Below are 54,287 nucleotides of genomic sequence, written 5' to 3' on the forward strand. Positions count from 1 at the left end.
GCCGCTTCGCGAGCCACGGACACCTGCGGCTCACACAGCACAGCGGTGCGAGGGACCTACTTGGCCGGAGAACCAGTCTTCGGCTTCAGCGAGACCGCCCGGAACGCGACGCCGTTGCGCCCGTTGGTCGCCCACGGAATGGCCTCCAACTGCTCGACGGCCAGGAAGTCGCCCACCTTCACGCTCGGCTTTTCTCCCGCCGTGGTGATGGTGATGACCTCCCCGCCGTTCTCGTCGAGCACGAAGACCTGGGTGGACCACATGAGCCGGCCCGTGTTCTTCTCGGACTTCTGGTTGCCGTTCTGGTCGTTCTTCGGCTCCGGGTCCTTCGACGCCGTCACCTGCTTGCTCGTGGTGTCCACGTACAGCTTCAAGGCTGTCTCCTTCTGCTGGGGCACCGTTCGTCGGCGCACTCCGTCGTCGTCATGTCTTCATGAAGACGTGAAGACAACGTACGACGGTGGATGTCTCGCGTCAAGACTTCATGAAGACCTAAACTCGGTGGTGACGCGAAGGAGTGTGAAGCCGTGGCTAAATGGGAGCGAATCGCCGCAGACTGGCGGGAAAAGATTCATTCCGGCGAGCTGGCACCGGAATTCAAGCTGCCGAACGAACAGACGTTGAAGGCCGACTACGAGGTCAGCCTTCCGGTCGTGCGGCAAGCCCTGGACGCCCTAGAGGCCGAAGGGCTGGTAGATCGTCGCCACGGACGAGGCACGTTCGTTCGGGCACCACGCCAGCGTGTGCGGCGATCGCCGGAGCGGTACCAATGGGAGAAGGACCGCGCCCGGCTACCCGAGTCCCAGAGACGTCGCACGGGCGCGACGGAACGCGACACAGGACTGACCATGCAGGACCTTGAGTTCTCGGCGGAGTACCGAACAGTTCCCGCGACCGTCGAGCTGGGCCGACTATTCAGCGTCCCGGTCGGTGCCAAGATGCTTGAGCGCGTCTACCGAACAGGTTCACGACGAGAGAACGCGCCACTGAGCCTGAACACTTCATACATGGTGTACGACGTCGTTGCCGAGAATCCAGCGCTCCTTGATGCTCACAACGAGCCGTGGCCGGGCGGAACGCAGAACCAGCTCCTCAGCATCGGGATCGAGCTAGATCGGATCGTTGACGAGATCACTGCGCGACCTCCGGGGCCGGAGGAAGCCGAGGCGTTGAATCTGCCGCCGGGGGTCTCAGTTCTGATCCTCCGAAAGATTTCTATCGACACGCGCGACTGCGTGGTCGAGGTGTCGAACGTCGTCCTTCCAGGTGACCGAACTGAGTTCGTTTACACAACGAAGCTGGCGAGGTGGTCGGAATGAGAAGGCTGATCTCCGTAGTCACCCCGGTCCACGCGCCGAGCATCCCCTACCTTGCGGACTCCTACGAGTCGCTGCGGGCACAGGAGATGCCCGACGGTTGGAACTGGGAATGGCTCGTTCAGGAGGATGGCCGCACCGGAGATGTCGAGGCCGCTCTACCCCAAGACTCACGCGTCCTGGGCGCGACCGGCAAAGCGGGCGGCCCCGGAGTCGCCCGCAACATGGCGATGGCGCGGAGCCAGGGCTCACTACTGCGGGTCCTAGATGCCGATGACCAGCTCACACCCGGCGCCCTCGCACGCGAGATCGAGGTTCTTAGCTCTCGCCCTGACATTGGCTGGACAACATCAAGCGTCCTTGACCTGATGCCTGACGGGTCAACGGTCAGTTGGCAGCATGCCGACCCGGCGGAAGGCAGACTCGACCGGGCCGAGGTGCTGTCCTACTTTCACAACAACGGCTACCGGCTACCTGTGCACCCCGCAACGCTGTGCATCCGACGAGAACTCGCGCTCGCCCTCGGCGGCTGGATGGCGCTACCCGGCGGCGAGGACACCGGACTACTACTCGCAGCCTCAGTAATCGCCGACGGGTACTTCATTGACGAACCAGGGTTGCTGTACCGAAAGCACCCCGACCAGATCACCGCACAGGCCGACTGGACTGCAACCGCGGAGTGGCAGCTCCGCATGCAGCTCATCGAGTCCCGGGCGATCGCGCTACGAGCCCTCCTTCTTTCGACCAACGCCTGACCCGGGCAACCGGCGGCGGTCGTCACCCGGAAGGCCGGCCGGACTGCCGGCGATGTCGGGCTCCAGTTGATGTGTTACGGATTGCGCTCAGTTGATCCGTTACCCATCCGGCTAGACGATCTTCGCCTCAGCGGGTGGACATCGAGCCGCCGGAGGGCCGCCGTGCAGGATGCCGTAGCCGGGTCCGGGTGCTACGCCGCGAACAAGCGCACCCGGACGCCCGGAACGGGAATGTCCCGGCCGTCTTGCAGCTCCGCCTGCACGCCGTTGTACCAGAGCCAGTGCCGGCTCCATGGCCGGTCGGCGGGACCGAACTCGTCCGGGTACCGGTCGCCGACCACCAGCTCGCCGATATCGAGGAACGACATCAGGCCGCGCCTACCGGCCTGGCGTAGCGGTTCCGGCACGTCCAGCAGCCGGAATCCGACATCGGCGTTGTCCTCGCTGAGCGGTTCCTCGAAGTACCGCCAATCGTCGTCGAGGAACCCGGACAGAGCCATTTCGCCGCGCGGGTTCGCCTCGGCGAGCACCCAGGCGGTGCCGTCGAACAGGTCGAAGGTGAACGCGTCACACCCGGCCGCGACCGCCAGGTCGACAAGCCGTGGGCGGTCGGCTCCGGGGCGGCGGGTACCGAGCAACGCGTGCGGGAGGGTCATCACCATGGTCCACTCGCCGGCGCCGGGTATCAGCGCCATCGTCCACAGCGGTTGGACGTACGACGGTCCGGGCCGCCATGTGTCGCGCCCTGCCGGCGTGCCCGGCGGAAGCGGCGCGTATCCCTCGCCGGCGCATAGCGCGGTGACCGCGCGCTCGGCGTGGTCAAGGTCGGCGGTGCGCAGGTAGGTGATCGTGCTCCACTCACCCATGTGGGAACTCCAATCAGGACCGGAGCTGGCGCCCGCCGAAGGCGCCACCTTACCGGGCCGGACCGCAGGTAGTCATCAGACTCCGGAGTCACCCGTCAAGCGAAGCCACCGGGTAACGCATCAAGCGGAGTACGACACCGGACTGCCGGCGATGTCGGGTCTCAGGACCTGCGTGACAGATCAGTCTCGGGACGTGAGTGACACATCCGGCTAGACGATCTCGAACCGGCCGCCTCTTGCGCGGAGACAGGACCGTCGGGCCTTGCTGGAGAATCACGGCATGGATGTCCCCGACCTTCTTCGCCAGGCCGCCTCTCGCGTCCCTGCGTCAGCAACGAGCGGCACTGGCTGGACGGTGGCCGATGCGAATGAGTACCTCGGACACCATGACTGGGAAGCGGCACTGGACATCCTCATGGAGCTTGGCGATGTCCACCCCGCCGAAACCTCGTTCTGGGACCTCTGCGCCCAGGCCGCTCATGGGATGCAGCTCGACAGAGCCGAGCGATGGTGTCACTGGCGTCGGTTTGAAGTGCTTCACGGCGTTATCCGCGCGGACCTTCAGCTCGTCGAGTCCACTGCTTCAGGTGGCCGGCACATGCCCATACCAGGCGATGGGCGCCTTCGACCGCTGTGGGACATCGGGGACGTGACAGCCGCGGGCAACCCGGATCTGTACGTCGCGCGGATCTGGGTCGAGCGCGAGCCGGACCTCAAACCCGGCGAGCGCGGTGCTGTTCGTCTAGCACCGTTGAGCCCGGAACGGTGGCGACGTCTGACAGCCGGCGATGTGATCACGATGCACGAGCAGATGCCAATGGCCGGTACAGCGTCCATCACCGAGGCCACGTTCCCCCAAGCGCTTCGGGAGACCGCCTGACCGTTGCCACGGCTGGCTGTCACGCAGGTCCTGATAACGATGTGTCACGCAGGTCCCGAGACCGGACACCGGACTGCCGGCGATGTTGTGCAAAGTTTCTGTACGTCTTCAAGGCGGCCCTTGACGGGCCGCACGCGCCGCCGCCTGGGCGCGCGGCCTGCACTCCGCTGTCGCTCCGCTCCGGCCACGCAACACGCCCGGCGGCTGGCGCGGACAGCGGGAAACCCGGTGGGCCGCCGCTGAACGACAGGCGTTGGCCGACGAGAGGTTGAGCCGGCAGCCGGCCGGGCCGCGCGGCCACGAGCCCGCGCGGCTAGGGGGCGCACGCCGGCCGCGTCGGCGCGCTGGCGGCGGTCTCGGGGTTGCGGTTAGTGCGCCTCCGGCGGGGGCGCTCCGGCTCCGGGATGGCCTGGCTGCGCCGGCGGGTGGCGGTCCGCGGGTGGTTGCGGTAGGCCATCCCGTCTGCCATCGACCCGGGCAAGCGAGCAGACCGCCGCCCGACCCGCCAGCGCCCGAACCTGCGTCAAGGTCCGCTTGACGTGGCGGGCCGGGCGGCGGCCCGCTCCTCACGAGAGCGGGTCGATGGCAGACGGGATGGAAAGAGGTCGAGCCCGTGTCCATTGGGCTGTTGTCCTAAGGCCAAAGGCCTGGTTGCATTGGACCGTGAGCAGAACGAAACGGCGTGTAACCGCGCAAATCCGCGGTGATGAGGGAATAAAGATCGTAAAATCTAAGCTGCCCGCGCACTGGGTGGTGCGTGATATTACGCCGGACTACGGCCTGGACCTCCATATCGAAGTTTTTGAGCCGGAGGCTGATGGCGCGGAGCATGCAGACGCATACGGCGAACACATATTTGCCCAAGTGAAGACTACTTCATCCGTGAGCTCTAGGAGGCTGAAGATTCGACACAGAGGCAATGTAGCCAAGGGACCGCTACGGTACGACGAAACGTCAGAGGAGGAGGAGATTGAGGTAATCCGCCAGGTGCTGGAGACTCCGGAGTTGCGGACGGTGGAGTCGATGGGAGCTGCTATCCCCGTCCTGCTGCTAATTGTGGATGAATCGACGCAAGAGGTGTATTTCGTCTGCCTGAACGACTACATTTCTAAGGTACTAACGCCCGAGAACGTGCGCTGGCGAAGCCAAGCCTCCTCTACAATTCGTATCCCCGAATTTAATAGACTGGATTATCGGAACTCAAGTTTTGCATACGTCAGGCTGTTGGCTCGCCGGGCGAAGCTGCTTTCCGCTTTCCTGACGTTTGGATATCAGAGATACGAGTACAACGCCGCCCTCAATAATGCCGATCATCTGCAAGGCTCAACTATGGGAGCGCTACGTGCCTCAGATGTTGGAGACATGCTTCAGCAGTTCTTCGCCTCTGACTTAGCGTTAGATATCTGGGAGATGGCCGGTCCCGGAACCTGGAGACCGTTAGGAGATGTTCAACAGGACTTGCGTCAGTGCTTTGCAATGCTGCAAATGTCGGCCGACAATGCCCCGGTGGCCTTCTTCCTGAGTCAGGTCTGGGCATGCTTTTCCCGCGCCGAGAACCTGGGCCGCATGTACGAGGAGCTTTGCCGGGAGTGGCGGCTTCCAACGGCGTTGGCTGCCATGATCGAAGCCGCCGAGGCAGCGGAAAGGCCAGAAGGCAAGTAGTAGCGGATCGTTCCTTCGGGAGGAGGAGCCAAGCTCCGTCGACGAGACGGCGGCCGACGGGGCTTGACATCCACAGGCGAATCGGGATGGCGGAGATGCGAAATTCGGCCGGTCGCCTCAGAGAAGTCCCCGTAAGCGAGCAGCATGCTCGATGTCGTCCCTGAAGGCGTCCAGGGTCGCGAGCGTATACATGCCGTCGATCTGTTTGGTGGCCCAAAGGTCGTAAATTCGCCGTAGGTCGGCCGTGCGACTCTTCCAGCCTATACCGTCAATAACTGCGATAACGAACTGCGTGGGGAGGCGTACCTCGGCCATCTCTACGATCTCGCGTACCGCATCGGTCAGCTTTGAGCCGGTGCTGTCGAAGCCTTTAGCTGCAACCACGATCACGGGCGATTTCGCTGACGGGATCGCTAAGTCGCAGGGTGCATCTCGGCCAGCCCGCCCCACAAAGCGGGTCCTAGGCTCGCATTTCAACCCTACATCTTGCGCAATGAGCTCAATTTCATCCTCTACCTTACGTCCGGACTGCCCTGCACGAGCTGCGATAGCGCGTGACCCGGCGCGCGCTGTAAGAAGGTCGCCGAAGTCATACGTGCGCCGGCGTTGAACCTCCACTAAGCGGATCAGGTCGAGTTCACGATCCATGACTTCGATCAGATCGCGCGGGCGGTTCTTCGCGAGAAGCACCCAGCCCTGCGTATTAAAATGGTCCTTAAGGAAATTTTTGAGCTTCTCGTGCGAAAGTCCGGCCGCTAATCCGAGAGCGTAGACAGCTCTCGGATTCTCCTGCACCCAGTCAACTAGGACGTCTGCGCTAATGGAGGTAAGTTCGGCCAGAGAGTCAGCGGCCTTCTTTATCTGGATCGCGTTTGGGCTGGACGCTGTGGGGTCCACGTGTGCAGTCAGCCTGCCGAGGGTTGCCACATAAGCGTCAAATGAGGGGATGATAGTCAAGGTCAACGCCCAATGATGATGTACTCCAACGCGTTCCGCCGGGCGGCAGTCGCGTGAGTGCCAAATGAGTACTTGTGCTCAAGTGTGTGCACGTCGACTTTCTCTTTTACCTCCCGCAAGAGCCTCTCGATTGTGGCCAAGTCTGGCACCGCGTTAGACGAGTATGAGAGAACAATCGTCGACTCATGGAACTGTTTGAAGGTCCTGAAGAGCGCGTCTTCCACGCTATGCTTATACGAGAACGGCGTGTAGCGCTTTGCCAGCTTCTTGGTCTTCGTGTTTTCGAGGATTGTTTGCCCTCGCCAGTACACGGAAAGCCCTTCGAGGAAGTGGTATCGCTTGATGTAGCAGTTGTCGTCCCGCGGTGGCGCATAGGGCGGATCGAGATAGGCGATATCGTAGCCTTTTGTTGGCAAGTCGAAGACATCGCCGGTCGCGGTGAAGCACTCGTGGCCACTGTCGAAAACGACGCCGTTATACGCCTTGACTGTTTCCCGGAAGTGCTCTTTCAGGCTCAACCGCAGATCTCTGCGGCCGTCGTCGTACCGTAGGTCGGTGAAGGTGAAGACGCCACGTGGCTGTTTCCGTGCGGCCGCAAGGACCAGGCTCGCAATTGCGAGGTCTCGCTTATGCCCCTCCAGTAGCTCAATATGAGACCAAGCCCCGTCAAGAAACTTACGGTCGTCGGCCGTGAAATAGAGTCCGTCGAATTTATCTTGGATGAAGTCACGGTCATCGGCGGGCGTACCACAGATCGACTCGACCTCTTCGTCTGAAAGTGCGTCACCCTGGTTAACAACAGCGGCTCGTGCGATGAAGCCCGGGAAGTTCAAGAAATCGTTAGAGGTTACCGAGTAACCCAGAGATTTGAGGGCGTACGAAACCACACCGCTGCCGGAAAATGCATCGATCGCAGTGCTTCCACCGAGTTGGCTGAAGACTGCCGCGAGCCGCTCAACGAGCTTGTACTTCGAGCCCATGTAGCGAACCCGCGGGAACTTGGACGCCATGACGGCAGCCCGGCGCGCCTCAGCGGAGAGTTCAGGGAGCGGCAGCGCTGTCATGCGGGAATCATGCCGCATGGATCAAGAAGGGACCAGACTGCCACGCTCGGCCGTGACGTGAGCGACGGCTTGTGCTGTGGCCGGGACGACGTGCGGCCGGCGTGGGCCGCCACCTCGGCGATGGCCGGCGATCCTAGCCCGCATGCACCGGCGGCTTCTACCCTAAGGGCTAGGAGCGCAGCAGTTGTTCGGCAGCACAGGCAGCCAGCGCGTGGGCCGGGTGATGCAGCCAGCCGGGAAGCTCGGGAAGGAGTGACATGAGCGGACACGATGGGCCTCGGCAAGGCGACACCGACCGGCCGAGGCCTGATGACGACAAGGCCCATGGGAAGTCAACGCAGGGCTTACAGCCGAAAGCCTCTGACAAGTGGAACTGCGACGTGCAGGGCAGACGTACCTAAGCGGCCCCGGGTTGCGGCCAAACAGCCCAGATCCCGGTTGGCGTCCTGGTGGTGACGGTTGCGTTGAGTCTCATGCCGCATCACCTCGCCGGGCATCGGCATAGGTTCAGACCGCGTGTGCGGGCGATGGAGGATGCCGCCGTGCTCGCAGGTCCAGCCCGATAAGGTCCTTCGTCAGCGAGAAATCAGCGAAACGCACGACAGCCAACGGTATCCGCTGGCACAGGACGACGCCGTCCCCGACTCCCACGCCAGTCGTTGAGACTGATCGGCAAGCGCTTACTGCATCGAGCCGCCTTTGCAAGGCAGCGTCCGGCGACGAGGCGACGGTGGCTGTTGACAGCAACGGCGACAGCAACCGCGCCGGACGAGAGTGTCCGCCGGCAGTCGAGTACGGATCATCGTCCGAGGTTGCGAACGTGGCCGGACGCTGCCGGACGACCTGCACAGAGCTTACAAGCGAGGGATCGGAGGCTGTGGCGAGCTGCCTTCGCAGCTCGGCTCGTCGACGGGAATCAGGCCGCCGACATCGAGGCTGGGTCACCGGCTGAGTCGCCACAGGGATTGATGCATGCGGGCGTCGCCTGGAGGTTGCTCCTTGACAAGCAGGTAGAGGTTCTGGAAGTAGGCTTGCCATCTTTCCCGGTCATAGTGAACGGTCCGGGTTGCGCGCTCGGCCTCGACGAGCGGCAGCATCGCCTCCCAGACTGGAACGATCGACCCGCCGAGGTAGCCCGAAACGGCATGGACGTCAACTATCCCATGGGCAACGAGTGCGCCAAGGTTGTCGTAGAAGCATCCGAGTTCCCGGACCATCTCGCGTGCCTCGTCGGGCAGACCATCGAGCCCCTTCGTTAGGTCGAAGCTGCTCAATTCCCGGTACACGAAGCGACGGGCTCGGCTGAGGTGGGCGCCTCTGTGCTCGGCGAAGAGATCCACCAACGTCGGCACCGCATTCGCATGCCGCGCGAGGGTCAGGGCTCTCCATCCGATGAGTCCGGACAGTGCCACCGCGATGATAGAGATTGCTAGCGCTGCCTGCTCCATTGCAGTCCTTCTTTCGCAAGCTCTAAAGGCTGCAAGCCAGGAAGTCAGTCTGGCGGTCGCACTACGCCTAGCCCCTCCGCCGAACGGACCCAGCTGTGTCGGAAGGCCGACGGCATTGATGTAGAGCAACGGCCAGCCAAACCGGTGGCCAAGGTGAGCGACAACGCGTCCAGCAGGGAAGTGCAGCAACCACGGCGACCGCACCGCTCCGTTGCGGGCCGGTACAGCCTGCGGGACCTCGGATGCAACCCAATCAGAAGCCGTTGTTGGCAATTCGGGAGGAACGGGTCAAGCTCCGCCGGAGACGGCTGGCGGAGCTTGGCATACATCGGGATGGCGGAGCCGGTCTTGTTGCATCGAGCAAGTAGCTTGGGGGCGTGGGAGAAAAGCCATCATCCGAGAAAGTTGCAGCAGATCGAATAACTACTATCATCCTTGCGGAATTCAATGCGGCCCGCGCGGAAATCCTTCACAAGGATTTAGCTCGAATCAGCCTCGTCAGCTTTTATGTAACTGCGATGGGAGTCACTGTCGGCCTGGTGCTTTCTGGTAAATCAGGGACCTCTTTGTTGTTGGTTATTCCGATCCTCAGTTCTGCGTTCGAGTTGGCAATCTTAGGAGAGGGTCGAGATAAGACGCTAGCTGGTTCCTATGTCAATGACGTCCTACGACCGCTAGTTATCGAGCAAACCGGCGAAGACCGGCTGCTTAGCTGGGAAAGCTACTATAGGCGCCACTCGCCAAACTCTTACGTCCTCAAAGCGCTTGCAATGGGGTTACTCTTCCCCGGCGCTTCCCTTTTTGCTCTGGTCATCGTCGTTCCTGCGCTCACAACGTTTGGCGGCTGGGCCCTATGGGCTCTCGATCTATCCTTGTTTGTTGTAATGGTGCTGGCGGCCTTACCGCGCATGAAGCTATTGCTCGTCAAGATGAATAGCTATCTTCGCGGGACGGGTGGGACGCGCAACTGGCGCGGTGTCGACTAGGAGGCGGTGGCCGATGGGGGCTGCCCACGGCGCCGCGAAATCTCGGATGAACTGCCAAGCACCCAAATGGGCATCCGGCTTGCCCGAGGGCGGTAGCGCCGTTGAGTGGTTCGGGCAAGCCGCGACGCCACGCGGCAAGAAAGCCCCGGCTGGCGATGGCGAGAGCATGGACCCCAGCGTGACCCCACCGCGGCGCAACAGCGGCATCATCAGCCCGATCAGCAGATGCTGCGGGAGCGCGACCTACGCGATTCGTTGATACTCCCTGACATGGGCGACCAGGCTCCCCCCGACGGGGGTCGAGGCTCCGTCTCGACTTGGTCGCCGTACAGCACGGACGTACAGCAACCCACGGCACCACTACAGCCCTCGACCGGCCGGCCGAGGCTCGCGGCCTGCGCACCGGGCCGTCAGCAACCGCCTCGCCGTCAATCCATAGATCCAGGACTACGACCAGGAGCAGCCTCCCGCCTTGGGGACATGTGGTACCAGCCGGACCGATTGTCCGTCGACTAGCCGAAAGTTGATCGACCGCGCGGACGATGGCGTGACCAACGCGAATTGTGGATCATGGCGAGGCCGCACGACCTCTGCGTGGCAAGTCAACTGAGGAGTCCTGTTGTATCGTTCCCAGCTCGCCACAACCAGCGCCGTCGCTGCTCTGGCCCTCGCTCTGGCAGGCTGTGGCAACAGCCAGCCTCCGGCCGCTGCAGGGCCGTCGACGGTTGCGAGTGCCACGACGCCGGCCGCCCCCGTGAGCCCCAGCGAGAAGCCGGCGATGGGCGCCAAGGACGTGGTCAGGGCTCTCACCGCTGCTGCGCTTCCGCTGTCGAATACCGCCGAACAGGACGAGAACACTGATCCCAATGACAAGCTCGGTCGCCCTGGGCAGTACACCTCCCGTGCCTCAGCGGACGTGCCGGGAGGTGACAAGGACGCCGAGAAGTACGGCATCGACCGCGGCCTGGTGGTCGAGGTGTTCGCGACGGCAGGGGACGCCGACGCCCGATCGACGTACATCCAGGACGCCCTGAAGGGCGCTCAGATCCTCGGCACCGAGTACCACTATCGACCGGCGGACAGGCGGATCCTGGTGCGGCTGACCGGGAAGGTGAAACCGTCGCAGGCGAAGAAGTTCGAGGACGCAGTCACAAAGTTGTGAGCGCAGCCGGCGGACAGGTCCAGCCGGTCTCCCGACGGGGATCGCACCTGCTCGCACCTCTCGCGGATCGATAGCAGCGGTAACTGACATCCCATGAGCGTCGAGGTCAAGCAGCGACGCCACCCTCGTGTCTTCGTCTCACTTGTCGTCTCGTTCGTGACCGTGCGGGGGCGACCGTAGACGAACGACTGGTCGAGTTCGCCGTGGTAGCGAACCGACCCGGTCAAGCGCGTACGGGGATGAGCAGACTTGGAAAGCGTGCCTGGGCGCTGCTCAAGCCGGCCCTGGCTCTGCTGGTCTCAGTTGTGGTCTCTTTCATCAACGTACGAGGCCGTCCGTCGGAGGCCGGACCGGGTTTCCCGCCCTGCTCATGGCCCCAGCTACGGGAACCTGGCCCCCGGTGTCGACAGATGGGGCGGCGCGAGCGGCGGTGGCATTTTGTGGCGAGATTGGCGTTGCCACGGCTGGCCTCAGCATTATGGTCGGTGAATGATCAATGGTGCTCATGTGATCATCTACAGCCGCGACCCAGAGGCGGACCGCGCCTTCTTCCGGGACACGCTCGGCTACCACCACGTCGACGCCGGCCATGGCTGGCTCATCTTCAAGCTCCCGCCGGCCGAGCTCGCCATGCACCCGACCGAGGGCGAGCCGGCCCACGAACTCTTCCTCATGTGCGACGACGTCGCGGCGACCATGGCCGACCTGGCCGCGAAGGGCGTCGAGTTCACGATCCCCGTCACCGAGGAGCGGTGGGGGCTGCGCACCGCGCTGCGGCTGCCCGGTGGCGGCGAACTCGGTCTCTACGAACCGCGCCACCCGGTCGCAATCTGACACGCCGGCTTGGCGGCTCGCCGAGGCCGACGGAAGGGCAGCCCAGGCAGCAAGAAGGCAGCGAAACCCATAGCAACAACCGTGGCCGGGTATCACCAGATGGCCGCAACCCTGCGCGTGTCGACAGTCCCTGCCACCCAGCCGGAGCCGTTGGTGCGACCTACCCGGCTCCCGCCGACGGGGGGTCACCCTCAGCGCGCAGGGAGCCTGACAGCGGCGGCGACTTGACATCAGTCGTTGACCTCAACGGTGGCGGCCGAGGCTGGACGGGCGCGTGCGGGTGTCGCCTCGAAGTCGGACCCCGGTGCATCCTCGAAACCGAATCCCCCGCTGTGCACAACACGGTAATTTGGCGATATGGGCATCATCGGGGGGATAGCATGCGTCTTTCTGATCGTCGTCATCGCGGCGCTCATCGTGTTCTGGGTGGCGCGGAACGCGAAGCGCTGAGCCGTTTTTCAGGGCCGACGCATCTTCATAGGCCGGGTTGTTCTGAAACGCGGTAAACGCTGAAGACGTCGAGGAGCACCCCGATCTGGGTTACGAAGCGTTCCGTCAGCCCGTCTAGGTCTATATCGATCAAGACGACGTCCTCCCCACCCGTGAGCCCCAAGGTCACCGGCAGTTCGCCAGCAAGCTGATAGTCGAACCAGCGAGATGCCTCGGGGTCCGTGTCGGCGAGGCCCGTCAAGACCGCATCCTCATCCTCACTTCCGAAGTTGTAGCGGACGAAATCCGATGTCATCTTCAGGAAGGGCAGGAGGTTGGACCGCCAGATCCACCCATGGAGCGTGCCGGACACGTCCTCAATCACGGCGGCAGAGTATAGCCAAGCACGGCGGAGCGCCTTGTCCAGCTGTACCAGGACAACGCCGACCAGGCTCCCCCGGGCGGGGGTCGGGCTTAGCTGAACCTGCCAGCGGGGGAGCTGTCGACAGCAACCCTGACAGCCACCGCCCCGGACGCCAACGCACCGGCGAGACCAGGGATGGACGCTGCCCCGAGCTGACGGCCGCCCCCAGACGGAGACGGACGCGCCGCACACAGCTTGTAAGCGAGGCGTCACGTGCATGGGTTGACAAACGGGCACTTCAACCGACTGTCAACCGTCGAGCTGTGGTGAGCCGAGTTCCTTCCGCAGTTGCCAAACCAGGTTCTGGAAGGCGCTCTCCGCGGCTGCCTTCTGAGCCTCGTCAGAGTCCGGGCCGAGGTGGTAGAGAGCCTCCGCAACGTCATTCGCCAGCGATACCGTCCGAGCGCTGCACAGGAGGCTGAGAGTCGAGCGCGCGGATTGCATGCGGTTTCGCCACTCTCGTCGGTCGTCCTGATCCATGCCCAGCTCACCCACCTTCCGATACTGGCTGAGCAAGTACCGCGTGCTGGTGAGGTAGTCGACCGCCCCTCGAAGCTCCTGATCACGGAGCCAGTGCCGACGCTCGCGTTGGGCCTGAAGCCAAGCGCCAAGGGCTACAACGACGAGGCTGGCGAGGGCGCCGAAGCCCGCCGCAGCAAGGTTCCCCATGGCGGTGGAGAGTACGGAACCATCGGTGCCACGGCTAGAGCGATGCGGGTAGGCCGAACTCGCGTTGTTGCCGCAAGATCCGGAATACACGCGGAATGATCAAGAGAGTGGCAGGGAGGTGACGCGGTGTTTGGGCTGGTGAACCGGCCAGCCTCCGACCAGGTACCAACCCATTCCTAAACCGTGTGTCGCAGGTTCGAATCCTGCCGGGGGCACCAGGTCATAGCCTTGATCACCGATCATTTCTCGTTTGTGCGGGACTTCCGTGCCCGTTGCGTGCCCGATCGTGCCCGTCCGACCTTGTCCAGGTGAGCGGCCACCTCGGCATCGAGGGAGTCAATCGCGCGAGCGTAGTGCCGGGTAGTGACGCTCGCGTTGGCATGTCCGAGGCGGCGGGCGGCGACCAGCACGCCGTGAGAGTCGGCAACCCAGTTCGCGTGGGTCGCGCGCAGGTCGTGCGGAGTCACGTCGGCGAGTCCGGCGGCAGCCACGGCCTGGACGAAGCGGCGCCGGCGTAGTCCCGGCCGGGGGCGACGTCGTGTTTCGGCGTTAGGGTCGCGAGCATGACCGATGAAGAGGCTAGCGAGATTGCTTTTGCCTTCCTCGCTGATCGCGTTGACGAGATCCGCACGGGTGAATGGGTGATCGCCGGAACGCGGGAGCACGAAACCGCTTGGTCTGTTAGCTACCAGGCTCGCGCCTTCATCGAGTCGGGTCGCATAGCCGACGCGTTGGCAGGCAACGGGCCGGTGGTCGTGCCCAAGTCCGGCGTGGACCCCTGGTTGGCATGGTCCGGTCGGCCGGTGGAAGAACAGATCGCCGAGCATCGGCTCACCCTCCGCTGAACGCACTGACGTGCCGCGATGCACGCCCCTGTCGCGGACCGTGAGGGCTTCGCAACTCCCTCTTGAGGATCATGTCGGGCATCAGGTGGGACGCGAGCGTCAAGCATGTCCCGTAACAGGACAGTCCGGCTGCCGGCGATGTCGTACTCCGGAAGATGGGTGACACGTTGGCTTCACTTGATCTGTTACCGGATGCGGTTGGTGGACCGGCACTGACCGTGACGGTGGTGGCCTAAGTTCCCGCCCGGTCGGCCGAACGCAGCACCCGTTCCGGCGGTTCCAGCGCCGACTTCGCTAGGCGCGAAGCGGCCTGGCAGGATCCAGGCGTGCGGAAGATGGTCGTCCTGGTCGGACTCGTCGTTTCGCTGACCGCCTGCGGGGCGCTCGGCGATGGTGCCCGGAACAAGCGCTACGAGGTCAACTCCCCCACCATGGAGCCAACGATCACGGTAGGTTCGGTTGTCACCGCCAAGGTGGTGAAGCCGGGCGAATACCAGCCGCGCACGGGCGACATTGTGGTGTTCGATCCACCGGACAGCCACGGCTGGAATCCGGATGGAACGCCACGGATCTTACGAGTGGTGGCGGTGCCTGGTGACACCATCGCCTGCTGCGACGCTCAGGGCCGGATCATCCGTAACCGCACCGCCCAGGACGAGCCCTACGTCAATGAACCGGCCTTCGGGGCCCCAGCGGCGTTCGAGTCCACCACCGTGCCTGCGGGGACGCTCTACCTCCTCGGCGACTACCGAGAGGCGGCCAACGACTCCTCGCACAACGGCCCAGTGCCGGTGGAAAACGTGATCGGCGTCGTCATGCGCTGAGCACACAGCCGGGGCGGTGTCTGGATTGCCGTCTTACACCGGGTCGATGATCACGTGTCTCGCCGATCGGCGGCACGTCAGCACGCACTGTGACCCCGAAGCGCGGAGAGGCCGGGGACTATCACCCAACATCTGACACCGGTCCGTCCCTCATCAAATGGAGCCCGACAGCCGGCTGCCGGCGATGTCGGGTCTCAGGACCTGCGTGACAGATCAGTATCGGGACGTGGGTGACACGTCCGGCTAGACGATCTTGTGTCGCGGGTAGCCAGCTGCGCGTCGAGCGGCTAGTTGTTCTGGGCCGCGTTGCCCGACGGCGTCTAATACCAAAAGGCTTTGATCACCGTGTGTCCGGCTTGTGCGGCCCGCGCGTAGAAGGTGCGTAGGTCGTTGTGGTAGCCGAGGAAGATGTTCCTGGCCGCGTTCTCGTCCTTCCAGCCGACGTATGGCGTGGAGAGTTTCGCCCCGGCGATCTGCCAGCGTTCGTCGAAGGAGACGATGCGGAGGAACTCGGCCGTTCCTCGCGTCTCGGCGGGGCTGAGGATGACGAACGGCGGTTGGTCCTTCGCCGGGCTGCTGTATATCTGGCGGCCGCCGAAGATCGGCAGAGTGCTGGCGGCATTCGTGGCGTCACCGTGGTCCGTGCCCATGGTGTAGAGCTCGTCGACGTGGCCGAAGTCCTTCTCGATGGAATCGGCGATGCCAGCCGCGTACTCCTCCGGGTGCGCCTCCCAGGCGGCCCACATGAAGTCAAGCAGCGACGAGAAGTCCTGTGGGACCTCGTTGGAGGCCGTGGCCCGCAGGTGCATGTGAAAGCTCACCGGGCTGCTACTCCTTGCGCTGGACGGGCGAGCGGGGCGGCTGCCCGTCGTGGGGGCTCTGGTTTACGGGCTTTGAATCTAGCGATGGCCTTGGTGGTGGATCGGGCGACCTCGGTAATCAGCTGATCGGCGTCGTAGACGCGGAAGGTGGTGCCAGCGGCTTCGACGGCGAGGGTTGCTCCGGCGTGGGCGATGCCGACGTGGGTGCGCTGACCGGCGATGACCAGGGATCCTCGGCAGCTGACGCGGCGTTCCACCCGCACGGGTTCGGGTGCCGGGGTAGGTGGTGGTCCGGCGGGGCGGGCGTCGCGGATGCGGGCGATCTCGGCCGCGGTGAGGGGGTTTGGCAGGCTGCGTAGCAGGACGTCGTCGGCGGTGATCTGCATGAGGCCGCGGTCGAGGCGGACGGTGACGCGCCTGCCGGCGAAGTGGTAGCCCTCCCGCCGACGCCAGCGAGGTGTCGGATCGATCAGGCCGTGGCGGATCAGCATCCGATGGACGGTGATCCGCGAAGGGATCGGCCGGCTCCTGAGGCCGTCTGTCAAGTGCTTCAGCAGGGGAGCGAGGAAGGTTGTAAGACCGACAGCTACGAGCGTCTGGCCTGTGGCTAGCAGGCCGTCGGACCCAGACCACACAGGACGAGATCTGATCCAAGATTACCAGCGATCGCGGGCATCCGGAGTATGCGCGGAATGATCATGGGCGGCCGGCCTGGCCGGTACCGTTTGTGCTGGTGGCGAGTCCGCAGTCCATGAAGGGCTCTCTCCTTCTTAAACCGTGTGTCGCAGGTTCGAATCCTGCCGGGGGCACGCACAACACCTGCGGCGACTCCGCCGGATTCCGAGCGTCTGCGTCAGGCGCCACCGATCCGCCGTGGCGACGGGGTCGCGGCTCTGGATGCCGGAGGCCGCCATAGCGCTTTCCCCCTCCTCGGCAGAATGCCAGGTCAAGAGGTGTCCCGGGCCCAAGGGGCAGTTCAGGCCGCGGACGGATGAGCTGTGGGGTTTGGCCGACCTGAGGGCGGGGATGCGCAATCGTGCGAATCGACGTAGACGAACCAGGGGCCGCCGAACAGTCCTGGGAAGGGATGCGGGCGGTGGCTGCTGCCGCCGCGCGGCACCAGGACTACGACCTGTACATGGCGATCGTCAAGATCGGCCGGGCGGCGCTGGCTCAAGGTGTCGACCTGGTGCCATCCAGCGGGCTGTTCCTTCAATGTCCGGTTTGCGATGCCCTCGCAGCCCAACGCTGTACCAACGTGCCCGGCCACCCTCTAAGCGACAGCGCTCTGCACCGTCAGCGCATCGAGTTGGCCGAGAAGGCTCTGAGCGGGGAAGTGCCTCTCCCCACTCCACTCCGCTGATGACCTCTGGGGCAAGATCCAGGTAGGCGAGGCGAGGCGAGGCGAAGGCGCTCCCGGCCGTGGCGACGGGGGCTTCGGCTCTGGATGCCTCCCGCCGTGCCTCTCGCCGGGACGACCCGCAGACCCCCACAGGCAGGGCTGATATCCGGACGCCTATCGGACCGACAGACGTGCGGTCTTGGACAGTGGCCGTCAGCGGGTGATTGGGTTCCCGAAGCAGTCGACCGTTCGACTGCTGACAGGACCTGGGCTGAGTCACCGCGCCGCCCGCTCGGCGCCGTGACGACCCCGCGAGACCAAGGACGGCGCCATGCTGTTTCTCGTGTTGCTCCTCGCCGCGCTCGGCGGCGCCGTCACTACGGTGGTCCTCACCGTTCGGGGGCTCGTCGCGGTGTTTCGTAGAGGCGGGCGCTCCCGGCCGGCGCGGCTGCGGGCGGCGGCGCTCCTCGTCGGCGCCGCCGCCGTCGCCATGTACGCGTGGGGACTGCTCCACGTCGGCGTCGCGGTGATGCAGGCGGAGGACGGGGGAGCTGGCTCCTTCCCGATCCAGCCGTGTCGGGAAGCCGGGACGCAACTGGCGAGCCAGGTCACCGGGTACGGGGTCAGCTACCTGCCGCTCCGTTTCGAATGCCACCTCGACGGTGGTGACACGTACGTCACGTCGTCCGTGCCGGGGTACGTCAACCCGGCCGCGGTCGCCCTCGGACTGGCCACCGCCGTGTGCGGGCTCCTCGCCACGACGACGGCAAAGAGCGCCCAACCGCCGGCCTCGTACGCGGCCGATCGCGATGGCTGATCGCGGCGGTGGTGTTCCCGCAGAAACGGTCGGTGCCCTCCGGACCATCCGCAGGGCACCGCGTTCTATCGGGAATCAGAGGAACTTGTACATCTCCGCGGAGGCGGGCTCGGTCTCGTTGGCGGGCGGTACGGTCACCGAGACCTTCTCGCCGAAGTCGCTCATGCGCATGTCGGTGACCAGGTCGCCCACCGTCTTCGTGGCGATCGTGTAGGACAGCGCGGTGAGGCGGCCATCGGCGTCGACAGTCGCTTCGAACGGGATCGCCGTCGGGTCCTTCGCCAGCTTCGCGGACGACTCCAGGCCCTGGCGCATGCCGCCATCGGAACTGGCGGCCTCGGCCGCCTTGCCCAGGTCGGCGGTGCCGGTGTAGCGGCCGCCGCCCGCATCCTGCGCCGACACGACGCCGCCGATGATGCCGGTCTGCGCCTTGAGGTCGAAGGACTGGCGCAGCGAGCTGGTCGGCTTGAGCTTGCTGAGGTCGATCTTCATCCACGGCTTCTCGCCCTCGAGCGAGTCCGACTTGATGTAGGCCGCGTCGTCGATCAGCCGGGCCTCCATCGGCTCCGGGGCGTTGCCGGTGACCTGGACCGCCCGGGAGGCGGGGTCCATCTTTCCGCTGAGCGTGATCGACTGGGTGCCGGCCTTGATCGAGGCGTCCATGGTGACCGTGTCGGCGAGGCTGCGATCCATGGCCTGCCGGATGGCGGTGACCGGGTCCGCTGTGGACGTTGCGGGTGCGGCGGAGTCGCCGGTGGAGTTGGTGCCACAGCCAGCCACGAGGGCGGCGGCGAGGGCGATCGAAAGGGTTGGGATCAGTCGACGCATAGACGCGACCCTAACGGACCGCCGCTGGCCGCCTTTCTCCAGCATCACCCCCATCGCGATGCCGAGGTGTCGGTGGCTGGGGCGCATCAGATTTACGCCGATCTCTGTAACGAGAATCCGTGGAAATGCGCTGCGCCTCTCCAGCCGAGCCTATTCCCACCGGCGGGAATAGGCTCGGACGTATCGGGGTCGGCACCACTCAGGCCCGCTCGTGCCTGGTCGGACGCGGATCGAGGGGGCCGCGTCCGGCGTTGGCACAGGTCAGACCGACGGTAGCTGCTCGGCGCGGGTGAGCACGTGGTCGATCAGGCCGTACTCCAAGGCCTGTTCGGCCGTGAACCAGCGGTCCCGGTCCCAGTCCCGCTGGATCTCGTCCAGCGTCCGTCCACTGTGCTGTGCGATCAGCTCCTGCATGGTCCGCTTCACGTGCAGCATGTTCTCCGCCTGGATGGTGATGTCCGAGGCGGTGCCGCCCATCCCGCCGGATGGCTGGTGCATCATCACCCGCGAGTGCGGCAGCGCGTACCGCTTGCCGGCCGCGCCGGCGCACAGCAGGAACTGCCCCATCGAACCGGCGAACCCCAGCGCCAGCGTGGCCACGTCGTTGCGGACGTAGCGCATCGTGTCGTAGACCGCCATCCCGGCGCTGACCGAGCCGCCCGGCGAGTTGATGTAGAGGTAGATGTCCCGCTCGGCGTCCTCGGCGGCGAGCAGCAGGATCTGCGCGCAGATCTGGTTGGCCGATTCCTCGGTCACCTCGGTGCCGAGGAAGACGATGCGCTCCCGCAGCAGCCGCTCGAACACTTGATCACCGAAGGACGGCTGCCCGCCGTCCAGCATCCGTACACCATTGTCGATCATTCGCAGTCGCCCTCCGCCGTGCCGGCGGGCGGTGGGACCGCCCGGTGGACCGGCCCCTCCAGCGTGCGCGCGGCGACGGTGGCTGGCCCAGGGATTCTTCCGCCGGCAGATCCGCCGACGGCAGAACCCGCGCGGCCTACGCGGCGGTCAGCCGCCGCGCACCCGCCCGGGCCCGCGCACAGCCCCGCAGGGCGGCGGTACGCGGACCGGGGCGCAAGCCACCGGCGGAGGGCACCGCGCCGACGTGCAGGGTCGGGCCGGCCGCCCCCGGACCCCGGTGCAGGATCGGCCCGGCCGTGCGCGGGCCCACCCGCAGCGTGTGGTTGCCGGCGTCGCGTCGAGCCACCTCGACCCGCTCGAGCCGGCTCAGCATCGCCCGCGGCGCGGCCGGGATGCGCGGCTCGACCCGTCGCAGATCGTCGCGAGCCTCCTCCAGCAGGTCGGAGAGGCGGATGCCGAGCGCCCGGCAGATCGCCGCGAGCACCTCCGACGAGGCCTCCTTGCGGCCCCGCTCGACCTCCGACAGGTACGGCACGGAGACGCCGGCGGACGCGGCCACCTCGCGCAGCGTGCGGCCCTGGCTCTGGCGCAGGCGGCGCAGCACCCCGCCGATCACTCGTCGCAGCAACGACATGCGGGCCTCACTCTCGCGGTCGTCGGTTTGGCCACCCCCATCATGCCCGTTGCCGGCCGTCGGGGCCGACCCGTCCGGGCCCGCCCCGCGGCTCGGCGCGGGCCCGACGGTTCATCGGGTCAGGTGGGTGTGCCAGTCGGCCGGGTCCCGGGCCAGCGTGATGTGCCGGAACAGGGCCCGGGTGCCGCCGGCGGGCAGCAGGGCGCTGTCGTCGAACGACACGTTCGCCCCGTTCACGTCGTAGACGGTCAGCGACTCGTTGCCGTCCTGTCCACCGAACCGCGCCGGGTGCCCGTCGACGGTGGTGTTCGGGTCGACGTACTCATTGTCGGCGGGATCGGTGATGTGGCGGTAGCGGGAGACCCCGACGGACAGCGTTCGGGCCCGCTGCCACTGGGGCTCGGCGGTGGTCGGCTCCGCGGTCCAGGTCCACCCGGCGTACCAGGACCGGGGCTCGTCCAGTGACTCGGACACGTTGACCGTGATCATCCGAAGGTTGGTGGGCAGTCCCGCCACGGTCGCCGGCATCGGGACGGTGTCCGCGCCGAATCGCAGCGATCGGGCAACCTGTACCGCGGTGCCCCGTACGTCCGGTCCGGTGCCGACCACCCGGAGCTGTGCCCAGCCGTCCGGGGCGTACCGCCAGCGCAGGATGGCCTCCGGCGCCTCGGCGCCGCCGTACGCGGTGAAGGTGCTGGCCCCGCCGTTCAGGTCGGGCCCATCGCTGGTGTCGGTCACGGTGGCCGGCTGCCCGCTGTCGCGCTGCGGTGCCGGTGGCTCCACTCCCTTCGGGTAGAGGTCGACGCTGACGCTCCGCCGCTGGTCACTGCTGGCGGCGTTGGACGCGCCGAGGTAGACCCCGGGACCGGAGAGCAGCAGCCCGGCCTGGTACTGGAGATTGGGCAACCCGTCCGGCAGCCAGCCGAACCGGACGTACACGCGTTGTGGATCCATCGCGGTGAAGGCGGCCGGCAGACCGGTCTGGCCGGCGGGGGCTGCCGCACCGGACGGTGCCGGCGGGCCCTCCGGGGCGAACAGGTCGGGGACGGTCAGCCCGCCGACGGCCAGCGCCGCCACCAGCAGCGCCGCACCGACCCCCTGTGCGCGGCGGCGCTGCCGCCGCGCGGTGGTCATCGCCCGGTCCACGTCCAACACCGCGGAGGGTCGCTCCGCCGATTCGATCTCGGCCAGCATCAGGTCGCCAATCTGGCGTTCATCCAGCATCGTCGCTCCTCTCAGTTGCCGGTCAGGCTGGTGGACAGCAGGGTGCGCAGGGTGGCCAGACCCTTCGCGGTCTGACTCTTGACGGTTCCCGTCGTGCAGCCCATGGCCCGGGCGGTCTCCTCGACGCTGAGATCCTGGAAGTACCGCAGGACCAGCACCGCGCGTTGGCGTGGAGGCACCTGTCGCAACGCGCCGACCAGGGTGATCCGGTCGGTCGGGTCGGTGGCGGCCGTCGACACGTCGGGCAGTGCGGCGCCGAGCCGTACCCGGGACCAGCGCAACCGCCGCTCGTCGATCAGCCGCCGCAGCAGCATGGTGCGGACCAGGGCGTCCAGGTGATCGGCCTGCCGCACTCGGCTCCAGGAGCGGTACAGCTCGGTGAGCACCCGTTGCAGGATGTCGTCGCCCCGGTCCCAGTCCCCGCACATGAGGTACGCGGTCCGTCGCCACTGGACCATCCGGGATCTCACGTACTCGGTGTATTCGTCGTCGGCCTCGGCTCGCCGTCCGCCGCTTGTCGTCACGAGGGTCGCGCCCCCTCCGTCTGCCGGCCCGCACCGGTTCGTCGTTGTCGTCAGGTAGTCGGGTGCGGGCCCGGGGCCGGTTGTCCGCCGCGCGACCCGGACGTGCGGCGTACGGCCCACCCGCTATGTTGTGGGCGTGCAGGTGACAGTGGCGGAGCAGGTTCGACGGTGATCCATTTCCCTGCGCAGCGCCGGGGTCCGCTGAGCGCGCTGAGCCTACGGCTGGCCGCCGCGCTGGCCCTGGTCCTGGCCGTGGTCAGCGCGGTCTACCTGGACCGGGACGGCTACCGCGACGTCAACGAGGACGGCCTGACGCTGCTCGACTGCTTCTACTACGCGGTCGTCTCGCTCTCCACCACCGGCTACGGCGACATCACCCCGGCCGCGCCGTCGGCCCGGCTGGTCAACGTCCTCTTCGTCACGCCCGCCCGGGTGCTCTTCCTGATCATCCTGGTCGGTACCACCCTGGAAGTCCTGACCGATCAGTACCGGACCGGCCGTCGCCTGTCGCGGTGGAGGAGAACCGTGAAGGACCACGTCATCATCTGCGGCTACGGCACCAAGGGCCGCAGCGCGGTCTCCGCCCTGCTGGAGAACGGCCTCGATCGGTCGAGGATCGTGGTGGTGGAGCGCAGTAGCGCTGCCCTGCGGCAGGCCACCTCTGCCGGACTGGTCGCGATCGAGGGCTCGGCGACCCGGTCGTCCGTGCTCAACGAGGCGCACGTCCGGAACGCGAAGGCAGTGATCATCGCGACCGACAGCGACGACGCCTCGGTGCTGGTGGCGCTGACCGTGCGGCAGCTCACCGCGGGTCAGGTCCGGATCATCGCGGCTGCCCGGGAGGCGGAGAACGCCCCGCTGCTCAAGCAGAGCGGTGCGCACCACGTGATCGTCTCCTCGGCCACCGCCGGTCGGCTGCTCGGTCTCTCCACCTCGGCCCCGCCGCTCATCGACGTGGTGGAGGACCTGCTCACCCCGGGTCAGGGCATGGCGCTGGCGATGCGCTCGGCGGAGCGGGACGAGGTGGGTCGTTCGCCGCGCGAGCTGGATTCTCTGGTGATCGCCCTGGTGCGGCGGGGCAAGGTGGTCACCCTGGCCGACCGGGCCGGCGCCGTGATCGAGACCGGCGACATGCTGGTGCACGTCCGCGACGACCGCCCCCAGTCGACCTCGGCGATCTGAGCCGTACGCCGCGTGGCGGCGTCAACGGTTGTCGGCTGAGGCGTCGCCCGCGCAGATCACTGCCTCGCACGTGACGGTCGTCCCGCTGGCGGCCCGCCGGAGCAGCTGGTAGAGCGTCTCCCGCTCGGCCGCCTCCAGTGCGCCCAACACCTCGTTCTCGGCGCTGGCAAGGGCGCACTCGGCCTCGCTGAGGCGTTTTGCCCCGTCTTCGGTGATTTCGACGACGTGCCGTCGGCGGTCCTCGGGCGAGCGGCGCCGCTCGATCAGCTGCATCGCCTCAAGGTCGTTGAGAAGCCCGACGATGTTGGTGCCGTCCATGGACAGGGTGCTCGCGAGCGCCTGTTGGCTGGTCCCGCCGCCGTCCCGCAGCACGGTGAGCGCGACCAGATGTCGCGGCCGCAGGCTCAGTGGCGTCAGCACCGACTCGGACCGCAGCCGCATCCGCCGGGCCAGATGGTCCAGCAGCGGGCCTGAGCGGTGCTCCGACGGATCGAGCGGGGCGGCGGACATGTGACCCAGTCTACCGAGCTGATGGAACATCGGCCTGCTATAAATAGTTGGCGCTTCACGAACGATCCCTGGGGGAGGAATCATGCATCTGCTGCATATCGACTCGAGCATCCGTGGCGAATGGTCCGTCAGCCGGAGGCTCACCGCCCGCGCTGTCGCCGTCTGGCAGGCAGCCCACCCCAACGGCACAGTGGCGTACCGAGATCTGGGCGCCGAGCCGCTGCCGCACCTGGACGCGGCGGGCGGCCTGGCCCGGATGACGCCCCCCGACGAGCACACCCCGGCGCAGCGCGAATCCTGGGAGCTCAGCGAGCAGCTGATCCACGAGGTGAAGCAGGCCGACGTGGTGCTGCTCGGGCTGCCGCTTTACAACTACGGCGCGCCCAGCAGCGTCAAGGCCTGGGTCGACCACCTGATCGTGCCCGGCCTGGCGTACGACCCGGCCTCCCAGCAGGGTCTGCTCGGCGGGCGGGAGTTCGTCGTGCTGGCCACCCGGGGTGGTGGCTACGGCGAGGGCACGCCCCGCTACGGCTGGGACCACGCCGAGCCGTGGCTTCCGCACGGCCTCGCGCTGACCGGCATGGAGCCGCGCTTCATCAGCACCGAGCTGACCCTCGCCCCGTCGGTCCCGGCGATGGCCGAGCTGATCCCGCTGCACGAGGCGAGCCTCGCGGCAACCGAGAAGGAGATCGACAACCTCTGGCTGCCGTCCTCCGCGCAGCGCTGAGCGAGACCCCTGGTCTGGACGGTGGCTGGCCGTTCCGCGCCGGAAGGCCAGCCACCCCCGGACGGAGGTCCCACGTTCCTCCCCTAGGCCGAGCGAAGACCCTCTATTTGGAGCTTTTTTCGCGCCCTGATGCTTGCTACGGTGTGGCGGCTTGGAACTGCCAATGAGGTCGCCGCAGCGAGTGCTCGCGCGGTGTCGCTGGCGCAGGCACGACGGGGGAAACAATTTCGCACGGCACCGGAGGCTCCGGCGTCGGTCGTCACCTTCCCGTCCGTTCGGACGCATCTCATCCGGGCCGTTCCGAGTACCTCGTTAATCGGACGACGGGAAACAATCAGTGGCTGAAGTGGCAACATCCGCAGGAGCCCGACGGCGGTGGTACGCCGGTGTCGCGGCGGGCCTCGCTCTCGCGGGCGCGGCGGCGGTCGCACCCGCGACCAGTGCTCACGCCGCCCCCGCCGGGGGCGACGTGTACGACGCGGCGAGCAGTTCCCAACCGGACCGGTTCAGCAAGCTGCCGAACCTGCACAAGGGGAAGCTCACGCTTCCCGAGCCGGGCGCCAAGGGCCGGGCGTTCGAGTCCGGCTCGATTGCGTCTCCCAAGGTCTTCCAGGGAAGTCTGGCGAGCGCCTCCGAGTTTCCGTACATCGTGGGCATCGTCACCAGTATTGAGGAAGGTGGGGAGTACTACTGGTACTGGTGCACCGGCTCGATCATCGCCCCCAACAAGGTGCTGACGGCCGCGCACTGCACCGCCGACGGGCCCGGCACCACGCGGGTCCTCGCCGGCAAGGACCGGCTGTTCGACAGCAACGGTCAGATCATCCCCGGCAGCGGTTACGTCGCCGAGGTCAGCTCGACCTGGACCCACCCGAGCTGGAACATCGCCCAGCAGTACCAGGACCCCTACGCTCCGATCCTGGACGACGTCTCGGTCCTCACGCTCAAGCAGAACCTGCCCAGCGCGTACACCCCGGTGGCGCTGAGCGCCCAGGGCGACCAGAGCCCGTACGCGGCCGGCACGCCGGCCCAGATCGCGGGCTACGGCGTCACCTCGTCGAACGACGCGGTGATGGACAGCCGGCTGCGCAAGGCGACCGTCCCGATGCGGTCCAACGAGGACTGTGCAGCTGGCGCGCTCTACCGATCCGACCGGATGATCTGCGCCGGTTCGGGCACCGACACCACGCCGGGCAGCGACACCTGCGGGGGTGACTCGGGCGGTCCGCTGCTCGTCAACGGGGTCCAGGTCGGCATCACCGACTGGGGCTTCGAGCCGTGCGGGTCGTCCCCGGGTTACTACGAGCGGCTGAGCTACTACAGCAACGCCATCAAGGCGGACCTGACCCGGCCGAAGCTGATCAACGCCGACTGGTCCGGCGACGGGCACACCGACCTGATCGGTCGGGACAGCGCGGGCAACCTCCAGCTGTACTACGGCAGCGGCTTCTCCAACGACGGTAGTGGCGGCTTCTACTACAAGCGGAAGATCAACGCGGGGTGGTCCGGCTTCACCCGGGTCTTCCGGGTCTACAACTGGAACGGCGACAACAAGCCGTCCATCATGGCCATGAAGCCGACCGGTGAGCTGTTCATCTACGACTCCGACGGCGCGGGCAACTTCGTCGGCGGGGCCCGGAAGATTGGCAGCGGGTGGGCGGGTTTCACCGCTCTCATGGTGACGAACAACTGGCTGGGTAACAACCGGCCGAGCCTGATGGTCCGCAAGTCCAACGGCGACCTGATCCGCTACACCAGCAACGGTGCGGGCGGTTGGGAGAACCCGTCGGGCACCCGGATCGGCACCGGCTGGAACGGGTTCAACCTGTTCCTCACCCCGGGCGCCTGGAAGGGTGACGGGCTGGAGGTGCTGATCGGCCGCACCTCCACGGGCGTGCTGAAGATGTACCAGTCCAACGGCACGGGCGGCTGGACCAACCCGTCCGGTACCCAGATCGGCAGCGGCTGGGCCAACTACAAGAACATCATGGTTCCGGGTGACTGGAGCGGCGACAACATGATGGATCTGTTGGGCGTCAACAGCAGCAACCAGATGCGTCTCTACACCACCAACGGCTACGGCCAGTGGCTCGACGCGAGCGGCAAGGTGATCTCCAGCGGCTGGGGCGGTTTCAACCCGATCTTCTGATCGAGGTCTGCGCCACCGCGAACGGAAGGGGCCCGCAACCGGATCGGTTGCGGGCCCCTTCTCATCGCTGTCCAGCTGCCACGAGCGCCCCTGCGGTTCCTCGGCCCAACCCTCGTGCCAGCCCAACACAGTCACGAGCGTTATACCTCAGAGTCATATCTATGCCTCAGAGGTATAACGCTCGCGGACGTTCCGGCGCCGGCCCGGCCGTGCTCGGAACGTCCGGTCAGAGGATGGTCCAGGTGTCGCCGCTGCCCAGCAGGCCGGCGAGCTGCTGCTCGGGGGTCTCGGTGACCTTCGCCTTGGCGGCGGCGAGCTGGCTCTGCACCACGCTGTCGTACGACGGCCGGTCCACCGAGCGGAACACTCCGATCGGGGTGTTGCGCAGGTCCAGGCCGGGCAGTCGGGACAGCGCGAACGCGTACGCCGGGTCGGCCACCGTCGCGTCGTGCACGACGATCTCCTCCGGGCGGACCGAGCTGGTCTCCCGGACCTCCAAGCCGAACCCGCCCGGCGGGTGCACCACGCAGAACCGGCCGTCGGCGCCGCCGAAGGTGATCGGCTGCCCGTGCTCCAGGCGGATCAGGTAGTCGTCCCGGGTCGCCGGATCCTTGAGCTGGTCGAACGCCCCGTCGTTGAAGATGTTGCAGTTCTGGTAGATCTCCACGAACGCGGAGCCCTGGTGCTCGGCCGCGGCCCGCAACACCGACTGCAGATGCTTGCGGTCCGAGTCGATGGTCCGGCCGACGAAGCTGGCCTCCGCGCCGAGCGCGAGGGAGAGCGGGTTGAACGGGGCGTCCGCCGAACCGGCCGGGGTCGACTTGGTGATCTTCCCGACCTCGGAGGTGGGCGAGTACTGCCCCTTGGTCAGCCCGTAGATCCGGTTGTTGAACAGCAGGATCTTGAGGTTGACGTTGCGCCGCAGCGCGTGGATCAGGTGGTTGCCGCCGATGGAGAGCGCGTCACCGTCACCGGTGACCACCCAGACCGACAGGTCGGGCCGGGACACCGAGAGGCCGGTCGCGATCGCCGGAGCGCGGCCGTGGATCGAGTGCATCCCGTACGTGTTCATGTAGTACGGGAAGCGGGACGAGCAGCCGATGCCGGAGACGAAGACGGTCCGCTCCCGGGGGATGTTCAGCTCCGGCATGAACTGCTGGATGGCCGCCAGGATCGCGTAGTCACCGCAGCCGGGGCACCAGCGGACCTCCTGGTCGGACTTGAAGTCCTTGGCGGTCAGCTTGAGGGCGACGGGCTCAGACATTCTTCAGCACCTCTTCCAGCGTCGTCTCCAGCTCCGTGGACGTGAACGGCAGGCCGCGGACCTGGTTGTAGCTGATCGCGTCGACCAGGTAGCGGGCCCGGATGACGTGGGCGAGCTGGCCCAGGTTCATCTCCGGAATGACCACCCGATCGTAGGAGCGCAGCACCTCAGCCAGGTTGGCGGGCATCGGGGCGAGGTGCCGCAGGTGCGCCTGGGCGATGGACAGGCCACGCTGGCGGAGCTGGCGGCACGCCGCACCGATCGGCCCGTACGTCGAGCCCCAGCCGAGCACCAGCACGCGGGCGTCGCCGTCCGGGTCCTCCACCTCGATGTCCGGCACGGGGATCGTCTCGATCCGGGCCGCGCGGGTGCGGACCATGAAGTCGTGGTTGGCCGGGTCGTAGGAGATGTCGCCGGTCCTGTCGGCCTTCTCCAAGCCGCCGATCCGGTGCTCCAGGCCCGCCGTACCCGGGATCGCCCACGGCCGGGCCAGGGTCTCTGGGTCGCGCAGGTAGGGCAGGAAGGTGGTGCCGTCCTCGCCGTTGGGCTCGGTGGCGAACTCCACCCGCAGGTCGGGCAGCGACTCCACGTCGGGCAGCAGCCACGGCTCCGAGCCGTTGGCGACGTAGTTGTCGGAGAGCAGGATCACCGGGGTGCGGTAGGTCAGCGCGATCCGGGCCGCCTCCAGCGCGGCGAAGAAGCAGTCCGACGGCGACCTGGGCGCGATCACCGCGACGGGTGCCTCGCCGTGCCGGCCGTAGAGCGCCATGTTGAGGTCGGCCTGCTCGGTCTTGGTCGGCATGCCCGTCGACGGGCCGGCGCGCTGCACGTCCACGATCACCAGCGGCAGCTCCAGCGCCACCGCGAGGGAGATCGTCTCGCTCTTGAGCGCCACACCGGGGCCACTGGTGGTGGTCACCCCGAGCGACCCGCCGTACGACGCGCCCAGCGCCGCCCCGACCGCGGCGATCTCGTCCTCCGCCTGCATGGTGAGCACGCCGAAGCGCTTGTGCTTGCTCAGCTCGTGGAGGATGTCCGACGCTGGCGTGATCGGGTACGCGCCGAGGAAGACCGGCAGCCCGGAGCGGACTCCGGCGGCGACCAGACCCAGCGAGAGCGCCGCGTTGCCGGTGATGTTGCGGTAGGTGCCCGGCTGCATCTTCGCCGGCTTGACCTCGTAGCGGACCGCGAAGTCCTCGGTGGTCTCGCCGAAGTTCCAGCCGGCCTTGAAGGCGGCCACGTTCGCCGCGACCAGCTCGGGACGGGCGGCGAACTTACGCTCCAGGAAGCGCAGCGTCGACTCGTAGGGCCTGGAGTACATCCAGGAGAGCAGGCCGAGGGCGAACATGTTCTTCGACCGCTCGGCGTCCTTCTTGGACACGTCGTACGCGGCCAGGGCGCCGACGGTCATCGAGGTCAGCGCCACCGGGTGCACGACATAGCCGGCCAGCGAGTCGTCGTCCAGTGGGCTGGCCTGGTAGCCGACCTTGGCGAGGTTGCGCTTGGTGAACTCGTCGATGTTGACGATGATGTCCGCGCCGCGGGGCAGGTCGGCCAGGTTGGCCTTGAGCGCCGCCGGGTTCATCGCCACCAGCACGTTGGGCGCGTCGCCCGGGGTGAGGATGTCGTAGTCGGCGAAGTGCACCTGGAAGCTCGACACGCCGGGCAGGGTGCCGGCGGGCGCCCGGATCTCGGCGGGGAAGTTGGGCAGTGTGGAGATGTCGTTGCCGAGCTGCGCCGTCTCCGAGGTGAACCGGTCGCCGGTCAGCTGCATGCCGTCGCCGGAGTCACCGGCGAACCGGATGACCACCCGGTCGAGTTGACGGATCTGCTTGGTCACGCCTGCACCTCGCTTCGCTGCGCGCGGTCGCGCGGGCGGCTGAACATGATGGTGACCTCGCCTTGCCCGGTCACGGGACCTCCTTGACGCAACGCTGCACCGCACCGCTCCAGGCTGGTCCGGTCCGCTGTCGTTCCTCACCTGAGAGCCTACGTCGAACAGACCCCCGACCTTCCCCGGAGGTCCGCCGACTGGGACCGGATCCGGTTGAGGATTACGCCGTATTGCGGCGTTTCGCGCAGCCCGCCGTAATTCAGATCACCGTCGCCGTCCCGCCAGCGACCCTCGCCGCATGCCGGACACGTGGTGTGGCCGGTCAGTCGGTGCGGGCCGTGGTCGGGTCGGTGAGCCGGCGACGCAGCGAGGTGGTGGCCAGCGTGAGGGCCAGCACCACCAGCGACGCGGAGATCACGATCAGGGTGATCGCGGTGCGCTGCACCGAGGTCATCCCGCCGTCGTCGGCCGAACCCCCGGCGGGGAGCACGCCCTGCGAGCCGGTGGGCGCGGGCGGGGAGACCACCGGGGTGGCCAGCGCGGCGGCCGCGGTGATCCGGAAACTCATCTGCACCTGTCGGGTCGGGCCGCTACGCGGGTCGAGTTGCCCGATCACCGCGCCGGACAGCGGCGCCTCCTGCTGGGCCTGCGCGGTCGCCTCCAGCGGCAGCCGCAGATCGGCGGTCCTGCCCGCCGGCACCGGGCCGGTGTCGCACCGGGTGCGGGTCGGGTCGATCGCCACGCAGCCCGCCGGTGGGGCCGGCACGCTCACCCCGGGCGGAAGGACCACCTCGACCCGGCCGGCCGCGTCCACCGTTCCGGTGTTGCCCAGCCGGACCGCGAGGGTGCTCGCCGCGCCGCTGATGTCGAAGCTCACCTCGTCGGCGGCCAGCGAGATCCCGGGCACCGGCGGGCCCGGTGGGAAGAGCACCGCGAAGCCCTGGACGTCGGCCGCCTCGCCGGTGATTCCCGGCGCGCTCGCGGTGACCCGCACGGACCCGCTGAGTGGCATCTGCTTCCAGGCGGTGCCGGCGACCCGCAGCCGGAGCAGGCTGCTGAACCGAGCGCCCGCCTCGGCCGTCCAGGCCCCGCAGCGGTACGCGCCACCACCGGTGGCGGTGCAGCCCTTCGTCCCGGCGTCGGTCAGCCCGGCGGGCAGGGTGTACGAGAGTCGGATCCGCTGGGCGGTGGTGCCGGTGTTCGTCACCGTGACCCGCAGCGTGGTGGCGGTGCTGGCGGCGTTCCAGTACCCGCCCGTGAGGGTGACGTCCTCGGTGGTGACCCGCACGCCGAGTGGGTTCGGCGGCGGCGCGTCCGGGCCCGGTGCCGGCGGACGGACCGGGGGCGCTGACGGCGCGGGGGGCGCCGGTGGTCCGGGCGTGGGTGGGCGGGTGGTGCTGCCCGGCGCGGGCGCGGCGGTGGTCGGCGCCGGTGTCACGTCCGGCGCGGTGGTCTGCGGGGCCGGTGGCGTCGTCTCCGATGGCGGTGCGGTGGTCTCCGGGGCCGTCTCGGTGGGCAGGGGATCGCCGCCGGGCTCTTCGGTCGGGGTGGGCTCCTCCGCCGGGGTGGTCTCGGGGACGGGCTCGGGCTCGGTCACCGGATCGCTCACCACCGCGACCGGGCTGGCGTCCGGCGTCGCCGCGCTGGCCCAGGCCGGTGCCACGGCGAGCGCCGCGAGCAGGCCGAGCGCGAGCGAGGTCGCCAGCAGGGGCGCGGGACGCCGCCCCGCGGCCCGGGAGCCGGGCGGAACCTGCGCGCTGGCCATCTGTCCTCCGGTGACATGGGTGGGGGTCCAGTATTCGGTAACAGTTGCCTTCGAGCACTAGTCCCATTCGGAAACAAGTCCGTAACGTGTTCGGGACGGCCCTTTCGGGCGGGCGGTAGGCTCCCGGACGTGACCGGTTACCTGGGCTCGTACGCGACGCTCGGGCTCTTGCTGCTCGCCAGCGTCCTGTTCTTCGTTACGGCATTCTCGGCCAACCGGGTGTTACGTCCCGCCCGACCGGCCGAGCCGCACGGCAAGCGGACCAGCTACGAGTGCGGGCTCGACCCGGTCGGCGCGGACTGGGCGCAGATGCAGATCCGCTACTACGTCTACGCCTACCTCTACGTCCTCTTCGCGGTCGAGGCGGTGTTCCTCTTCCCCTGGGCGGTCGTCTTCGACCGGCCGGGCTTCGGCCTGGTCACGGTGGTGGAGATGGCGGTGTTCGTCGCGGTGCTCGCGCTGGGCATCCTCTATGCCTGGCGTAGGAACATCCTGCGCTGGACCTGACCGCCCGGGCCTCCGGCGATCGTGCCGGTCCGTCCGGCCGTTCGCGGCCGGTTGCCGGGCGAGCGGTCAGGCCAGGCCCCGGCGGGTCACCGCTGGCGGCCGGTCGCCGCGGATCGAGGCCACCATGTCCAGCACCCGGCGGGTGGGCGCGACCTGGTGGGCCCGGAAGACCCGGGCACCCAGCCAGGCGGAGATCGCCGTCGCGGCGAGCGTCCCCTCCAACCGTTCGGCCACCGGCAGGTCCAGGGTCTCGCCAATGAAGTCCTTGTTGGAGAGCGCCACCAGCAGCGGCCAGCCGGTCCCGGTCAACTCATCCAGCCGGCGGGTGATCTCCAGGGAGTGCCGGGTGTTCTTACCGAAGTCGTGTGCCGGGTCGATCAGGATTCCGTCCGGGCGTACCCCCGCCGCCACCGCGCGCTCGGCGAGGCCGGTCACCGTCGCGACCACGTCGGCGACCACGTCGTCGAAGGCGGCCCGGTGCGGCCGGGTTCGCGGGACCAGCCCGCCGGCGTGCGAGCAGACCAGGCCGGCGCCGGTCTGCGCGGCCACCTGGGCGAGCGCCGGGTCGGCGCCCGACCAGGTGTCGTTGAGCAGGTCCGCGCCGGCCGCCACGGCCTCCACCGCCACCTCGGCGCGCCAGGTGTCGATGGAGATGACCACCTCCGGAAACGCGGCCCGGACGGCGGCGATGGTGTCCACCGTGCGCCGGATCTCCTCGGCGACGTCCACCTCGGCGCCGGGGCCGGCCTTCACCCCGCCGATGTCGATGATCGCCGCGCCCTCGTCCACGGCCCGTTCGACCGCGCGCAGCGCGCTGTCGGCGGCGAAGGTGGCGCCCCGGTCGAAGAACGAGTCCGGCGTGCGGTTGACGATCGCCATCACCACCAGCTCGCCGGGGGCGAACGTCCGCCCACCCAGCCGAAGCGCCCCGGCCATGCCCGCCTCCTGAGAGTCCGCACCGTCGCCGCCGCGTCGGCCGGTCCCGACGCTAGCCGGTCAGCCGGCCAGGACGCCCGGCGGCGTCGGCGATGATCGTGATCGGGGTGGGTGGTGGGCTCGCTCACGGCCGGTCGCCATGCCACGATCAGTGCATGGGTCAGCTTCTGCTCTTCCTGGTCGTGGCGTTGACCGTCGCGGCGGTGGTATTCGGCGTGACGGTGCTGGTCACCGGTCGTGATCCGGGCCTGGCGCCCGCCGAACCGGACTCGCAGGCCGTGTCGTTGCCGGTCACCCGGCCGTTGCGCGAATCCGATGTGGGCGCGGTCCGTTTCGACACCGGGCTGCGCGGGTACCGGATGGCCCAGGTCGATCACGCGATGCGCCGCGCCGCCTACGACATCGGCTACAAGTCCGAGCTGATCGGCGTGCTGGAGGCGGAGGTCACCGCGTTGCGTGCGGGACGCACCGCCGACGCGGACGCGCTGCGCCAGGCCCGTGAGCAGTCCGCCACCGCGGCGACGAACGAGGATGCGGCGGCTCCTCAGGGTCCGCGGCCGGGCGACGACGCCAACTCCGGCGCCGCCGGCCCGCTGCCCGCTGCCAGTTCCTCCCCGGCAGACTCCGACGGCGTGGCCCCGGCCGTCGCGCCAGCGGATGACGAGCCGACCGACGGTGAGCCGGCCGATGGCGCCGGACAGCACGGCGCGGTGGTCCGGTCGGAGTCGGCGTGACCGACCCGGGCGCCGACGATCTTCGCGAGGCCGCCCAACCCGGCGCCGGCGAGGTGACCGCAACGGTGATCGTGAACGCCCCGGCGGAACGGGTCTTCACCGCGCTGCTCGCCTGGGAACGTCAGTCCGACTGGATCCCCTTCACCCGACTGCGGGTGGTCGAGGGCGACGGCCGTGAGGGCAGCCTGATCGAGGCGGTGACCGCGCTCGGCCCGGTGGTGCTGCGCGACGAGATGCGGGTGGTCCGGGTCGACGAGCCGTACGAGATCGGCGTGGTGCACTGCGGCCGGCTGCTGCGCGGCCCGGGTGTGCTGCGCTGCACCCAGATGGACCGGGCCCGCACCCAGGTGGTCTGGCACGAGTGGTTCCACCTGCCGGGTGGCCCGGCCGGTCGGCTGGCGTGGCCGGTGCTCTGGCCCGGCTCCAAGGTCGGCCTCACCCAGGCGCTGAAGAGGTTCGCCCGTCTGGTCGAGCAGGGCCGGCTGCCCTGACCATGCTCGCGGCGGCCGCCGGACACCGCCGGCCGGCGGCGATGGGCTGTCGGCCCGATGGCCTAGCGTGTACGAGGTGACTGACCTGGTGATCGGCGCCGACGGGCTGCCACGCTGCGCCTGGGGGGCGAGCACCCCCGACTACGCCGTCTACCACGACACCGAGTGGGGGCGGCCGCTGCACGGCGACGACGCGCTCTACGAGCGGATGACCCTGGAGGCGTTCCAGTCCGGCCTGTCCTGGCTGACCATCCTGCGCAAGCGCCCGGCGTTCCGGCTGGCCTTCGACGAGTTCCGGATCCCGACCGTCGCCGGCTACGGCGACGCCGACGTGACCCGGCTGCTCGCCGACGCCGGCATCGTCCGCAACCGAGCCAAGATCGAGGCGGCGATCGCCAACGCCCGCGCCGCGCTCGACCTGCCCGACGGGCTGTCCGCGCTGCTCTGGTCCTTCGCCCCGGCGCACCGGCCGGTCCGCCCCGCCTCGTTCGCCGAGCTCGCGGCGATCACCCCCGAGTCGACAGCGATGGCCAAGGCGCTCAAGAAGCGCGGCTTCCGGTTCGTCGGCCCGACCACCGCGTACGCGCTCATGCAGGCCACCGGCATGGTCGACGATCACATCGTCGGCTGCCACGTCACGCTCCCACCCGCGGCGTGATGGGATGGCAGCATGACGACCGAGACCGCCCACCGGGCCGGCGAGGCCGGGCACGCTGACGGGACGGGCACCTGGGCGGTGCTGCTGCCCGCCGAGCGGTACGAGGCCGAGCGGCTCGTGCACCACGACACGCTGGAGCTGACCGGGCTGACGGGCGTCAGCCGGCCGGGCCCCGGTGACCGGGTGGCGGTGCTGACCGACACGCCGCCCCGGCTGGTGGCGCTCGGCCGGGTCACCGCGCCGGCGCAACGGCACCGGGAGGACCCGGACGATCCGCAGTCCCCGGTCGAGCCCGGAGCGCTCGTCGTGGCGTACACCCGGAGGGCATTCGACGAGCCGGTGCCGGCCGACCGGCTGACGCTCGACGGGCCCGTCACCGCGCTGGATCCGGCGGCCTTCCGGGCGCTCGCCGACCGGCTCGGCCCGCCCCCGGCGCGGCGCACCTGGCTGGTCAGCCTCGATTTGCCGATCGAGGCCGGCACACCGGCCGAGGCGGTCCGGCTCTTCTGGTCATACGTGCAGGAGCTGGGGCCGCGTGAGCTGCCCGCCTTCGTGTCACCCTCCGGCGACGAGCTGGCCATGCAGGCGTTCGTGCTGGGCGCGGAGGCCAACCAGGACCCGGAAGAGGACGACTAGAAGGCCCCGTCGGGCTGCCGCGGTCAGTGTCCTTCGAAGACCGGCTTCTGCTTCGCGACGAAGGCCAGGGTGGCCGCCCGGTGATCGGCGGTGGCGCCGCAGATCGCCTGTGCCTGCGCCTCGGCGGCCAGCGCGTCGGCGAGGGTGCCGGCGTCGGCGATGGAGAGCTGCCGCTTGATCGCCCCGTACGCGACGGTGGGGCCGGCGGCGAGGCGTGCGGCCAGCTCCTGCGCGGTCGGCAGCACCTGCTCGTCGTCGTCGACCAGCCGGTTGAGCAGCCCCAGCCGGCTGGCCTCCTCGGCGCGTACCGGCTCGGCCAGCATCAGCAGCTCCACCGCCTTGGCGTGCCCGACCAGTCGCGGCAGCGTCCAGGAGGCGCCGGTGTCGGCGGCGAGGCCGACCCTGGCGAAGGCCATCAGAAAGCTCGTGGCCGGGCCACCGATCCGGATGTCGGCGAGGAAGGCCAGCGACGCGCCCGCCCCGGCGGCCATCCCACGGACCGCGGCCACCACCGGCTTGGGCAGGTTGGCCAGCCGGGCGGCGATCGGGTTGTAGTGCGCCCGTACGGTGTCCAGCGGGTTACCCGCGGCGCCCTCCAGCGTCGACACGTGCTCGCGCAGGTCCTGACCGGCGCTGAACGACCCACCCGCGCCCGCCAGCACGACCGCCCGACAGGACCGGTCGGTCTCCAGCTCCGCGAGGGTGTCCCGCAGGGCCTCCTTGAGCGCCACGTCGAGGGCGTTCATCGCGTTCGGCCGGTTCAGCGTGAGGGTGACGACGGCGTCGGTCCGGTCGACCAGCAACGGTTCGGTCACGTGTCTAACGACCCTTCTGTCGGACGATGCGGTTGCCGGCGTCGAGGCACTGCTCGACGTACCGGTCGGCGGCCGGACGCAGGCGGGCCGCGTGCCGGTCGAAGAAACTGGCCGCGGCGGTGCCGGGCCAGCGTTCGGGCAGCAGCGCCGGGGGCAGCTGCGGGTCCCGGAACAGGAAGGTACGCCACGCGTGCACGAGCCGGAACCGGGCCGCGTACGCCTCCTCCTCGCTGCTGCGTGCGGTGACCGCGGCGAGCAGCGGGCGCTGGTCCGCGACGAACCGTTCGTAGGCGCGGCCGATCTCGCTCAGGTTCCAGGCCCGGCGGACCACGCCCATCGCGCCGGGTGTGCCGGCGAAGTGCGAGGCGGTGAACCGCTCGAATCGGACACCGGCCTCGGCGAGCAGCAGGTCGACGTCCTCGGCGGGCCGGGTGGCCACCCAGGTCTGCTCATCCAGCGTGCCGTAGCCCAGGAAGCTGAGGTTGGCGGCGAGCCGCTGCCGGTCCCGGCGGGAGCCGGGCGCCTCCAGCACAAGCAGATCGAACCGCCCGTCCCAGCTGACCCGGCCGGTCCGGTAGATCCGGGCTGCCGCCTCGTCCAGTCGCCGGGCGGCTTTCGGTGTGATCGAATATCCCGGTCCGGACGCCAGTCGGAGTGGGTCGAGCCAGCCCTGACGCACCATCCGGGAGACGGCGGTGCGCACTGCCGGCGGCGCGATTCCCAACGGTGCCAGTAGCTTGACCAGGGCGGCGACCGGTGCGCGGCCACCCCTCGGCCGGAGGTGGTCGCCGTACAGGTCGAAGAGTGCCGACCGTGCCTGCATGACCGCACATTGTGACAGGCCTTCTCAAGATAAGCTAGATGCTGTTACATCAATGCTGCTCCGGTTTGGGTCCGGCGGTGTTCATCAGGGAAAATCGTTGGTCGACACCCCCGCGACCGTTGCGGGTGGTCGTGACGAAGTGGCTGTGGGGCAACCCACCGACCCTGGTGTAGGTCTGAGGGGAGACAACATGGCGGCGATGAAGCCGCGGACGGGCGACGGTCCGCTGGAAGTCACCAAGGAGGGCCGGGGCATCGTCATGCGGGTCCCGCTGGAGGGCGGTGGCCGGCTCGTCGTCGAGATGACTCCCGACGAGGCCAACGCGCTCGGTGACGCGTTGAAGGCGGCCGCCGGCTGAGTGAGGATTGATCCGGGCGGCGTACGCCGCCTGGAACCTTCCTCGGTCCCTGAGCCACCGGCATCGCCGGTGGCTCAGGGTCTTCATCTGTGCGGAGAAACGGGTCCGGCTCCGCTCCGCGACACTTTCCTGGAGGTGCGGTTCCGCGTGCTCGCCATCCGTCTGATCGCCGAGCCTGACCGGCTCGACGTCCTTGTCCTGCCCGTCCGTCCCGCCGACCAGGCAGCGGATGGCGACGCCTCCGCCGTACCGGCGCCCACCGCCGTCGCACTGCCGGACGGCACCGCCGAGGAGGCCGCCGCGCTGGCGCCGGTCGCCCGGCTGACCGGCCGGGCCGGCGAGATCCGCACCCATCTGCGCCCCGGTCGTACCCCCGGCCGGCTGCTGCTGCTCGGCATCGGCGACGGCGACGAGGCGGCCTGGCGGACCGCCGGCGCGGCCCTGGCCCGCGCCGCCGTAGATGAGACGCATATCACTCTCGCGCTTCCCGCGGAGGTGACACCGGCCGCAGTCCGCGGGTTGACCGAGGGGCTGCTGCTCGCCTCGTACCGGTTCCGGCTGACCGAGGCGGGTAACCCGCCCGCGCTCGCCGGCGTCGACCTGCTGCTCGCCGACCCGGCCGCGCACGAGGCCGCCATCGCCACGGCTCGGACCACCGCCGCGATGACCCGACTCGCCCGCGACCTGACCAACACGCCCTCCTCCGTGAAGAACCCGCAGTGGTTCGCCGACCAGGTGACCTCCGCCGCGGCCGACCTGCCGGACCTGCGTCTACGGGTCCGTGGGCCGGATGAGCTGGCTGCCGAGGGCTTCGGCGGGATCCTCGCCGTGGGCGGCGGCTCGGCCAGCGGCCCCCGCCTGGTCGAGCTCGACTGGAACCCTGCCGGCGCGCGTACCCATGTGGTGCTGATCGGCAAGGGCATCACCTTCGACACCGGCGGGATCTCGATCAAGCCGGTGCCAGCGATGAAGCTGATGCGCAAGGACATGGCCGGCGCGGCCGCGGTCGTCGCCGCCACCCTCGGCGCCGCGACGCTGCGGTTGCCGGTCCGGGTCACCGCGCTGGCCCCGCTGGCCGAGAACATGGTCAGCGGCTCGGCGTTCCGCCCCGGCGACATCGTCCGGCACTACGGCGGGACGACCAGCGAGACGACCAACTCCGACGCGGAGGGCCGGCTGGTCCTCGCCGACGCGCTGGCGTACGCGGTGCGGCAGCTCGCGCCGGACCTGCTGCTCGACCTGGCCACCCTCACCGGGGCCAACGCCGTGGCGTTGGGCAAGCGGACCGCCGCCCTCTACAGCGAGAACGACCGGCTGGCCGCCGATGTGCTCACCGCGGGCGAGGCGGCCGGCGAGGCTGCCTGGAGGATGCCGCTGCACACCGACTACGTCGAGTACCTGGGCAGCGACATCGCCGACCTGTACAGCGCTCCGACCCAGGGTGCCGGGTCGGTGGTGGCCGCGCTCTACCTGCGCGAGTTCACCGGCGAGCTGCGGGATCGCTGGCTGCACCTGGACATGTCGGCCCCGTCCTGGGCGGACAGCGACCACGCCGAAGTCAGCCGCGGCGCGACCGGGTGGGGTGTCCGCTCGCTCCTGCGGTGGCTGGCCAGCGTCGACTGACCGGGGTCAGCACTTCACCGCGGCGAGCACCCCGTGCCCGACCGGGAGCAGCGCGGGAATCCAGTGCTCGGACTCCCGCACCGCCTTGATCGTCTCCCGGACTGTCACGGTCTCCGCGTCCCGGGCGGCCGGGTCACCGATCCGGCCGCCGGCCAGCATGCCGTTGAGCGCGAGCACGCCGCCCGGTCGCAGCAGCCGCAGCGCGGCTTCCACGCAGGCGTGGAAGCCGGTCGCCTCGGCGTCCACGAAGACCAGGTCGTACGCCCCGTCGGCGAGCCGGGGCAGCACGTCGAGGGCGCGACCGGTGATGATCCGTGTGCGGCCGGCGGCGAAGCCGGCCTCGCTGAAGATCCGCCGGGCGATCCGCTGGTGCTCCACCTCCACGTCGATGGTGGTGAGTACGCCGTCGGCGCGCATGCCGCGGAGCAGCCAGAGACCGCTCACCCCGGTGCCGGTGCCGATCTCCACCACCGCGCGGGCGTTGCCGGCCGCGGCCAGCAGTCGTAGCGCCGCTCCGGCGCCGGGGGTGACCGCGTCGAGGCCCACCTCGTGGGCCAGGCTGCGCGCGGTGCGCAGGACGAGATCCTCGGTGACGTACGACTCGGCGAACTGCTGAGCCTGGGTCGTCGAACTGCCGGAACCGGCGACCGTGGCGATGGGGCACCTCCGGGGGCGGTGCGTGGTGCGGGGGCGGGTTGGCACTGTGAGCGTAGAGGCGACCGTCGCGTGGCGCAGCCGCGCCTCCGTCCCCCGCGATCACCGGAGGCAACCGCTGACTCCACCGCGCGCATCCGTGCAATCCTGGAGGCGGTATCCCGTCAGCCGCGACCGCGCCGGTCGGTGGCCGGACGACGCGGCGCGGGATCCGGGGACGGACTGGGAGGCACCGACGTGACCGACGGCTGGGACTGGCGCCGGGGCGGTGAAACTCCGGCTCCGGCACGACCGCCCGGGGCAGAGGCCCCGTCGGCGGGGTCGCCGGTAGCGCCGGGGGCCGGCAGCGTGCCCGCGGCCGACGGGGCGTCGACGGCCGGGAGCCCACCGGCGTCGAGCGCGCCGCCGACCACCTGGCCGGCGTCGACCGCGCCGCCGACCACCTGGCCGGCGTCGACCGCGGCGCCGGGTGGGCCCGGCGCCGCCGGCACGTCGCCCTGGTGGTCCGACGCGCTCGCTGATCCGTGGCGGGATCCGGCGGCGCCGGCCGCCGTGATGGTGCCCGGGGTGGTGGCGGCGGGCACCGAGCCAGAGCCGGTCACCGACCCCGATGCGCCGGGCCGGCCGACGCTGCGCCACCTGCTGCTCATCCCGGTGATCACCGCGCTGCTCGCCGGCACCCTCGGCGGCGCGCTGGGTTACGCGTTCGCCGTACGTGGCGGGGCCGGCGGGACGGTGCTCGGCGCCGAGCCGGCGCAGCCGCCGGCGTTGGCCCAGCGCAAGCCGGAGTCGCTGGCCGGGGTGGCCGAACGGGTCCTGCCCAGCGTGGTCACCGTGCGGGTGAGCAGTCTCGGCGGGACGAGTGAGGGCTCCGGCTTCATCGCCAGCGCCGACGGGCACGTGATCACCAACGACCACGTGGTGGCCGGCGGCAGCGGAAAGGCCTCGGTGATCTTCAACGACGGCAGCTCCGCGGCCGCGACCGTGGTCGGCCAGGACCCGGAGTCGGACATCGCGGTCATCAAGGTGAGCCGGACCGGGCTGCGGCCGGTGGAGTTCGGCGACTCCGACGCGTTGGCGGTCGGCGACCCGGTGCTCGCCATCGGCTCGCCGCTCTCGCTGGCCAACACGGTCACCGCCGGCATCGTGAGCGCCCTGGACCGGACGATGCAGGCCGGCGAGCCGGGCGGTCCGGTGCGGTACTACGCGGCGATCCAGACCGACGCGGCGGTCAACCACGGCAACTCGGGCGGCCCGCTCGTCGATGGGGCCGGACGGGTGGTCGGGGTGAACTCCACCATCAAGTCGCTGGTCGCCGACGGTCAGGAGGCCGGCAACATCGGTCTCGCCTTCGCTATCCCGATCAACCAGGCCAAACGGGTGACCCAGGACATCATCGGCACCGGCAAGGCCCGGCGTACGGTGATCGGCGCCCAGGTCGGCGGTCCGGGCGCGGGAGCCAGCGGCGGCGTACGGCTCGCCGCGGTGGAGCCGTCCGGTCCGGCGGCCGGCGCCGGGCTGCGGGTCGGAGACGTGATCCTGAAGCTCAACGGCCGGCCGATGACCGAGCCGACAGACCTGATCGCGCTGGTCCGCAAGTTCGCGCCCGGCTCGGTGGTGACCGTCGAGTTCCGGCGCGGCGCCGATCGGCAGAACACCTCGGTCACCCTCGCCGCGGATGCCAAGTGAACAGCGGGTCACCCCCTGCCCGAAAGCCGTCCGACGTGCGTAGTCTTGCTGCTGACGCCGAGAGGAGGCCCGCGGGATGCTCGACAACCTGAACTGGTGGGAGATCGGTGCGCTGCTGCTCCTGGCGCTGCTGATCTTCGGTGACCGGCTGCCCGCCGTGATCACCGACGGCTTGCGGATGGTGCGCAACCTTCGCAACATGGCCCGCAACGCCACCGGCGACCTGAGTCGTGAGCTGGGCACCGACATTCAGCTCGAGGATCTGCACCCGAAGGCCTTCATCCGCAAGCACCTCCTCAGCGAGGAGGACGAGGCGGCGATCCGCAAGCCGTTGCAGGGCGTCTACGACAACCTGCGCGCGGATGTCGGCGGCGTGCACAACGAGCTGAAGGACGTGGCCAACGCCGCGGACCCGCGGACGAAGGAGACCCGGTCCGGCACGGCCACCGGCACCCCGTCGGCGCCGGCTCCCCGAGCCAGCTACGACGACGCCACCTGACCGGCCCGTCACCAGACCGGCCCGCCACCTGACCGGCCCGCACCCGCCGGCCGGACGGCCGGCGGGTTAACGACGGACCGGGCGCTCAGCGCCCGGCGGGCTTGAGGCCGAGCGGCTTGCCGAGCAGCGACTCACGGCGCAGCGCGAGCCGGTCCGCGATCGTGCCGAGCGCCTGCGCGGCCGGCGACTCCGGCTCGGCCAGCACGATGGGGTTACCGGCGTCACCGGCCTCGCGGACGCGGGTGTCCAGCGGGATCTGCCCGAGCAGCGGCACCTGCGCGCCGATGGTCCGGCTCAGCGACTCGGCGACCGCCGCACCGCCGCCGGCACCGAAGATCTCCATCCGGGAACCGTCCGGCAGCTCCAGCCAGGACATGTTCTCGATGACGCCGACGACCCGCTGGTGGGTCTGCAGGGCGATCGCACCGGCCCGCTCCGCCACCTCAGCGGCGGCGGCCTGCGGGGTGGTGACCACCAGGATCTCCGAGTTGGGCAGCAGCTGGGCCAGCGAGATGGCCACGTCGCCGGTGCCCGGGGGCAGGTCGAGCAGGAGCACGTCCAGGTCGCCCCAGTAGACGTCGGCCAGGAACTGCTGCAACGCCCGGTGCAGCATCGGGCCGCGCCACACCACCGCGGCGTTGCCGGCGGTGAACATGCCGATCGAGATCACCTTCACGCCGTGCGACTGCGGCGGCATGATCATGTCCTCGACGCGGGTCGGCCGGCCGTCCGCGCCCAACATCCGGGGCACCGAGTGGCCGTAGATGTCCGCGTCGACCACGCCCACCGAGAGCCCGCGGGCGGCCAGCGCCGCCGCCAGGTTGACTGTCACGCTGGACTTGCCGACGCCACCCTTGCCGCTGGCCACCGCGTACACCCGCGTCCGCGAGCCGGGCTGGGCGAACGGGATGACCGGCTCCTCGCTGGCACCCCCTCCGCGCAGCTGCGACTGCAACGACTGCCGCTGCTCGGGGCTCATCACACCAAAGTCGATCTCCACGCCGGTCACCCCGGGCACCGCGGCGACCGCGGCGGTGATGTCCGTGCGCAGCTTGTCCTTGAGCGGGCAACCGGCGACGGTGAGCAGCAACTCGACCCGTACGACGCCGCTGGTGTCGATCGCGGCGGAGCGGACCATGCCCAGCTCGGTGATCGGCCGGCGGATCTCCGGGTCGTTGACGGTGGCCAGGGCGGCCTGGATCGCGTCCTCGACGGTGCTGACGGGTGCTGACATGCCCGCAATGCTACGTCGCGGGGCATCCGCTCCGGCCGCTGGCCGGGAACGGTGTGAGCGAATCGATGGCCCGATCGAACCCTTCGGTCAGCCGTCCTGCGGGCGGGGCCCGGTGGCGTCCGGCCGGGCTTCGCGGGCGACGTCGCCGTCCAGATCGTCGCGGGGTTCGTCCAGCCCGGCGCCATCGGTCGGCCGCTGGCCACGCCTCTCCTGCCGGCTGTCCTTCTCCTGCTGGCGGCGCTCCAACCGTTGCCGGCGCTGCCCCGCCTCGTCCAGCTCCTCGGCCAGCCGGGCCAGCTCCGAGCGCAGGAAGTCCCGGGTCGCCACCTCGCCCAGCGCGATGCGCAGCGCGGCGATCTCCCGGGCCAGGTACTCGGTGTCCGCCTTCTGCGCGGTGGCCCGCCGCCGGTCCTCCTCCAGCGCCACCCGGTCCCGGTCGGCCTGCCGGTTCTGCGCCAGCAGGATCAACGGCGCCGCATAGCTGGCCTGCAACGACAGCACCAGGGTCAGGAACGTGAAGGTGTACGGGTCGAAGCGCAGATCGGCCGGGGCCAGGGTGTTCCAGCCGAACCAGATCGCGATCACCACCGTCATGACGACGATGAAGTTGGCGGTGCCCATCCCGCGCGCGATGCCCTCGGACCACCGGCCGAACGCCTCCGCGTCGAACCGGGGCAGCTTGATCCCCCGGGGCTCGCGTGGCTGGTCGAGCCGTTCGGCCCGCCGCTGGTCAGCCATCCGCGCCATCCGGCGCCGGTTCCGGGGAGTTCAGGGCGCCCAGGGCGTCCCGGTCCCGCCAGTCCCGGGGCAGTGAATGATCCAGCACGTCGTCCACCGTCACGGCGCCGACCAGCCGGTTGTTCCGGTCGATCACCGGCATGGCGACCAGGTCGTAGGTGGCCATCCGGCGGGTGATCTCCGGCAGCGGGGTGGTGGGGCGCAGCGGGTCGATGTCGTTGACCACGACTTTGCCCAGCAGGTCGGCCGGGGGTTCGCGCAGCAACGCCTGGAAGTGCACCATGCCCAGGTACCGGCCGGTCGGGGTGTTCTGTGGGGCCCGGGTCACGAAGACCTGCGCGGCGACCGCGGGGGAGAGCTGGGGCTCCCGGATCCGGGCGAGCGCCTCAGCGACGGTGGCGTCCGGCGGCAGGATGACCGGCTCCGAGGTCATCACGCTGCCCGCCGTGCCCGGCGTGTACTTGAGGAGCTGGCGCACCGGGTCGGCCTCGTCCGGCTCCATCAGGTCCAGCAGCACGTCCTGCTCCGGCGGAGGCAGCTCGTTGAGCAGGTCCGCCGCGTCGTCCGGGTCCATCTCCTCCAGCACGTCCGCGGCCCGTTCCCGGTCCAGCGCGGCGAGGATCTCCACCTGGTCGTGCTCCGGCAACTCGCTGAGCACGTCGGCCAGCCGCTCGTCGTCCAGTGCCGCCGCGACCTCGTTGCGCCGCGCGTCGGGCAGGTCCTGCAAGGCGTTGGCCAGGTCGGCCGGGCGCATGTCCTCCAGTACGGCGAGCAGGTTCGCCGTACCCCGGTTGTCGGCGATGCCGCTGAGCCCGCGCACCCGGTCCCACTCCACCTGGTGCAGGTGGCCGCGGCGGGTGAGCCGGCCGGTGTGCTCGCGGACCGCGACCCGGGTGAGCGACCACTCGCCACCCCGGGAGCATTCCATGGCGACGTCCACCACCGCGCCGGGCTGGCCGGCCGGTTCGAGCTGCACCCGCCGGTCCAGCAGCTCCTGGAGCACCAGCAGTTCGTTCGGGCGTTTCTCGAAGCGCCGCAGGTTGAGGGTGCCGGAGCCGAGCACGACCGCGTCGGCGTCGATGGACGTGATCCGGTTGATGGACAGGAAGATCCGCCGGCGCATCGGCATCTCGGCGACCAGGCCCACGACCTCCGGGGGACGTTTGGTCGCCCGCAGCCGGGCCACCGCGTCACGAACCCGGCCCACCTGGTCGCCGTTCGGATCGAAGACGGCGACTCCGGCGAGGCGGGCTATGTAGACCCGGGTCGGCGTGCTCACGGGCACCAGCCTAAGCGCCTAGTGTTTATCAACATGTCGACCTTGTCCTACGAGATCGTGGACGTCTTCACCGACCGCCCTTTCGCCGGCAACCCGCTGGCCGTGGTGTTCGGCGCGGAGGCGCTGGCCGCGGAGCAGATGCAGGCGCTCGCGCTGGAGTTCAACCTTTCCGAGACGGTGTTCGTGCTGGCCCCGACCCAGGTCGGCGCCACATACCGGGCCCGGATCTTCACACCGGTGGAGGAGTTGCCGTTCGCCGGCCACCCCAGCGTCGGTGCGGCGGTCACCGCGAGCCGGCGCGGGATGTTCGGTGTGGGGCAGGTCATGCAGGAGTGCGGCGCCGGCGTGCTGCCGATCGAGGTGACCGCGTCCGGGGCGACCCTCACCGGTGGAAGCCCGACCCTCGGCCCCGAGCTGGACCCGGAGCCGCTGCTGGAGGTCGCCGGGCTGGTCCCGGACGACCACGTCGGGCCGCCCCCACGGGTCGCCGGCTGCGGGCTGGAGTTCCCGTACCTGCCGGTGCGGCCGGAGTCGGTGGCCCGGGCACGGGTGAACCCGGCGGCGGCGGAGCGGTACGGGGTGGCGCACGTCAGCGTCTTCTCCTGGGACCCGACCACCCAAACCGCGCACGCCCGGGTCTTCGTTCCCGGCCTCGGCGTACCGGAGGACCCGGCGACCGGCTCGGCGGCGCTCGGTCTCGGTGTCTGGCTCGTGGCCAGCGGCCTGCTGCCCGGCGAAGGGATGTCCCGATACGCCGTGCGCCAGGGTGTGGAGATGAACCGTCCGTCCGCGCTGGCCTGCACGGTCACCGCGGAGAACGGCGTGGTGGTCGGCGCGACGGTCGCCGGCCAGGTGATGCCGGTGGCCCGGGGCGAGATCGCCGTGCCGCCCTTCGTGGGCTGACCGGCGGAGGTCCTCATGCGGGACAATGCGGGTGTGACGGACGAGGATGCCCCCCGTGGCACGCCACTGCTCGACGAGGCGATGAAGAAGGCTGCGGTGGCGTGGGTCAGCGTGGCCGGTGGGCCGGCGCTCGCACTCTGGTGCGCCCCGCTGGAGGGCGCGCTGTTCGTGGTCAGCGGGCCGGGTGAGCAGGCCGCGCCGGGGCTGGCCGACGCGGCCGAGGCGCAGGTCACCCTGCGCGGTGACCACGGCGGCCGGATCGTCACCTGGCCGGCCCGGGTGACCCGGCTGCGACCGGGCACCGAGGCATGGGACACCACCGCGGCGCTGGTGGCGGGTAAGCGGCTGAACGCGTCCGGCCCGACCGCCGACCTGGTGGCCCGGTGGGCCGCCGAGGGCTGCGCGGTGAACCGTCTCGCCCCGGCCGGTGACCCGCTGGCCGGCGCCGACCTGCCGGCCGACGCGCAGGCCGAACCGCCCCGGGAGACCCCGGCGGTCCGGGCCACCCGCAAGCCGTTCCGCCTGCACCGGGTCCGCCGCCGCTGACCCGCCGCCGCGGTGCGGTCAGCCGACCGCCACGCCGATGACCTCGGCGTCGACGAGGTCGAGCACGTCACGCAATGTGCTGAGTGTCGGGCCGCGCCAGTCGCGGTCGGCGTTGAAGACCATGTGCTCGGCGAGGTCGGGCGCGGCGAGCCGGACCGCGGTCATCCCGACCCGCTCCGCGCCGGTCAGCTCCTGGCTGCCGCCGTCGCCGACGTACAGGCAGTCGCGCGGCGCGAGCCCGAGTCGCCGGCAGGCGGTCAGGTAGAGGGCCGGATCCGGTTTGCACCGTCCGACCTGCACCGAGAAGACCCGCACGTCGAGCAGCGGGGCGACCGCGAGCTGTGGCAGGAAGGCCGGCAGTTCGTGCGTACAGTCGCTGATCACGCCGGTGCACAGGCCGCGCTGGCGCAGCGCCGCCAGCACTGGCACCGCGTCGGCCCGCAGCCGGGTGTCCGCGCGGACCGCGCGATGCCGGGAGGCCACGGCCGCGCGCACCGCATGGTCGCTGGGGTGTACGCCGGCCTGGGCGCAGACCCACCGCAGCGTGGCCTCCGCGTTGCCGAGCCGGCCGGCGGCCCGCTCGTAGTAGGTGCGGTCCAGCACCTCGGTCAACGTGTCGGTGTGGCATCCAAGCAGCTCGGCGGTGCCGAGGTGGGCGGCGCCGCGCTGGACCGGACGGGTCAGGGTGCCGAAGAAGTCGAACAGCACCGCCTGGTAGGTCGGCATGGGGAAGCGCCTCCGGGCGGTCGAGGGTCGCCGGCGCGGACCCGCGTGATCGTAACGGAGTGCTGACGTTCTGTGTTATCCGCGAGCGTGTGAGGATTGCTTCCCGTGCCCCCTTCCTCACACCGCCCGCCCCCGGATCCGCTGACCACCGGCGCGGTCGGCCTGGCCGTGGTCGCCGTGTCGTCGTCCGCGCCGCTGATCGCCTACGCCGCCGCTCCCGCGCTGGCCATCGCGTTCTGGCGCAACCTGCTCGCGGTGGCCGTGCTGAGCCCGTTCTCGCTGGCCCGGCGTCGCGCCGAGTTCCGTGCGCTGGCCGGTCGGGCGGGCCGGCGGGAGGGGCTGTACTGCGTGCTCTCCGGGGTCGCGCTGGCCGCGCACTTCGCGACCTGGATGCCGAGCGCGCAGCTCACCTCGGTCGCCACGGCCACCGCCCTGGTCGCCACCCAGCCGGTCTGGCAGGGGCTGATCGCCCGCGCCCAGGGCCGCGGGCTGCCCCCGGTGGTCTGGATCGGCATCGCGGTGGCGGTCGGCGGCGCGGTGATCGCCACCGGCGCGGACGTGGGCATCTCCGGGCGGGCCGTCCTCGGTGACCTGCTGGCGCTGACCGGTGGCCTGTTCGCCGCCGTCTACACCGCCTTCGGTGAGCGGGCCCGGGCCAGCATCAGCACCACCACGTACACCACCATCTGCTACGGGATCTGCGCGCTGATCCTGCTGGTGGTCTGCCTGCTCGGTGGGGTCCGGATGACCGGCTTCGACGGGCGTACCTGGCTGGCCATCCTGGCCCTGGTGGCCGGCGCGCAACTGCTCGGCCATTCGATGTTCAACTACGCCCTGCGCCGGATCCCGGCGACCACGGTCAGCGTGCTGATCCTGCTGGAGGTGCCCGGCGCGGCGCTGCTCGGTTGGGTCTGGCTGGGGCAGCTGCCCCGCCCGTACGCGCTGTTGGGAATGGCGCTGCTGCTGGTCGGGGTCGCGGTGGTGGTGCTCGGTGGCGCCCGAGCCGGCCGTCGCGCCGCGCCGCCCACCCCGCTCCCCGCCGACGCCGCCCCGTTGACAGACTGACCGCCCGCCCGGCCCGGGCGAAATCCGGGACGACCTGAGGAACGTGGATGGCGGTTCCCTCCGGGGCGGGCCCGCCCGGCGTCTGCCCGGATGAGGAGGGCGATCCGTTTGACGACTGAGGACCGCACCCGGGACGGCTTCGCCGATTTCGTACGGGCCGAGACCGCCGGGCTGACCCGGTTCGCGTACCTGCTGACCAGCGACCGGCACCACGCCGAGGACCTGGTGCAGGTGGCGCTGGCCCGGGTCGCGGTGCGTTGGGAACGGCTCGACGACCCGGCCGCCTACCTGCGCCGGGTGCTCTACACGCAGGCGGCGAGCTGGTGGCGGTGGCGCCGGGCCCGCCCGCCGGAGCGGTTGGGCGGAGCGCTGCCGGAGCGGGCCGGTCCGGGCGACGACACGGACCTGCGGCTGGTGCTCCAAGCGGCGTTGGCCCGGCTGACCGTTCGGCAGCGCGCGGTCCTGGTCCTGCGCTACTACGAGGACCGCACCGAGACCGAGACGGCCGTGCTGCTGGGCTGCCGGGTCGGCACCGTGAAGAGCCAGACCCGGCACGCCCTCGGGCGGCTGCGCGTCCTCGCCCCCGAGCTGGCCGAGCTGGTTGGCCGTAACCCGCAGGAGGTGGCGCGATGACCGCCCGGCTCAGCGAGGAGCTGCGTCGCCTCGCCGACGACGTTCCGCCCGCGCGCGTACCGGCTGGGCTCTTCGACTCCGCGCGGACCCGGCACCGGCGTCGCCGGGCCGTCGCCGCCGGCGCGCTGGCCGTGCTGGTCCTGCTCCTCGGCACCGGGTACGCGCTGCACCCGGTGGCCCTGCCGTCGCCCGCCGCCCCACACTCCGATGCCCCTGGCCTGCCCACCCGAATCGTCGACCCGCCGCTGCGCACCGCCTCGGTGCGGGACTCGGCACCCGGCGCGGCGGCGATGCTCTTCGGCGGCCCGGCCGTGCGCACCGACTGGTTCGAGACCCGGATGGGCGTGCTGGCAGCCGACGCCGACCGGTACCGGGTACTGGACGCGGGGCAGCTCACCCCGGGCTTCGACGCGCTGCTGTCCCCGGACGGCCGGTACGCCTGGATCGGCGCGTCCCTGCTCGACCTGACATCCGGGCGGTTCACCCCGGACCGGACGGACGGCTACCCGCTCGCGTTCGCGGCGGATGGCGAGCGACTCGTCTACGCCGACGACGACGCCGCCTTCACCCCGCCGAACACCTACACCACCCCGTACGTCGGGGTCTACGACCGGGAGCGCGGGAAGGACGTCCTGCGGGTCCCGGTGGGCACCGCCTGGATTCCGCCGGGACGCACGGCGGCGCTCTCTCCGGACAGCGGTGAACTGGCCCTCCAGGTCCGGGACGAGGTCTGGCTCGCCCGGGTCGCCGACGCCAACGCGGACGGCGTCGCCGAGCCGTACCGGAAACTGCCGCTGCACGGCGGGCGGCTCGGCGGGGCCGGGTCCTGGCTGCCGGACGGGCGTGCGGTGGCGGTCCTGGACCGGTCCACCTGTACCGACTGCCCGGTGCCCGGCTACCCGCGTACCTGGACGCTGGCCGTCCGGTCCACCGTCGACGACGCACCGCGGGCCGGGGCGCCGTTCCCGCCGCTGCGCTCCCGTACGTTCGTCCAACTGCTCGGCTGGCGCTCGGCGGACGAGGCGGTCGCGCTGGTCGGTGTGCCCGGCCCGGAGGCGGTGGACCGGCCAGAGGACCACGACATCGCCTGGGGTCCGTATCACGAGCCGGGCACGGATCGGGTGGAACTCGTGGTGCTGCGCCGGGGCGCACCGGCGCCGGAGGTGCTCTTCCGCACCCCGGAGGGCATCACCGAGCTGACGGTCGCCGCCGACCTGGCGATCGACGGCGCGGTACGCGAAACCGGCCGACCCGACTACGGGCCACTGCCGTTCTGGCTGCTCGCCATGGGGTTCATCCTGGCGCTCGTGGTGGGCCTGCCGGTGCTGTCGCTGCTGCGGCGCTGGCGGGGTCGGCGGCTCGCCCGGCGCTTCTGAGACACGCCCTACGCCTCGTACACCTCGATCACGCGCGTGGTCGGCGCGGACCCGCCGAGTGCGGCGCGCAGCGCGGACCGCTCCGGGTCGACGAGGAACGACTCGTATCCGGCGCGCGCGTCGAACCGGATGACGTGCACCTCGGCCCGCTCGTCGATGCCGCGCAGTCGCCGTTCCAGGTGGCCGCCGTGCCGGCCGAGCAGCGCCAGCACGGCGTCCTCGTAGCGCTTTCCGGCGGCCTCGGCCCCGACGGGGAACTCGACGAGCGCGACAAGCGTCAGCATGGTGGTCACGCTAGTCCGCGATGCCGACGGCCTTGGCGCTGGCCGCCCAGAGCCGGGCGGCGAGCTGCGGGTCGGCGGCCTTGCGGTACGGCCGGCGCGGCCGCCGGTCGTGGTAGTAGCCGCCGTCGATCAGTCGGGACCGGTCCTGGTTGGCCAGCCAGACCAGGGTCTCGGCACCCTTCTCGGGGCTGCGGAACGGCAGGAGTCGCATGCCGAGGGCGACCAGCCGGCTGTCGTTGGCGAACCGGGTCCGCACCACCCCCGGGTGGAAGCTGTGTGCCGGAATGCCCGGCCAGCGGCGGGCAGCCTCGGCGGTGAACAGGATGTTCGCCTGTTTGCTCGTGCCGTACGCGCCCATCGGCCGGTAGCGGCCCAGCGGCCTGTTCAGGTCGTCCGGCTCCAGCGTGCCGAAGCGGTGCGCGCCGGAGGCGGTGACCACGATCCGGCCGATCCGGTCGGCGAGCAGGTTGGTCAGCAGGAACGGCGACAGGTGGTTGGCCTGGATCGACAGCTCGAAGCCGTCGACGGTCGTGAGCGGCTGAAGTGCGATGGCACCGGCGTTGTTGGCCAGCAGGTCGATCCGGCCGTACGCGTCGCGCAGCCGCTCGGCGAGCCGGCGCACGTCGTCCAGCACCGCGAAGTCTGCCCGGAACAACTCCGGACGCTCGCCCGACGTCTCCCGTACCCGTTCCGCCGCGGCCTGCAACCGGGCCGGGTCCCGCCCGACCAGCACCACCTGATCGCCGCGGCACGCCAGGTCCACGGCGGCGGCCAGCCCGATGCCGGAGCTGGCGCCGGTCACCACCACCAGTCGCCGCCCAGTGAGATCTTCCACAGGTCCATTCACCCCGGTCATGGCGCGAGGTTACCGTGGCGTCACCACGCCCTTTGGGATCGTTAAGTTTCTCGGATCTGTCGTCAGGTGGCGTCGGCGTGCCCGCCGGACGCTGGAAGGAGCGCATCCATGGCCGCAGTCGGTCGTCCCCGCCGGTCCTGCCTCGCCGTACCGGGTTCCAGCGTCAAGATGCTCGGCAAGGCGCAGGGCCTCCCGGCCGACCAGGTCTTCCTCGACCTGGAGGACGCCGTGGCCCCGCTGGCCAAGCCGGATGCGCGGAAGAACATCGTGGCCGCGCTCAACGAGGGTGACTGGGCCGGCAAGACGCGCGTGGTCCGGGTCAACGACCTGACCACCCCGTGGACCTACCGGGACGTCATCGAGGTCGTCGAGGGTGCCGGCGCCAACCTGGACTGCGTAATGCTGCCGAAGGTGCAGACCGCCGAGCAGGTGCACTGGCTGGACCTGCTGCTCACCCAGATCGAGAAGACGCTCGGCCTGGAGGTCGGCCGGATCGGCATCGAGGCGCAGATCGAGAACGCCGCCGGCCTGGTCAACGTGGACGCCATCGCGGGCGCCTCGCCGCGGGTGGAGACCATCATCTTCGGCCCGGCCGACTTCATGGCCTCGATCAACATGAAGTCGTTGGTGGTCGGGGCGCTGATCCCGGACTACCCGGGCGACCCGTACCACTACATCCTCATGCGGATCCTGATGGCCGCCCGGATGCACGACAAGCAGGCAATCGACGGCCCGTTCCTGCAGATCCGGGACGTGGACGCGTTCCGCGAGGTGGCCAAGCGTTCGGCGGCGCTGGGCTTCGACGGCAAGTGGGTGCTGCACCCGGGCCAGATCGACGCCGCCAACGAGGTCTACCAGCCGGCGCAGGCCGACTACGACCACGCCGAGCTGATCCTCGACGCGTACCAGCACTACACCTCGGAGGCCGGCGGCAAGCTCGGCGCGGTGATGCTCGGCGACGAGATGATCGACGAGGCGTCCCGCAAGATGGCGCTGGTCGTCGCCGCCAAGGGCCGGGCCGCCGGGATGAGCCGTACGTCGTCGTTCACCCCGCCCTCGGAGTGACCGTGCCGGGCCGCGACGACAGCCGGCGTCCGTCGTCGCGGCCCGACAACCGGCGCTGTGCCGACCCGTTCGCCGCTCAGTAGCTGTCGTTGCCGGCGCTCGTCGCGATGGCGATGACGATCATGACGACGTAGAAGGCGATCAGCAGCACCAGCAACCCGGTGAAGATCCAGCCGACGATGATCGCGGCCTTCGCCATCCCCTCGCCGCCCTCGCCGCTCAGCCGGATCTGCTTCTGGGCCACGTGACCGAGGATCGCGCCGACCGGTGCGGTGATGCAGGACGTTGCGCCGACCAGGGCCAGCACCAGCGCCGCGATAGCCAGCCCGTTGGTCTTCTGGGGCGCCGGATAGCCGTAGCCGGCGTACTGCGGCGGATAGCCGGGTGGGGCGTACCCGGGCATCGGCTGACCCGGGGGCAACTGCCCAGCGGCGTACGGGTCGACCGGCGCGTACGGGTCCGCCGGGCCGGGTTGGGTGGGAACCGGCTGTCCGGCCACAAGGGTCGGATCCAGCGGAGGGCTCGACTGTTGGCCGGTGGGATCGGTCCAGCCGCCGGGTGCGTGGGGATAGGTCATGCGATTCTCCGTCAGGTCGGGTGCGCCGTCAGGGTAGCCAGCGGCGACCAAACCGGATGCCCCCGCTCCCGGGTGCCGCGTTGCTCGGGCCCGTCCTACCGGGCAGGATCCTGGCATGGCAATGGATGCGCGCGCCGCCGATCGTTCCGGCAGTCGACCGAGACGGGACGTCAGCCGCCCCGGCGCAGGCCGGCGCGGCCGTGCGGCCACACCGGCCGGTGCCACCGGCGCGGACGAGCCGGTCGCGCTCGCCGACCCGGTGACCATGCGACTCGACGGGCGGGTCGCCCTGGTGACCGGAGCGGGCAGCCCGGACGGCATCGGGTACGCCACCGCCCGCCGACTCGCCGACCTGGGCGCCCGGGTGGCCATTGTCTCCACCACCCGGCGCATCCACGAGCGGGCCACCGAACTGGGGGTGACCGGCTTCGTGGCGGACCTGACCGACGAGTCCGAGGTCGGCGCGCTGGCCGACGCGGTCGCCGAGCAGTTGGGTGACGTCGAGGTGCTGGTCAACAACGCCGGCCTGGCCAGTCGGGCCAGCCAGGGTGTGCTGCGGCCGGTCGCGCAGCTGACCTACGACGAGTGGCGCGGCGAGATCGACCGCAACCTGTCCACCGCGTTCCTGTGCAGTCGGGCGTTCATCGGTGGGATGGCCGAGCGCGGCTGGGGGCGGATCGTCAACCTGGCCGCCACGGCCGGCCCGGTCAACGCTCTGCCCACCGAGGCCGCGTACGCCGCGGCGAAGGCCGGAGTGGTCGGGCTGACCCGGGCGCTGGCCATGGAGATGATCGCCGACGGGGTGACCGTGAACGCGGTGGCCCCCGGCACCATCTACACCGCGGCGTCCACGATGGCGGAGATCAAGCAGGGGCTGGGCACCCCGGTCGGTCGACCGGGCACTCCGGACGAGGTCGCCGCCGCGATCAGCTTCCTCTGCTCGCCGGCCGCCTCGTACATCACCGGTCAGATGCTGGTG

At 69.7% G+C, this 54,287-nt stretch carries 59 protein-coding genes (1 of these 59 only partly in view); 30 read left to right on the plus strand and 29 right to left on the minus strand.

The features are described from left to right. Positions 1 to 56 precede the first annotated feature (56 nt). Positions 57 to 374, minus strand: coding sequence for a hypothetical protein (locus ACFYPS_RS06035; RefSeq protein ID WP_088951025.1), 318 nt, complete (start codon positions 372 to 374; stop codon positions 57 to 59). 153 nt (positions 375 to 527) lie between these two features. On the opposite strand from ACFYPS_RS06035, the gene ACFYPS_RS06040 reads away from it, so the two are divergent. Both ACFYPS_RS06040 and ACFYPS_RS06045 read left to right on the plus strand, forming a co-directional pair. Then, complete coding sequence (locus ACFYPS_RS06040; RefSeq protein WP_387323067.1) at positions 528 to 1,319, plus strand: GntR family transcriptional regulator; 792 nt, start codon at positions 528 to 530, stop codon at positions 1,317 to 1,319. After that, positions 1,316 to 2,071 carry a glycosyltransferase family 2 protein gene (locus ACFYPS_RS06045; RefSeq protein WP_387323069.1) on the plus strand — a complete coding sequence of 252 codons (756 nt, stop codon included), beginning with the start codon at positions 1,316 to 1,318 and terminating at the stop codon, positions 2,069 to 2,071. Before ACFYPS_RS06040 ends, ACFYPS_RS06045 begins: the two co-directional genes overlap by 4 nt. A 191-nt stretch (positions 2,072 to 2,262) precedes the next feature. Here the strand turns inward: ACFYPS_RS06045 and ACFYPS_RS06050 are convergent, their stop codons facing one another. Further along, entirely contained in the window at positions 2,263 to 2,937 is a 675-nt protein-coding gene (locus tag ACFYPS_RS06050) for a hypothetical protein (RefSeq protein WP_387323071.1), read from the minus strand. Positions 2,938 to 3,217: 280 nt separating this feature from the next. On the opposite strand from ACFYPS_RS06050, the gene ACFYPS_RS06055 reads away from it, so the two are divergent. Then, on the plus strand, positions 3,218 to 3,817 hold the full coding sequence (locus ACFYPS_RS06055) for a hypothetical protein (protein ID WP_387323073.1): 600 nt from the start codon (positions 3,218 to 3,220) through the stop codon (positions 3,815 to 3,817). 663 nt (positions 3,818 to 4,480) lie between these two features. After that, entirely contained in the window at positions 4,481 to 5,479 is a 999-nt protein-coding gene (locus ACFYPS_RS06060; RefSeq protein ID WP_387323075.1) for a DUF4365 domain-containing protein, read from the plus strand. Between the two features lie 117 nt (positions 5,480 to 5,596). Here the strand turns inward: ACFYPS_RS06060 and ACFYPS_RS06065 are convergent, their stop codons facing one another. From ACFYPS_RS06065 to ACFYPS_RS06075, 3 genes are all read right to left on the minus strand, one after another. Then, positions 5,597 to 6,442 carry a hypothetical protein gene (locus ACFYPS_RS06065; protein WP_387323077.1) on the minus strand — a complete coding sequence of 282 codons (846 nt, stop codon included), beginning with the start codon at positions 6,440 to 6,442 and terminating at the stop codon, positions 5,597 to 5,599. Continuing rightward, on the minus strand, positions 6,439 to 7,500 hold the full coding sequence (locus ACFYPS_RS06070; RefSeq protein ID WP_387323079.1) for a DNA adenine methylase: 1,062 nt from the start codon (positions 7,498 to 7,500) through the stop codon (positions 6,439 to 6,441). Before ACFYPS_RS06070 ends, ACFYPS_RS06065 begins: the two co-directional genes overlap by 4 nt. 941 nt (positions 7,501 to 8,441) lie before the next feature. Then, on the minus strand, positions 8,442 to 8,948 hold the full coding sequence (locus ACFYPS_RS06075; protein WP_387323081.1) for a hypothetical protein: 507 nt from the start codon (positions 8,946 to 8,948) through the stop codon (positions 8,442 to 8,444). Between the two features lie 377 nt (positions 8,949 to 9,325). Between ACFYPS_RS06075 and ACFYPS_RS06080 the strand changes: the two genes are divergently transcribed. From ACFYPS_RS06080 to ACFYPS_RS06090, 3 genes are all read left to right on the plus strand, one after another. After that, positions 9,326 to 9,934, plus strand: a complete 609-nt coding sequence (locus ACFYPS_RS06080; protein WP_387323083.1) for a hypothetical protein — start codon at positions 9,326 to 9,328, stop codon at positions 9,932 to 9,934. Between the two features lie 619 nt (positions 9,935 to 10,553). Further along, positions 10,554 to 11,096, plus strand: coding sequence for a hypothetical protein (locus tag ACFYPS_RS06085; RefSeq protein WP_387323085.1), 543 nt, complete (start codon positions 10,554 to 10,556; stop codon positions 11,094 to 11,096). A 489-nt stretch (positions 11,097 to 11,585) separates the two neighbouring features. Beyond that, positions 11,586 to 11,930, plus strand: coding sequence for a VOC family protein (locus ACFYPS_RS06090; RefSeq protein ID WP_109801669.1), 345 nt, complete (start codon positions 11,586 to 11,588; stop codon positions 11,928 to 11,930). Between the two features lie 475 nt (positions 11,931 to 12,405). On the opposite strand, the gene ACFYPS_RS06095 is transcribed toward ACFYPS_RS06090, so the two are convergent. Both ACFYPS_RS06095 and ACFYPS_RS06100 read right to left on the minus strand, forming a co-directional pair. After that, positions 12,406 to 12,744: a hypothetical protein gene (locus ACFYPS_RS06095; RefSeq protein WP_387323087.1), complete on the minus strand. Its 339-nt coding sequence runs from the start codon at positions 12,742 to 12,744 to the stop codon at positions 12,406 to 12,408. Between the two features lie 288 nt (positions 12,745 to 13,032). Next, positions 13,033 to 13,452, minus strand: a complete 420-nt coding sequence (locus ACFYPS_RS06100; RefSeq protein WP_387323089.1) for a hypothetical protein — start codon at positions 13,450 to 13,452, stop codon at positions 13,033 to 13,035. A gap of 563 nt (positions 13,453 to 14,015) precedes the next feature. On the opposite strand from ACFYPS_RS06100, the gene ACFYPS_RS06105 reads away from it, so the two are divergent. After that, on the plus strand, positions 14,016 to 14,297 hold the full coding sequence (locus ACFYPS_RS06105; protein ID WP_387323091.1) for a YrhB domain-containing protein: 282 nt from the start codon (positions 14,016 to 14,018) through the stop codon (positions 14,295 to 14,297). A 335-nt stretch (positions 14,298 to 14,632) separates the two neighbouring features. Further along, the gene (lepB, locus tag ACFYPS_RS06110; protein ID WP_387323586.1) at positions 14,633 to 15,121 is read left to right on the plus strand and encodes a signal peptidase I; all 489 of its coding nucleotides are present in this window, start codon (positions 14,633 to 14,635) and stop codon (positions 15,119 to 15,121) included. Positions 15,122 to 15,441: 320 nt separating this feature from the next. On the opposite strand, the gene ACFYPS_RS06115 is transcribed toward lepB, so the two are convergent. Together ACFYPS_RS06115 and ACFYPS_RS06120 are read right to left on the minus strand one after the other, a co-directional pair. After that, positions 15,442 to 15,942 (minus strand): DUF1877 family protein, encoded by a 501-nt coding sequence (locus ACFYPS_RS06115; RefSeq protein WP_387323093.1) that lies wholly within the window; start codon positions 15,940 to 15,942, stop codon positions 15,442 to 15,444. Continuing rightward, entirely contained in the window at positions 15,939 to 16,433 is a 495-nt protein-coding gene (locus ACFYPS_RS06120; protein WP_387323095.1) for a hypothetical protein, read from the minus strand. Before ACFYPS_RS06120 ends, ACFYPS_RS06115 begins: the two co-directional genes overlap by 4 nt. A gap of 545 nt (positions 16,434 to 16,978) precedes the next feature. Here ACFYPS_RS06120 and ACFYPS_RS06125 point away from each other — a divergent pair. Together ACFYPS_RS06125 and ACFYPS_RS06130 are read left to right on the plus strand one after the other, a co-directional pair. Continuing rightward, complete coding sequence (locus tag ACFYPS_RS06125) at positions 16,979 to 17,305, plus strand: hypothetical protein (RefSeq protein ID WP_387323097.1); 327 nt, start codon at positions 16,979 to 16,981, stop codon at positions 17,303 to 17,305. A gap of 310 nt (positions 17,306 to 17,615) precedes the next feature. Then, positions 17,616 to 18,101, plus strand: coding sequence for a hypothetical protein (locus ACFYPS_RS06130; protein ID WP_387323099.1), 486 nt, complete (start codon positions 17,616 to 17,618; stop codon positions 18,099 to 18,101). A 75-nt stretch (positions 18,102 to 18,176) separates the two neighbouring features. Here the strand turns inward: ACFYPS_RS06130 and ACFYPS_RS06135 are convergent, their stop codons facing one another. The 5 genes from ACFYPS_RS06135 to ACFYPS_RS06155 form a co-directional block, all read right to left on the minus strand. Then, on the minus strand, positions 18,177 to 18,929 hold the full coding sequence (locus tag ACFYPS_RS06135; protein ID WP_387323101.1) for a hypothetical protein: 753 nt from the start codon (positions 18,927 to 18,929) through the stop codon (positions 18,177 to 18,179). 261 nt (positions 18,930 to 19,190) lie between these two features. Continuing rightward, the gene (locus ACFYPS_RS06140; RefSeq protein WP_387323103.1) at positions 19,191 to 19,790 is read right to left on the minus strand and encodes a ClpP family protease; all 600 of its coding nucleotides are present in this window, start codon (positions 19,788 to 19,790) and stop codon (positions 19,191 to 19,193) included. 136 nt (positions 19,791 to 19,926) lie between these two features. After that, on the minus strand, positions 19,927 to 20,424 hold the full coding sequence (locus tag ACFYPS_RS06145; protein ID WP_387323104.1) for a helix-turn-helix domain-containing protein: 498 nt from the start codon (positions 20,422 to 20,424) through the stop codon (positions 19,927 to 19,929). A gap of 111 nt (positions 20,425 to 20,535) precedes the next feature. Beyond that, positions 20,536 to 21,648: a hypothetical protein gene (locus tag ACFYPS_RS06150; RefSeq protein WP_387323106.1), complete on the minus strand. Its 1,113-nt coding sequence runs from the start codon at positions 21,646 to 21,648 to the stop codon at positions 20,536 to 20,538. A gap of 11 nt (positions 21,649 to 21,659) precedes the next feature. Next, positions 21,660 to 22,172: a SigE family RNA polymerase sigma factor gene (locus ACFYPS_RS06155; RefSeq protein WP_354964539.1), complete on the minus strand. Its 513-nt coding sequence runs from the start codon at positions 22,170 to 22,172 to the stop codon at positions 21,660 to 21,662. Between the two features lie 168 nt (positions 22,173 to 22,340). On the opposite strand from ACFYPS_RS06155, the gene ACFYPS_RS06160 reads away from it, so the two are divergent. After that, entirely contained in the window at positions 22,341 to 23,354 is a 1,014-nt protein-coding gene (locus ACFYPS_RS06160) for a potassium channel family protein (protein WP_387323108.1), read from the plus strand. A 21-nt stretch (positions 23,355 to 23,375) separates the two neighbouring features. On the opposite strand, the gene ACFYPS_RS06165 is transcribed toward ACFYPS_RS06160, so the two are convergent. Beyond that, positions 23,376 to 23,864, minus strand: a complete 489-nt coding sequence (locus tag ACFYPS_RS06165; protein ID WP_387323110.1) for a MarR family winged helix-turn-helix transcriptional regulator — start codon at positions 23,862 to 23,864, stop codon at positions 23,376 to 23,378. Between the two features lie 82 nt (positions 23,865 to 23,946). Between ACFYPS_RS06165 and ACFYPS_RS06170 the strand changes: the two genes are divergently transcribed. Both ACFYPS_RS06170 and ACFYPS_RS06175 read left to right on the plus strand, forming a co-directional pair. Then, positions 23,947 to 24,591 (plus strand): NAD(P)H-dependent oxidoreductase, encoded by a 645-nt coding sequence (locus ACFYPS_RS06170; protein ID WP_354964542.1) that lies wholly within the window; start codon positions 23,947 to 23,949, stop codon positions 24,589 to 24,591. A 346-nt stretch (positions 24,592 to 24,937) separates the two neighbouring features. Beyond that, complete coding sequence (locus ACFYPS_RS06175; RefSeq protein WP_354964543.1) at positions 24,938 to 26,740, plus strand: trypsin-like serine protease; 1,803 nt, start codon at positions 24,938 to 24,940, stop codon at positions 26,738 to 26,740. A 226-nt stretch (positions 26,741 to 26,966) separates the two neighbouring features. Here the strand turns inward: ACFYPS_RS06175 and ACFYPS_RS06180 are convergent, their stop codons facing one another. The 3 genes from ACFYPS_RS06180 to ACFYPS_RS06190 form a co-directional block, all read right to left on the minus strand. Next, positions 26,967 to 28,004, minus strand: a complete 1,038-nt coding sequence (locus ACFYPS_RS06180; protein WP_354964544.1) for a 2-oxoacid:ferredoxin oxidoreductase subunit beta — start codon at positions 28,002 to 28,004, stop codon at positions 26,967 to 26,969. Continuing rightward, entirely contained in the window at positions 27,997 to 29,844 is a 1,848-nt protein-coding gene (locus tag ACFYPS_RS06185) for a 2-oxoacid:acceptor oxidoreductase subunit alpha (RefSeq protein ID WP_387323112.1), read from the minus strand. Before ACFYPS_RS06185 ends, ACFYPS_RS06180 begins: the two co-directional genes overlap by 8 nt. A gap of 316 nt (positions 29,845 to 30,160) precedes the next feature. Continuing rightward, complete coding sequence (locus ACFYPS_RS06190) at positions 30,161 to 31,603, minus strand: hypothetical protein (protein WP_354964546.1); 1,443 nt, start codon at positions 31,601 to 31,603, stop codon at positions 30,161 to 30,163. A gap of 129 nt (positions 31,604 to 31,732) precedes the next feature. Between ACFYPS_RS06190 and ndhC the strand changes: the two genes are divergently transcribed. Beyond that, positions 31,733 to 32,110: an NADH-quinone oxidoreductase subunit A gene (gene ndhC / locus ACFYPS_RS06195; protein ID WP_074316464.1), complete on the plus strand. Its 378-nt coding sequence runs from the start codon at positions 31,733 to 31,735 to the stop codon at positions 32,108 to 32,110. 66 nt (positions 32,111 to 32,176) lie between these two features. Here ndhC and folP read toward each other — a convergent pair whose 3' ends face one another. Next, the gene (gene folP / locus ACFYPS_RS06200; protein ID WP_354964547.1) at positions 32,177 to 33,046 is read right to left on the minus strand and encodes a dihydropteroate synthase; all 870 of its coding nucleotides are present in this window, start codon (positions 33,044 to 33,046) and stop codon (positions 32,177 to 32,179) included. A 155-nt stretch (positions 33,047 to 33,201) separates the two neighbouring features. Between folP and ACFYPS_RS06205 the strand changes: the two genes are divergently transcribed. From ACFYPS_RS06205 to ACFYPS_RS06220, 4 genes are all read left to right on the plus strand, one after another. After that, positions 33,202 to 33,780 carry a DivIVA domain-containing protein gene (locus ACFYPS_RS06205; RefSeq protein ID WP_387323115.1) on the plus strand — a complete coding sequence of 193 codons (579 nt, stop codon included), beginning with the start codon at positions 33,202 to 33,204 and terminating at the stop codon, positions 33,778 to 33,780. After that, positions 33,777 to 34,271 (plus strand): SRPBCC family protein, encoded by a 495-nt coding sequence (locus ACFYPS_RS06210; RefSeq protein ID WP_354964549.1) that lies wholly within the window; start codon positions 33,777 to 33,779, stop codon positions 34,269 to 34,271. The genes ACFYPS_RS06205 and ACFYPS_RS06210 overlap by 4 nt, the downstream gene beginning before the upstream one ends. A gap of 76 nt (positions 34,272 to 34,347) precedes the next feature. Then, on the plus strand, positions 34,348 to 34,929 hold the full coding sequence (locus tag ACFYPS_RS06215) for a DNA-3-methyladenine glycosylase I (RefSeq protein WP_387323117.1): 582 nt from the start codon (positions 34,348 to 34,350) through the stop codon (positions 34,927 to 34,929). A 12-nt stretch (positions 34,930 to 34,941) separates the two neighbouring features. Then, positions 34,942 to 35,565, plus strand: coding sequence for a hypothetical protein (locus ACFYPS_RS06220; RefSeq protein ID WP_354964551.1), 624 nt, complete (start codon positions 34,942 to 34,944; stop codon positions 35,563 to 35,565). Positions 35,566 to 35,588: 23 nt separating this feature from the next. Here ACFYPS_RS06220 and ACFYPS_RS06225 read toward each other — a convergent pair whose 3' ends face one another. Together ACFYPS_RS06225 and ACFYPS_RS06230 are read right to left on the minus strand one after the other, a co-directional pair. Beyond that, positions 35,589 to 36,380 carry an enoyl-CoA hydratase-related protein gene (locus ACFYPS_RS06225; protein ID WP_387323119.1) on the minus strand — a complete coding sequence of 264 codons (792 nt, stop codon included), beginning with the start codon at positions 36,378 to 36,380 and terminating at the stop codon, positions 35,589 to 35,591. Positions 36,381 to 36,384: 4 nt separating this feature from the next. Further along, on the minus strand, positions 36,385 to 37,203 hold the full coding sequence (locus ACFYPS_RS06230) for a PaaX family transcriptional regulator C-terminal domain-containing protein (RefSeq protein WP_354964553.1): 819 nt from the start codon (positions 37,201 to 37,203) through the stop codon (positions 36,385 to 36,387). A gap of 190 nt (positions 37,204 to 37,393) precedes the next feature. Here ACFYPS_RS06230 and ACFYPS_RS06235 point away from each other — a divergent pair, with 190 nt between their 5' ends. Together ACFYPS_RS06235 and ACFYPS_RS06240 are read left to right on the plus strand one after the other, a co-directional pair. After that, positions 37,394 to 37,561, plus strand: a complete 168-nt coding sequence (locus ACFYPS_RS06235) for a DUF3117 domain-containing protein (RefSeq protein ID WP_007455245.1) — start codon at positions 37,394 to 37,396, stop codon at positions 37,559 to 37,561. A gap of 147 nt (positions 37,562 to 37,708) precedes the next feature. Continuing rightward, positions 37,709 to 39,184 (plus strand): leucyl aminopeptidase family protein, encoded by a 1,476-nt coding sequence (locus ACFYPS_RS06240; RefSeq protein WP_387323121.1) that lies wholly within the window; start codon positions 37,709 to 37,711, stop codon positions 39,182 to 39,184. 6 nt (positions 39,185 to 39,190) lie between these two features. Here ACFYPS_RS06240 and ACFYPS_RS06245 read toward each other — a convergent pair whose 3' ends face one another. Beyond that, positions 39,191 to 39,760 carry an O-methyltransferase gene (locus ACFYPS_RS06245; protein WP_074319132.1) on the minus strand — a complete coding sequence of 190 codons (570 nt, stop codon included), beginning with the start codon at positions 39,758 to 39,760 and terminating at the stop codon, positions 39,191 to 39,193. A 300-nt stretch (positions 39,761 to 40,060) separates the two neighbouring features. Between ACFYPS_RS06245 and ACFYPS_RS06250 the strand changes: the two genes are divergently transcribed. Both ACFYPS_RS06250 and ACFYPS_RS06255 read left to right on the plus strand, forming a co-directional pair. Beyond that, the gene (locus ACFYPS_RS06250) at positions 40,061 to 41,527 is read left to right on the plus strand and encodes a trypsin-like peptidase domain-containing protein (RefSeq protein WP_387323590.1); all 1,467 of its coding nucleotides are present in this window, start codon (positions 40,061 to 40,063) and stop codon (positions 41,525 to 41,527) included. A gap of 76 nt (positions 41,528 to 41,603) precedes the next feature. Next, positions 41,604 to 42,026 (plus strand): preprotein translocase subunit TatB, encoded by a 423-nt coding sequence (locus ACFYPS_RS06255; RefSeq protein WP_387323123.1) that lies wholly within the window; start codon positions 41,604 to 41,606, stop codon positions 42,024 to 42,026. A gap of 85 nt (positions 42,027 to 42,111) precedes the next feature. Here ACFYPS_RS06255 and ACFYPS_RS06260 read toward each other — a convergent pair whose 3' ends face one another. The 3 genes from ACFYPS_RS06260 to ACFYPS_RS06270 all read right to left on the minus strand — a co-directional run bounded on the left by ACFYPS_RS06260 (position 42,112) and on the right by ACFYPS_RS06270 (position 45,277). Continuing rightward, positions 42,112 to 43,260, minus strand: a complete 1,149-nt coding sequence (locus ACFYPS_RS06260) for an Mrp/NBP35 family ATP-binding protein (RefSeq protein ID WP_354964557.1) — start codon at positions 43,258 to 43,260, stop codon at positions 42,112 to 42,114. A gap of 87 nt (positions 43,261 to 43,347) precedes the next feature. Beyond that, on the minus strand, positions 43,348 to 43,998 hold the full coding sequence (locus ACFYPS_RS06265; RefSeq protein WP_387323125.1) for a DUF1003 domain-containing protein: 651 nt from the start codon (positions 43,996 to 43,998) through the stop codon (positions 43,348 to 43,350). After that, complete coding sequence (locus ACFYPS_RS06270) at positions 43,991 to 45,277, minus strand: magnesium transporter MgtE N-terminal domain-containing protein (protein ID WP_354964559.1); 1,287 nt, start codon at positions 45,275 to 45,277, stop codon at positions 43,991 to 43,993. The genes ACFYPS_RS06265 and ACFYPS_RS06270 overlap by 8 nt, the downstream gene beginning before the upstream one ends. A gap of 33 nt (positions 45,278 to 45,310) precedes the next feature. On the opposite strand from ACFYPS_RS06270, the gene ACFYPS_RS06275 reads away from it, so the two are divergent. Together ACFYPS_RS06275 and ACFYPS_RS06280 are read left to right on the plus strand one after the other, a co-directional pair. After that, the gene (locus tag ACFYPS_RS06275; protein WP_387323127.1) at positions 45,311 to 46,180 is read left to right on the plus strand and encodes a PhzF family phenazine biosynthesis protein; all 870 of its coding nucleotides are present in this window, start codon (positions 45,311 to 45,313) and stop codon (positions 46,178 to 46,180) included. A gap of 15 nt (positions 46,181 to 46,195) precedes the next feature. After that, positions 46,196 to 46,726, plus strand: a complete 531-nt coding sequence (locus tag ACFYPS_RS06280; protein ID WP_387323129.1) for a hypothetical protein — start codon at positions 46,196 to 46,198, stop codon at positions 46,724 to 46,726. An 18-nt stretch (positions 46,727 to 46,744) separates the two neighbouring features. Here ACFYPS_RS06280 and ACFYPS_RS06285 read toward each other — a convergent pair whose 3' ends face one another. Beyond that, a complete protein-coding gene (locus tag ACFYPS_RS06285; RefSeq protein ID WP_387323131.1) occupies positions 46,745 to 47,452 on the minus strand; it encodes an HAD family hydrolase in 708 nt (235 codons plus the stop codon). A gap of 105 nt (positions 47,453 to 47,557) precedes the next feature. Between ACFYPS_RS06285 and ACFYPS_RS06290 the strand changes: the two genes are divergently transcribed. From ACFYPS_RS06290 to ACFYPS_RS06300, 3 genes are all read left to right on the plus strand, one after another. Continuing rightward, the gene (locus tag ACFYPS_RS06290; protein ID WP_354964563.1) at positions 47,558 to 48,517 is read left to right on the plus strand and encodes a DMT family transporter; all 960 of its coding nucleotides are present in this window, start codon (positions 47,558 to 47,560) and stop codon (positions 48,515 to 48,517) included. A gap of 108 nt (positions 48,518 to 48,625) precedes the next feature. Further along, positions 48,626 to 49,150 (plus strand): SigE family RNA polymerase sigma factor, encoded by a 525-nt coding sequence (locus ACFYPS_RS06295; protein ID WP_387323133.1) that lies wholly within the window; start codon positions 48,626 to 48,628, stop codon positions 49,148 to 49,150. Beyond that, positions 49,147 to 50,526 carry a hypothetical protein gene (locus ACFYPS_RS06300; protein WP_387323135.1) on the plus strand — a complete coding sequence of 460 codons (1,380 nt, stop codon included), beginning with the start codon at positions 49,147 to 49,149 and terminating at the stop codon, positions 50,524 to 50,526. Before ACFYPS_RS06295 ends, ACFYPS_RS06300 begins: the two co-directional genes overlap by 4 nt. 8 nt (positions 50,527 to 50,534) lie before the next feature. Here ACFYPS_RS06300 and ACFYPS_RS06305 read toward each other — a convergent pair whose 3' ends face one another. Both ACFYPS_RS06305 and ACFYPS_RS06310 read right to left on the minus strand, forming a co-directional pair. Then, positions 50,535 to 50,810, minus strand: coding sequence for a hypothetical protein (locus tag ACFYPS_RS06305; protein ID WP_387323137.1), 276 nt, complete (start codon positions 50,808 to 50,810; stop codon positions 50,535 to 50,537). 10 nt (positions 50,811 to 50,820) lie between these two features. Then, positions 50,821 to 51,645, minus strand: a complete 825-nt coding sequence (locus ACFYPS_RS06310; RefSeq protein ID WP_387323593.1) for an SDR family NAD(P)-dependent oxidoreductase — start codon at positions 51,643 to 51,645, stop codon at positions 50,821 to 50,823. Between the two features lie 129 nt (positions 51,646 to 51,774). Here ACFYPS_RS06310 and ACFYPS_RS06315 point away from each other — a divergent pair, with 129 nt between their 5' ends. Further along, entirely contained in the window at positions 51,775 to 52,731 is a 957-nt protein-coding gene (locus tag ACFYPS_RS06315; RefSeq protein WP_354964567.1) for a CoA ester lyase, read from the plus strand. Positions 52,732 to 52,807: 76 nt separating this feature from the next. Here the strand turns inward: ACFYPS_RS06315 and ACFYPS_RS06320 are convergent, their stop codons facing one another. Continuing rightward, positions 52,808 to 53,308 carry a DUF4190 domain-containing protein gene (locus tag ACFYPS_RS06320; RefSeq protein WP_387323139.1) on the minus strand — a complete coding sequence of 167 codons (501 nt, stop codon included), beginning with the start codon at positions 53,306 to 53,308 and terminating at the stop codon, positions 52,808 to 52,810. 115 nt (positions 53,309 to 53,423) lie between these two features. Here ACFYPS_RS06320 and ACFYPS_RS06325 point away from each other — a divergent pair, with 115 nt between their 5' ends. Then, positions 53,424 to 54,287, plus strand: the 5' portion of a protein-coding gene (locus ACFYPS_RS06325; RefSeq protein WP_354964569.1) for an SDR family NAD(P)-dependent oxidoreductase. The gene runs 42 nt beyond the window's last position; the window shows 864 of its 906 coding nt (coding positions 1-864); its start codon is at positions 53,424 to 53,426; its stop codon lies beyond the right edge, outside the window.

The sequence above is a fragment of the Micromonospora sp. NPDC005087 genome (assembly GCF_042872965.1).
Lineage (GTDB): Bacteria > Actinomycetota > Actinomycetes > Mycobacteriales > Micromonosporaceae > Micromonospora.

Bases quoted from the DNA above. Each gene is read 5' to 3' on its own strand.
- ACFYPS_RS06190 (WP_354964546.1), bottom strand. From the start codon at position 31,603: ATGGCCAGCGCGCAGGTTCCGCCCGGCTCCCGGGCCGCGGGGCGGCGT.
- ACFYPS_RS06165 (WP_387323110.1), bottom strand. From the start codon at position 23,864: ATGTCCGCCGCCCCGCTCGATCCGTCGGAGCACCGCTCAGGCCCGCTG.
- ACFYPS_RS06275 (WP_387323127.1), top strand. From the start codon at position 45,311: ATGTCGACCTTGTCCTACGAGATCGTGGACGTCTTCACCGACCGCCCT.
- ACFYPS_RS06205 (WP_387323115.1), top strand. From the start codon at position 33,202: ATGGGTCAGCTTCTGCTCTTCCTGGTCGTGGCGTTGACCGTCGCGGCG.
- ACFYPS_RS06145 (WP_387323104.1), bottom strand. From the start codon at position 20,424: ATGTCGTTGCTGCGACGAGTGATCGGCGGGGTGCTGCGCCGCCTGCGC.
- ACFYPS_RS06075 (WP_387323081.1), bottom strand. From the start codon at position 8,948: ATGGAGCAGGCAGCGCTAGCAATCTCTATCATCGCGGTGGCACTGTCC.
- ACFYPS_RS06045 (WP_387323069.1), top strand. From the start codon at position 1,316: ATGAGAAGGCTGATCTCCGTAGTCACCCCGGTCCACGCGCCGAGCATC.
- ACFYPS_RS06305 (WP_387323137.1), bottom strand. From the start codon at position 50,810: ATGCTGACGCTTGTCGCGCTCGTCGAGTTCCCCGTCGGGGCCGAGGCC.
- ACFYPS_RS06100 (WP_387323089.1), bottom strand. From the start codon at position 13,452: ATGGGGAACCTTGCTGCGGCGGGCTTCGGCGCCCTCGCCAGCCTCGTC.
- ACFYPS_RS06235 (WP_007455245.1), top strand. From the start codon at position 37,394: ATGGCGGCGATGAAGCCGCGGACGGGCGACGGTCCGCTGGAAGTCACC.
- ACFYPS_RS06105 (WP_387323091.1), top strand. From the start codon at position 14,016: ATGACCGATGAAGAGGCTAGCGAGATTGCTTTTGCCTTCCTCGCTGAT.
- ACFYPS_RS06120 (WP_387323095.1), bottom strand. From the start codon at position 16,433: ATGCTGATCCGCCACGGCCTGATCGATCCGACACCTCGCTGGCGTCGG.
- ACFYPS_RS06135 (WP_387323101.1), bottom strand. From the start codon at position 18,929: ATGCGTCGACTGATCCCAACCCTTTCGATCGCCCTCGCCGCCGCCCTC.
- ACFYPS_RS06130 (WP_387323099.1), top strand. From the start codon at position 17,616: ATGCTGTTTCTCGTGTTGCTCCTCGCCGCGCTCGGCGGCGCCGTCACT.
- ACFYPS_RS06220 (WP_354964551.1), top strand. From the start codon at position 34,942: ATGACGACCGAGACCGCCCACCGGGCCGGCGAGGCCGGGCACGCTGAC.
- ACFYPS_RS06315 (WP_354964567.1), top strand. From the start codon at position 51,775: ATGGCCGCAGTCGGTCGTCCCCGCCGGTCCTGCCTCGCCGTACCGGGT.
- ACFYPS_RS06300 (WP_387323135.1), top strand. From the start codon at position 49,147: ATGACCGCCCGGCTCAGCGAGGAGCTGCGTCGCCTCGCCGACGACGTT.
- ACFYPS_RS06180 (WP_354964544.1), bottom strand. From the start codon at position 28,004: ATGTCTGAGCCCGTCGCCCTCAAGCTGACCGCCAAGGACTTCAAGTCC.
- ACFYPS_RS06255 (WP_387323123.1), top strand. From the start codon at position 41,604: ATGCTCGACAACCTGAACTGGTGGGAGATCGGTGCGCTGCTGCTCCTG.
- lepB (WP_387323586.1), top strand. From the start codon at position 14,633: ATGGTCGTCCTGGTCGGACTCGTCGTTTCGCTGACCGCCTGCGGGGCG.
- ACFYPS_RS06140 (WP_387323103.1), bottom strand. From the start codon at position 19,790: ATGATCGACAATGGTGTACGGATGCTGGACGGCGGGCAGCCGTCCTTC.
- ACFYPS_RS06090 (WP_109801669.1), top strand. From the start codon at position 11,586: ATGATCAATGGTGCTCATGTGATCATCTACAGCCGCGACCCAGAGGCG.
- ACFYPS_RS06265 (WP_387323125.1), bottom strand. From the start codon at position 43,998: ATGGCTGACCAGCGGCGGGCCGAACGGCTCGACCAGCCACGCGAGCCC.
- folP (WP_354964547.1), bottom strand. From the start codon at position 33,046: ATGGCCGGGGCGCTTCGGCTGGGTGGGCGGACGTTCGCCCCCGGCGAG.
- ACFYPS_RS06070 (WP_387323079.1), bottom strand. From the start codon at position 7,500: ATGACAGCGCTGCCGCTCCCTGAACTCTCCGCTGAGGCGCGCCGGGCT.
- ACFYPS_RS06320 (WP_387323139.1), bottom strand. From the start codon at position 53,308: ATGACCTATCCCCACGCACCCGGCGGCTGGACCGATCCCACCGGCCAA.
- ACFYPS_RS06280 (WP_387323129.1), top strand. From the start codon at position 46,196: ATGCGGGACAATGCGGGTGTGACGGACGAGGATGCCCCCCGTGGCACG.
- ACFYPS_RS06170 (WP_354964542.1), top strand. From the start codon at position 23,947: ATGCATCTGCTGCATATCGACTCGAGCATCCGTGGCGAATGGTCCGTC.
- ACFYPS_RS06050 (WP_387323071.1), bottom strand. From the start codon at position 2,937: ATGGGTGAGTGGAGCACGATCACCTACCTGCGCACCGCCGACCTTGAC.
- ACFYPS_RS06150 (WP_387323106.1), bottom strand. From the start codon at position 21,648: ATGCTGGATGAACGCCAGATTGGCGACCTGATGCTGGCCGAGATCGAA.
- ACFYPS_RS06230 (WP_354964553.1), bottom strand. From the start codon at position 37,203: ATGCAGGCACGGTCGGCACTCTTCGACCTGTACGGCGACCACCTCCGG.
- ACFYPS_RS06260 (WP_354964557.1), bottom strand. From the start codon at position 43,260: ATGTCAGCACCCGTCAGCACCGTCGAGGACGCGATCCAGGCCGCCCTG.
- ACFYPS_RS06055 (WP_387323073.1), top strand. From the start codon at position 3,218: ATGGATGTCCCCGACCTTCTTCGCCAGGCCGCCTCTCGCGTCCCTGCG.
- ACFYPS_RS06285 (WP_387323131.1), bottom strand. From the start codon at position 47,452: ATGCCGACCTACCAGGCGGTGCTGTTCGACTTCTTCGGCACCCTGACC.